The sequence below is a fragment of the Actinospineispora spinosispora DSM 44797 genome (assembly GCF_000429025.1).
GTDB lineage: Bacteria > Actinomycetota > Actinomycetes > Mycobacteriales > Pseudonocardiaceae > Pseudonocardia > Pseudonocardia spinosispora.
This window is the reverse complement of record NZ_AUBB01000029.1, coordinates 115,343-163,224: the sequence shown is the minus strand read 5'-3', so window position 1 is coordinate 163,224 and position 47,882 is coordinate 115,343. Positions and strand designations below refer to the sequence as shown.

Here is a 47,882-nt window from a genome sequence, read left to right as displayed (position 1 = left end):
GTGTCGCAGATGCTGCAGTGTCTGCGACGCGACGGGACGCTCTGCGAGGTGCTGTCACGCTGTGGTGATCTTCGGACGCGCGTGTCCGGAGTCAGTGGTGGTCACTCCAGGTCGGGGGTTGTTTGGCCAGGAACGAGGCGACCGCGTTGTGGAAGTCGGCCGAGCCGTAGACGCGGGAGACGATGTCGGTGAGATCGGTGTCGGGGCCGTCGCGGTGCAGCCGCCGCAGCGCCTGTTTCGACGCCCACATGCTCAGCGGCGCCTGACCGACCACGCCGTCGACGATCGTGGCGGTCGCCGTGGTCACGTCCTCGTCCAACGCGGTGAGGAACCCGGCGGCGAGGGCCTCGTCGGCGCCCATCAGCCGGGCGGTCAGCAGCAGGGACGTCGCCCGGGACCGGCCGAAGCCCCGGACCAGCAGATCGAGGGCCGCGCCGGACAGGCAGTTGCCCAGGGTGCGCGCGATCGGTACGCCGAACCTCGACCGGGGGGTGGCCACCCGGATGTCGACGGCACAGGCGATGCCTAGGCCGCCGCCGACGCAGTACCCGTCGATCGAGGCGATCGTGGGCACGGCGACCGCTTCGAGCCGCCGCAGGACCGTCGTGATCCGCCGTTCGTAGTCCACCCCGTCCTCGCCGTTGGAGAACCCGGCGAACTGGGCGATGTCCGTGCCGGCAACGAACGCCTTGCCGCCGGCGCCGCGCAGCACCATGGCCCGGACGTCGGGGGAGGAGTCGGCCTGCTCGCAGGCCTTCTCCAGCCCGGCGTACATCTCCCAGGTCATCGCGTTGCGCTGCTCGGGACGGTTGAACGTCACGGTCAGCACGTGGTTCTCGGCGCGCAGCTCGATGTCGGTCATCGCTTGTCCGTCCCTTTCAGCTCGGCCAGCACTGCTTCGGTCGCGTCGCCCAGCGGAGGCCCCGCCGATCCGCGCCGCACCGGGGTGCGGGAGAAACGCATCGGTGACCCGAGCTGCCGCACCGGGCCCAGCGCCGGGTGCGGCGCATCCCAGTAGAAGTCCCGCTGCCGCAGCGTCTCGTCGGTGAAGACCTGCTCGTAGTCGGCGATCGGTGCGCACGGCACCCCGGCGCGTTCGAGGTCGGCGACGAGCGAGGAGGTGGTGCGGGTCGTGGTGACCGCCTCGATGGTCGCGATGAGCTCCTCGCGGTGCTGGCGCCGAGAGTAGGCGCCGTCGTAGCGCGGGTCGTCGAGCAGCTCGTCGAGGGCGAGGGTGTGGCAGAACGCGGTCCAGGTCTTCGGCGTGGTCGCACCGAACGTGACGTACCCGTCGCAGGTGCGGACCGCCTGGTAGGGCGCGTTGTTCTGGTGGGCGGACCCGTGCGGGCGGGGCACGGAACCGTCGCCGAAGTACTGCCCGGCCTCCCACACGGCGAACGAGACGCCGGACTCGAACAGCGACACGTCGATGTGCTGCCCCTCGCCGGACCGGTCGCGCTCGCGCAGCGCCGAGGTCACCGCGAGCGCCAGGTACAGCCCGCACACCAGGTCGCAGATCGGCACCCCCACCTTGGCAGGCTCCCGGTCCGGGAAACCGGTGATGCTCATCAGCCCGCTGCGCGCCTGGGCCATGATGTCGAGTCCCGGCAGACTCGCGAGCGGACCGTCCTGGCCCCACCCGGACGCCGAGGCGTAGATCAGCCGGGGGTTCACCTCACGCAGCGCGGGGTAGCCGAGGCCCAGCCGCTGCATCGCGCCCGGCCGCAGGTTCTCCACCAGCACGTCGGCCGTCCGCACCAGCTCGACGAACGTGGCCACATCGGTCGGCGACTTCAGGTCGAGCGTGACCGACTCCTTGTTGCGGTTGAGCCGGACGAACGGCGAGCTGTGCCCGTCGATGAACGGCCCGGTCGAGCGGACCGGGTCGCCGCCGTCCGGGTTCTCCACCTTGAGCACCCGGGCGCCGAGGTCGGCCAGCTGCATCGTCGCGTACGGGGCGGCCATGAACGCGCCCACCTCCAGCACGGTCACGTCGGTCAGTGGCGGGTTCGACGAGGTGCTCACCGTGCCTCCTCCAGTGCTTGGCGGACCAGCTCGAGCGGATGCCACGCCGTTCGGTCGGCGCCGTGGAAGATCTGCTGCCGGCAGGAGACGCCGGTCGCAGCGACCACGGTGTCCGTCGGCTCCGCGGCCAGCGCGGGGAACAGCCGGTCACCCCCGACCTGCATGGACAGCGCGTAGTGCTCGGACTCGAACCCGAACGAACCGGCCATGCCGCAACACCCCGCGTCGATCTCCGCCACCTCGGCGCCCGGAATCCGCCGCAGCAGCGCCATCGTGGCCGCCGTGCCGACCTCCGCCTTCTGGTGACAGTGCCCGTGGAACACGATCCGGCGCCCGGCCAGCCACGAGTCCGCCCGCAGCGTCAGCCGGCCCGCGTCGATCGCCTCGACCAGCAGCTCCTCGACCTGCCGCACCCGCTGTGCGACAGAGGAGGCGCCGGACTCCGGGGGCAGCAGCGCGGTGTGCTCGTCGCGCAGCATCGACAGGCACGACGGTTCGCAGCCGACGATCGGCGACCCGGGCTCGGTGCCCGCCAGCGACGTGACCAGCGCGGACGCCTTGCGTGCCGCGTCTTCGAGCAGCCCCTTCGACAGGCTGGACCGGCCGCAGCACCCGCCGCCGGCCAGTTCCACCCGCCAGCCCGCGCGTTCCAGCAGCTCGATCCCGGCCCGGCCGATGTCCGGCTCGGTGAACGTGCTGAACGAGTCGGCGAGCCAGGTGAGCGACCCCATCGGGGCGACGGCCGCCGCAGAGCGTCCACGGAACCAGCGCACGAGGTTCGCCCGCTGGAATCGGGGCAGCGGCCGCGCCGCGGTGATGCCGATGGTGCGTTCGGCCAGCCTGCGCAGCGGACGGATCCGGCCGGGCAGGTTGGACAGCGGCGCGGTCGCCGACCCGAGCCGGTTCAGCGCGCGGATCGCGCCGAACAGTCGCGACCGCGGCGGGACGCCGTGCGTCTCGTGGTGCGTGGCGAGCGCCTCGGCCTTCAGCGAGGCCATGTCCACACCCATCGGGCATTCGCTCTTGCACGCCTTGCACATCAGGCACAGGTCGAGGATCTCGTGCAGCCGCTCACCCGCCAGCGCCGCGCGCGGGTCCGCCTCGGACAACGCTTTGACCAGCGCGTTCGCCCGACCGCGGGTGGAGTGCTCCTCGTTCTTGGTGGCGATGTAGGACGGGCACATCACACCCTGGGTCGACTTGCGGCAGGCCCCGATGTTCATGCACCGGTCGGCGGCGCCGCGCATCCCACCGACCACCTCGAACCGCAGTGCCGTGTGCAGCGGCGGCGCAGGCACCAGGGCGTCGCGGTCCCGCAGGTTCTCGGTCATCGACGGCGCGTTGACGATCTTGCCGGGGTTCAGCCCGTTGCCCGGGTCGAAGAGCCGTTTGACCTCGCACATCGCCTGGTACAGCGGCTCGCCGAAGATCTCGCGGTTGAACTCGCTGCGGGCCAGGCCGTCGCCGTGCTCGCTGGAGTTCACCCCGCCGAACTCGGTGACCAGGTTCTTCACCGCCTCGGCGACCGCGCGCATCCGGATGACCTCGTCGGGGTCGGTCAGGTCGACGAACGGGCGGATGTGCAGGCAGCCGACCGAGCAGTGGCCGTAGAACCCGGCCTCCATCCGGTGCTCGTCGAGGATCGCCTTGAACCGCTGGGTGTACTCGGCCAGGTGCGCGGGGTCGACGGCGGTGTCCTCGACGAAGGCCAGCGGGCGGCGGGTGCCCTCCCCGGCGGCCATCAGCAGCCCGAGGCTGGACTTGCGGACCTTCAGCAGCGCGGCCTGGTCGGCGGGGGTGAGCGCGCGCAGCGTGTGATAGCCGTGCCCGTTGTGTTTCCACAGCTCGTCCAGCCGGTCGAGCTCGACGCTCAGCTTCTCCTCGTCGTCGCCGGTGAAGGACACGAAGAGCAGCGCGCCGGGGTCGCCGACCAGGATCGTGCCCAGCTCGGCGAACTCGATCTTCTGCCGGGACAGGTCCAGGATCGTGCGGTCCATCAGCTCGACCTGGTGCGGTGCGCAGCTCAACGCGTCGGTGGTGGCCCGGATGGCGCTCGCGGTGTCGGCGAAGTGGCCCACCGCGTACACCGTGCGTGCCGGTTTGGGGACCAGGTCGACCAGCGCGTGGGTGGCGACCACCAGGGTGCCCTCGGCGCCGACCACGAACTTGGCCAGGTCGAACGGCTTGTCCGGTCCGAAACCCAGCAGCCGGTCCAGCCGGTAGCCGCAGGCGCGGCGCCAGAACGTCGGCATCCCGGCGGTGATCGCCTCCTCGTTCGCCCGAACCAGCTCCGGCAGCTCCCGGTAGAGCCGTCCTTCCAGCGTGTCCGTCGACGCGCGGCGAACCCGTTCGGCCTCGTCGACCGGCTCGAGCCGGGCGCGGGACCCGTCGGAGAGCACCACGTCGAGCGCTCGTATGTGGTCGATCGTCATGCCGTAGGTCAGCGACCCGCTGCCCGCGGAGTTGTTGCCGAGCATCCCGCCGATCGTGGCCCGGTTGCTGGTCGAGGTATCCGGGCCGAACATCAGCCCGTGCTCGGCGGCCGCCTGGTTGAGCTGGTCCTGCACCACCCCGACCTCGACCAGCGCGGTCCGCGCCACCGGGTCGATCGCCAGAATCCGGGTGAGATGCCTGGACAGGTCGAGCACCAGACCGGGGCCGACGGTCTGGCCGGCCAGGCTGGTGCCCGCCCCCCTGGCCACGATCGGCACACCGAGCTCACCGGCGATCGTCACCGCCGCCGCCACGTCGTCGGCGTGGCGGGGGAACGCCACCCCGAGCGGGGTGATCGAGTACATGCTGGCGTCCCGGGAGAACAGGTGCCGGCTGTAGTCGTCGAAGGCGACCTCGCCGTCCAGCTCGGCGCGCAGCGCACGCTCCAGGCGCGCGCCGAGCGAGGATTCGGTGGCGGTGACGGTCATCTGGGTTCCTTTCACGGTCGTCGCGGCTACAGCGTCGAGGGCTCGGTCCGGGCCGCCTCGTGTCTGGCCGCGTCGCGCAGTCGCTTGCGCAGCGGCAGCACCAGCAGTGCGGCCACCGCGAACACCAGACCGAAGAACGCCTGGGTGAGGGTGTAGCCACCGTTGTCGAGGTCGCTGAGCCAGCCACCGACGTAGGGGCCGATGAAGCTGCCGAGGTTGCCGACGCCGTTGATCAGCCCCATGCCCGCGCCTGCGGCGGCCACCGGGACGAGCTTGGTGATGCTCGCCCAGAACGGCCCGTACCAGGCGATCGAAGCGGCGGTGCCGAGGATCATCGCGGTGAGCACGAGCCATTTCTGCTCGGCCGAGACCACACTGGCGCCCGCCATGATCACCGCGCCGGCGGCGAGCACCAGCGACATGTGGGCGACGTGGTGGCCCCGGCGGTCCGCCGAGCGGCCCACCATGACGATCGCGATCGCCGCCACGACCTGCGGCAGCATCGCGACCAGCCCCACCTGCAGGTCGGTGTGGAAGGCCTTCTTCAGCACACTGGGCATCCACAGCGTCAGTCCGAGCAGCCCCATCTGGGTCAGCGTGTAGATCAGCGCGAAGTACCAGACGATCGAGCTGGTGAACGCCGCCTTGAAGGTGCCCCGGTGCTGCAGCGGCTCGCCCTCCTCGATGCGGGCGCGCTCGATGTGGTCGCGCTCGTTGTCCGACAGCCATCGCGCCTTCGCCGGGGTGTCCCGCATGACCGCCAGCCACGCGATCAGCCCGATGACCAGCGGCGCACCACCCTGGATGATGAACATCCAGCGCCAGTCGGCGACGGTGAGGATGATGCCGGAGAACGGCGCGGCGACCACGGCCGCGATCGGCGTGTACAGCTTGAAGATCGCGTAGGCGCGGCTGCGTTCGGCGAACGGGAACCAGGACCGGATGCTGGTCATCAGCGCCGGCTGCACCCCGCCCTCGGCCACACCGAGCAGGAACCGGGCCAGCACGAGCTGCCCGAAGGTGTGGGTGAGCCCGGACGCCATCGCGGCGACGCTCCACAGCACCATCAGGATCGCGACCCAGCGTTTCGCACTCCACCGTTCGGCCATGTAGCCGCCGGGTATCTGCAGCAGCAGGTAGCCCCAGAAGAAGACGCCGCTGGCGAATCCCTGCTGGGCACCGGACAGGTGCATGTCGGTCTTGAGATGCGGCAGGGCGAAGCTGATGTTCGTCCGGTCGATGTAGCAGATGACGTAGATGAAGACGATGACCGGCAGGATGTAGGTCCACCGTTTCATGTCCGCGAATCGTCGGGGCTGTTCGGTCCGCTCGGTCAACGACCTACCTCCTTGTAGGTGCCGGCGTGTGGGGCGCCGGTCAGAGCGTGCGAATGCTGTGTTCGTGCCGGGTCACTCGGCGCGCAGAATCTCCAGCGCCGACCGCAGACCGCCGTGGTCGATGCGCACCCCGGCCAGTTCGAGACCCATCTGCACGCCGCACAGGGTCCCGGCGAGCGTCAGGTCGCTCAGCGCGCCGAGGTGACCGATCCGGAACACCCGGCCGGCGAGCTTGCCGAGCCCGGTGCCCAGCGACATGTCGAACCGTTCGAGGATGAGGCGACGGATCTTGTCCGCGTCGTGCTCGGGGCCGAGCAGCACGGCGGTCAGCGCGGACGAGTACTCCCGCTCGTCGGCACACAGCAACTCCAGGCCCCAGCCCCGGACCGCGGCCCGGGTCGCCTCGGCGTGCCGGTCGTGGCGCGCGAAGACGTTCGGCAGCCCCTCCTCGTCGAGGATCCGCAGCGCCTCCCGCAGGCCGTAGAGCAGGTTGGTCGGCGGCGTGTACGGGTAGTAGCCGGCCTCGTTGGCGGCCACGATCGGCTCCCAGTCCCAGTACGACGTCGGCAGCCGGGCGCTCTTCGCGGCGTCCAGGGCCTTGGCGCTGACCGCGTTGAAACCGAGGCCGGGTGGCAGCATGAGCCCCTTCTGCGAGCAGCTGACCGTGACGTCGACGCCCCATTCCTCGTGCCGGTAGTCGATCGAGCCGAGCGAGGAGATCGTGTCGACCAGCAGCAGCGCCGGGTGGCCCGCGCCGTCGATGGCGGCCCGGATGTCCGGGATCCGGCTGGTCACCCCGGTCGAGGTCTCGTTGTGGACCACCATGACCGCCGCGATGCTGTGCTCCCGGTCGGCGGCGAGGTGTTCTGCCACGGCTCCGGGGTCGACCCCGCGGCGCCAGTCACCCGGCACGAAGTCGACGATCAGCCCGAGCTTCGCCGCCATGTCCCGCCACAGGCTGGCGAAGTGGCCGGTCTCGAAGGCGAGCACCCGGTCGCCCGGCGACAGGGTGTTCACCAGCGCCGCCTCCCACGCCCCGGTGCCCGAGGACGGGTAGACGACCACCGGCCCGCTGGTGCCGAACACCGGACCGAGGTGGCGCAGCAGGTCGAGCGTCTGCTCGGCGAAGTCCGGTCCTCTGTGGTCGATCGTGGGCTGCGCGATGGCCCGCAGCACCCGTTCGGGCACGTTGGTCGGGCCGGGGATCTGCAGGAAGTGCTGTCCGCCGAGGGACCGCTTGTCGAGGGTCGCCACCACACCTTGTCCATTCCGTGCCGTGAAATGGCACACTGTGCCGTAAAAAGGTGCGGGGATGTTAGGTACCTCTGGTTGAGGAGTCAAGAGATGCGCAACGTGCTGAACACCCTCCGGGTCCTGGAGGAGGTCGCCGCCCGGCAGCCGGTCGGCGTGGGTGAGCTGGCCCGCGCGCTGGACATGCCGAAGAGCTCGGCGCAGCGCGCGCTGCGCACGCTCGCCGAGGCCGGCTGGATCCGACCCGCGCCCGGCGAGCTCACCCGCTGGACGATGACGACGAAGGCCCTGGCCGTCGGCGGCAGGGCCAGCGAGGATCTCGGGCTGCGCGACGCGGCGGTGCCGATCATGGAGAAGCTGCGCGTCCGGACCGAGGAGACGATCCACCTGACGGTCCCCGAAGGTGATCGGGTGGTCCTGATCGAGCGTCTGGAGACCGCGAAGGCGGTCCGGACCAGCATGGCGCTCGGGCACGCCCTGCCGCTGCACGCGTCGGCCAACGGCAAGGCGGTCCTGGCCAACAGCGACCCGGACGTCATCCGCCGGGTACTGGCCAACGAGCTACCGCGCTACACCGACACGACGATCACCGACCCCGACGCGATGCGCGCCGAGCTGGCCACGATCCGTTCCCAGGGGTTCGCCGTGAACCACGGGGAGTGGCGGGCCGACGTGAGCTCGGTCGCGGCGGTCGTGCTGGACGGGCAGGACATCCCGGTGGCGAGCCTGAGCGTGAACATCCCGACGACCCGGCTGACCGAGGAGTCCGAAGTGTCGTTCGGGATCGCGGTCGGAGAGGCCGCGGGAAACCTCAGCGCTCGATTCCGTTAGTCATCTTCGACGTCGACGATATCAACGAAATTGATGCACGGTCGATGTGTTGAAAAAATGTGGGAGGAATGGCTTCGGTGTCGCTAGGGTCGCGCGGCGGAGTTTCCGGTGTCATCGAGATACATCGCGCCGGTGTGAGTTCATATGTGGTGGGCTCATCGGTGCGCTCGGCCGGATTCGATCGCGGCTCGGCGCCCACGGCTCCTTCCCCTCGGGAGTCGTGGGCTCTCCCTGCGCGGCTCTAGTGCGCTTATCTCGTCGGACTCATTCGTAGCAGTCCTGATCACGAAGTTGCACGGCGATCTCGGTGACGACGTCGTGCGGGCCCGGACGGTCGGAGCCCGCGTCGAGCCGGTACTCGGACCGGGGATTCCCCGGAGCGGGCGCTACCGCGTGCCCTTGTTCTCGCAGGGCTTTCCCCACGCCCGGATAGGCCTTGTCGGCATCGGCGGTCGAGGAACCGGCACGGATCCCTTCCGGCGTCCGAGCGCCGGCAGGCGGATGGATCGCCGCGACACCACGGGCGTCCGACAGGTACACGCTGGTCGTCTTACGTGCCGGGTCGGCTTTCCAGCTGGTGGACACACATCCCTGACCGGCGGGAGGGAAGGCGGCGACAAGCCCGGTGGACTGCGCCTGCTCACGACTCATCCCCAGCTTGAGTGTCCCGAACCCGTGTGCGTCGAACACCGGCGAGGAATCAGCGCGCAGGGCGACCCCGGCGTGCGGACCAGCCGGTTCGGCCGTGCCGCACGCGGTCACCGACACCAGCACCAGTGCCGCCACCGCCATCGGACGGCTCCGATTCTTCCCCGGGTTCATGCGATTCCTTCCGTGTGGCCTACCTGCGGATCGTCGGACTAGAGCATGCAGGAGAGCCCCCGGATCGCCTATTTATTTGAGTTCACTGGAAGTGGAGGATTCAGTCGAGCCACGATTGGATCGAACCTTTATGAAAGGTTTAGCTAATCTCTAGCTCATACGCCGAAAGGTCGCGACCCGGCACCGCACCGGCGGTGGTCGCGGGTTCCGGGGACGGGCGCTCCTCGCGCGGGCCGAAGGTGCCGTGTGCACGAGGCGACAAATCGAGGCACGCGTATGGGCGCGGCCTGGCCGGATACGTCGAGGACCTTGGACGTGTACGTGTCGACGCTCCGTCGCAAAATTGCGGCGGCCGCACGTGGTGCAGTTCGATCATGTCGTTGAACGGCGGCTGTGCCTGTGGTTGCGTCTAGTACGGTCTGGACCGGGGGCGGCTGGTCGTGGTTGCGGGTGGCCGGGCGGTGGTGTGGCGCGCGGGCTGCGCCCGGATACTTCTCGCACCAGCACATCACCGGCCCCACCAGTCTCATTCACGTCACCTCGCAGAGCGTCGTGTCGCGTCGCAAACGCTGCAGTGTCTGCGACGCGACGTGAAGCTCTGCGAAGTCGAGCCCTGGCCGGCGACGTGAGTCTCCCGTCGGTCATGCCACGGTGAGGCGTGGCCGGGTCAGTTGGCCGGAAGAGGAACGGGGTCACGGAGCATGATCTGGTCCGGGGTGAAGGACCTCGGCTGTTCCACCGGCCCGGTGACCGGTGCGGGGCCGCGGCTGGGCTGCGTCGCCGGTCCCTGAGTGGTCATCGGGGTCGAGACCGTCCGCGTGGCCGGCTCGGTCATCGCGGGCCCCTCAGGGGCAGTGGTCGCGGTGGTCATGTTGATCACGACGAAGACGAGCGACACGACCACCAGGAGACAGAGCACGCCGCCCGCTCCGGCTCCCGCCAGGTCGGACAGGGGAACGCCACCGCCACCCGATCTCGAGGACCGGGTCCGACCGCCGGATCGTCGCTCGCTCCTCGACAACGACACCAACTTCTCTCGTCGAAACCTCCGGCCGCGCCCCAGAATAATCCGACGATTCCGCACGTCAAAGCGAAAACCACCGCGAAGGCGTGCTCACCGGAGTGGCCGCCGCCACGGCACCTGGACTGTTGCCAGTAGTTCGCGGTAAGACAAGCTCGCGATTTCTGTGTCCGGGCGCTGGGTGAACCGGGGGGTTCAATGATCGACACTGCCGGGATCGACACTGCCGGCACGCCGGACCGGCCGAGGTACCGGGTGCTCGGGCTGATCACCGCGCACGGCTCGGACGGCGAGCCGCAACCGCTCGCGCCGAAGTCGCGGGCGGTCCTGGCGGCATTGTTGCTGCGCGCGAACCTCGTGGTCGCCGACGAGCAGCTGCTCGATTCGGTATGGGGAGCGAAGCAGGGCGACGGTGCGAAACACCGGCTGTACAACTACGTCTCCGAGCTGCGCTCGCGGCTGGGCGCGGGGGTCATCACCCGGGCCGGCGCCGGCTACCTGATCACCGTGGCACCCGGCGAGCTGGACCTGCAGGTGTTCACCGACGCGGTCACCGAGGCACGCACCGAACTGCGCGACGGGAAACACCCCGATGCGGCGGGCCGGCTGCGTTCCGCGCTCGCGCTGTGGACCGGCCCGGCGCTGAGCGGGGCCACCAAGCCGATGATCGCCCACGAACGTCCGGCATTGGAGGAGCGACGCCTGACCGCGTTCGAGGAGCTGTTCGAGGCCGAGCTGGCGGCGGGGCGGCACGGCCAGATCGTGGACGAGCTCGGCAAGATCGCCTCGGAGCATCCGTTGCGCGAGCGGCTCGCGGCCGCGCTGATGCTCGCGCTGGACCGCTGCGAACGTCGCATCGAAGCCCTCACCGTCTACACCGAGACGCGACGGCGACTGGTCGGGGAGCTCGGCATGGAACCGGGCCCCCAGCTGCGTGAGATGCAGCGGCGCATCCTCGACGCCGACGAACCGCCGATCGCCCAGGACCGCGCGCAGCACGTTCAGCGGGTCCGGCCGACCGAACTGCCCCGTGACGTCCGCGGCTTCGCCGGCCGCACCGGCGCGCTCACGATGCTGGACGAACGCCTGACCACGGCGGACGGCGGGGTGTGTGTGGTCAGCGGCATCGGCGGCGTCGGTAAGACCGCGCTGGCGCTGCATTGGGCGCACGCGGCGCGCGGGCACTTCCCGGACGGGCAGCTGTACCTGAACCTGCGCGGCCACGAGCTCGACCAGGAGCCGCTGTCCCCGCTCGCCGCGTTGAGCAGCCTGCTGCAGTCGCTCGGGGTGTCGCCGAGGCGGGTGCCGGCCACGGTGGCGGACTGCGAGTCGCTGTACCGGTGCCTGCTGTCGGACCGCACGATGCTGCTGGTGCTGGACAACGCACGCGACGAGGCGCAGGTGCTGCCGTTGCTGCCGCCCACCGGGTCACTGGTGGTCACCAGCCGTAACCGGTTGGCCGGCCTCGTGGCACACGCCGGTGCGCACCTGGTGCCCCTGGGCGCGCTGACCGAGGGGGAGTCGCAGGATCTGCTGAGCGGGATGCTCGGACCGGACCGGATCGCTGCCGAGCACGTCTCGGCGGCGCGGCTGGTCGAGCTGTGCGCCGGCCTCCCGCTGGCGCTGCGGATCGCCGGGGCGAACATCGCGGTCAACACCGCCGCCGATCCGGACACCGCCATCTCGACGGTCGCGGCCGAGCTCGCGGGCGAGGACCGGCTGGCGGCCCTCACGGTGGAGGGTGCCGAGGACAGCCCGGTGGTCACCGCGTTCTGTGTTTCCCACCGCGCCCTGGGGCCTGAGCAGCAGCGGCTGTTCCAGCTCCTCGGTCTGATCCCCGGAGCCGACTTCACCGAGGGCGTGGCCGCCGCACTCGGCGATCTCCCGGGAACCGAGGCGACGCGTCTGCTCAAGGGGCTGGCGTCGGCGTGCATCGTGGAGAAGCACACCGACGGCCGCTACCGGTTCCACGACCTGATCCGGCTGTTCGCCGCGAGCCGGGTGCGCGAGGACCCGGACGGCCCCGCCGCATGGAACCGGCTGGTCGACTACCACCTGTGTGCCGCCACCGTCGCCACTCGCGGCTACGGGCAGAGCACCGTCCAGCTGCGCCGCCCCGACCATCCGCTGCCCGAGGCGTGGCGCACCGAGCTGGAGGAGCGGGGCGGCGCCGACGCCGAGCTGGCCAACATGACCGCCGTCGCCTTACGGGCGGTGGAGCAGGGTCCGTACCCGGCGGCCTGGCTACTGGTGGCACACCTGCGCACCTATCACCACCGCACCGGGCGGCGTGCGGAATGGCTGCGCATCGCGCAGGACTTCCTCGACGCCGCCCGCAAGCACGGCGAGGTGGACGTGCAGGCGTTGCTGCACCTGAGCATCGGCACCTCGATCTTTCAGAACGGCTGGCCGGAGGCGGGGCTGGTGCACATGCGCGACGCCATCCGGCTGTCCCGGGAGTGTGGCTGGCCGGAATGCGAGGCCGCCGCGCTGGCCGACCTGGGTGTCGCGTTGTCCTGGACCAGCCGTGCGGAGGAGGCGTTGGAACCGGCCCGCCGCGCGGTGACCCTGTTCGCGGAACTGTGCTCGCCGGCGGGGGAGAACCGGGCGTGGAAGAACCTCAACGAGCTGCTGCACTTCCTGGGCAGGCTGGAAGAGGCCGAGGAATGCTGCCGGGCGGCCATGGCGCTGAGCGAGAAGCACGGTCTGCGCGCGGCGCTGGCGGGTGACCTGATGTTGCTGGGCTCGCTGCGGATCTCGGGCAACCGGTTGGCCGAGGCGGAAGAGCTGTTCGGCCGGGCACGGCAGATGTTCACCGAGCTGCGCTCGGCCAGCGGACTGGCGTTCATCAACGCCCGGCTGAGCCAGCTGTACTGGCAGCGCGGTGACTTCGAGCGGTCTCGGGTGGAGGCCGAGGCGGCGCTGGCGTACAGCCTGAAGTCGGATGCGCCGCTGTTCGAGGCGACCGGGCGCACGGTGCTGGCGAACGCGCAGATAGGCCTGGGCGAGTACGCCCGAGCCGAGGAGAACCTGGACACGGTCATGCGGATCGTCGAGGGCCAGGCCAACGATCTGGGCTGGCACCGGGCGAAGGCACTGGCGGCCAAGGCGTCGCTGGCGGTGAGGCGAGGAGACCCGTCCTCGGGCGTCGAGGTGGCCCAACGGGCCCGCCGCGCCGCCCGCGACGGCGGCTACCTGCTGGTCGAGGCGACCGCCCTGGTCGTTCTGGTCGAGGCACACCTCGGCGCGGGTGACCTGACGAGCGCCACCACCGTCAGCCGCGACGCACTGGACATGGCCGACCGCAGCGGCCTCGCCATCCTCGAACACGACCTGCGCCACGTGCACGAGCGCTACGGAGCGCATCTCGCCCGGTGAGGCCTCTATTCACCTGAAGCGGCCCGAATGATACCTCTCATCATTTTCGGGCATGGCTATTATCGCGTGAATCGGAGAAAAACCGGAGAAATTCCGGAGCTTTTCACTCCACTCCGGTGAGAAATCGTGCATATACTTGATCTCTATCCAGCGCCGGATGATGGCCGGTCGCAAATCAATGCCCGGGTCGGATCAGCGTGTCCGGCGGAGTGTATTTCGTGGAGCGTGGAATGACGAGTACTCGTGTGCGACTGAGCCCGAAGGTTCGGCGCGCGCAGATCGTGCGAAGCGCGATCGCGGTGATCGCCGAGGTCGGCTACGACGCGGCGACATTCGCCCGGATCGCGCAGCACGCCGGGTTGGGCAGTACTGGACTGATCTCGCATCATTTCGATGACCGAAACGAATTGATGCAGGAGGTCATCGCCGCGGTGTCCCAGCGCGCCGACGATTTCGTCGAGCAGAGGATGAGCGTCGAAACCGGCCCGTCCGCCGCACTGGACGCCTACATCACGGCCACCATCGATTTCCACGCCCGGTATCCGCAACTGAGCGCGGTGGTCAGCGCGATTCGACACAAGATGCCGGTGCCGGACGGGTATTCCCTGCTGGGGGTGGACGTCCACGAACCGGAGATCCTGCGGCTGCAGCAGCTGATGCGCAGAGCACAGATGCTCGGCGAGATGGCCGAGTTCGACACGAAGATCGTCGCCATGAGCCTGCACCACACGCTCGAAGCCGCGACGAGCGAGATTCGTGCTGGCCGGGCGGACCCCGATGCCTGGGCCGCCGCACTGGTGAGCCTGTTCGCCTCGGGGACCGGTCAGGAGACTCGGCGATGAGCCGGCTCGGACACACCGACCCGACGCTGACCCACCCGCTCGAGGGGCAGACGGCCTCGGGCGCGCTCGCGCTGCGACTACTGGTGGTGGGCGACGACCTGCCCATGCTCGAACTGATGTCGAGCGCCTTCCGGTCCGAGGGCTACCAGGTCCGTACCGCCGTCCCCGTCGAGATGTCGTCGGTGGCCGAGCAGTGGGCCCCGCACCTCGTGGCCCACGACGGGTTTCAGGTCACCCGCTTCCAGCACGGGCGCCCTGAACCCGTCCCGGCGATCTTCCTGACCAGTGGCGACCAGCTGCACGGCACGTTCTCCGGACTGGCGGTCGGCGGCGGTCTCTACCTCACCAAGTCGTTCAGCCTGGAGGACCTGCTCGCCGGCGCGCGGTCCGTGCTGCGCAGCGCCGCGTTCGAGTCGACGGCCGATGACGGCGTGCTGCGCTTCGCGGACCTCGAGCTGGACGAGGAGACCTACGACGTGCGGCGTTCCGGCCGGTCGATCCAGCTCACCCCGACCGAGTTCAAGCTGTTGCGGTTCCTGCTGCGGCGGACCGGGAAGGTGCTCACCAAGACGCACATCCTCGACCACGTCTGGCCCTACGACTACTCGGGTGACCCGAAGATCGTGGAGCTCTACGTGTTCAAGCTGCGCCGCAAGATCGACCGGTTCCATCCGCCCCTCATGCACACGCTGCGCGGGCTGGGGTACAGCCTCCGGGCGCAACGATCGTGAGCTGCGCGAGGCGTAAGTAGAGAACAGGTTCTCGCGCGTATGAACTCGCGCGGCAATTGCTGACACAGCGCCGCGCGATCTGGTGATTAACAGAAAAGGAAGATCCATGAAACGCTCCCTGATCAGCGCGACGGCGGTAGCTCTCGCGTTCACGTTCTTCGGCACGCTGGGCACCGCCCAGGCGGCTCAGCCGGTGCCGACCGCGCCCGCCGGTGACCTGGTGAAGCTGGTCGAGTACCGGAGCCAGGGCGATGCGTACTACTACTCGACGGGCGGCTCCGCACCCGGCGGATTCGACCGCAACAACGGCTCCGGCGTGATCGGCCAGGTGCACTCGAGGCCGGGACCGGGAAGATTGCCCCTGCACCAGCTCAAGTTCAACGGGGGCGGGTCGTCCTACATGCTGTCGCTGTCCTCCAACGAGGGCGGCAAGTTCTCCGACACCGGTGTCATCGGGTACGTCGACACCTCGAACCAGGGCGGTCAGGCCAAGCTGCTGCGGTTCAGCAACAACAACAGGTGGCGTGCGTTCCCCGACCACGCACCCAGCGTCGCGACCATGAAGGGCAACGGCTGGAACCAGGACGGTGACAACGGGCTGGGGTACGTCACACCCTGATCCTGACGCGGGGTGCACGACCGGAAAGTGTCCACAACTCCATAGAAATCTTTGCCACACGGCGACGGTTTTTCTGGAACCTGTTCTACCTCTTGGGTATCGTGAGTCTCACTATGAACAGTCGACCTGCACACCCGCTGGCCGGAGCGGACAGCCGCGAGGTTGCCGCGCTTCTCGCCACGTCCCCGGACTTCCTCACCGTCGCGGAGGTCGCGTCGTTGTTACGGGTCTCGAAGATGACGATCTACCGCATGATCCACGCCGGCGAGCTGCGGACGATCCAGGTGGGCAGGTCGTTCCGCATCCCCTCGGCGGCCGTCCGGGACTGCTACAAGCTGAGTCCCGCGTCCTGGGCCACCTCGGCCTCGCCCGAGGAGATGCTCCGGTCGCGCGGCTGGCCGGGAGACGAGTGAGACCGGTGCTGTCCGATGCCCGTCGCCGCCGAGCCGGGCAGGTCCGGTAGCGGCTGGGAATGACGCGGGGCGCCACCTGTGGTGGTGCCCCGCGTCATGGTTCCTTCCGGTCGGTCAGTCGCGCGGGAACGTGTCGTCGAGCCAGCGGTCGGCCGCGGCGTACCAGTCCGGCGCGTTGCGGTGGGTGTTGATGCAGTGGCCGGCTTCGGGAAGTACGAAGGTGGTCAGCTTGGCGTGCGGGTAGTGCGGGGCTTCCTGTGCGCGGACGGTGTCCGCCGAGGTGCAGTCGGAGCCGCCGAGGCCGCAGAAGATCTGGTCCTTGCCGCCCGAGACGAGCAGCACCGGTGCGGTGATGCGCTCGGTCGTGCCGTCGACCAGGCTGCTGGGGAACAGCCCGAGCTCGAGATCGGTCAGTGAGTCCTTGGCGTACTTGTCATCGGCGGCGATCGCACCGGGGTCCGCATTGGTCGGCTGGTAGAACAGCATGCCGCCGCGGGCGCCCGGGCGGGTGGTCAGGTAGCCGGGGTCGCGGTCGCGCATGCGGGGATCCTGCACCGCGGGCCACAGGAGCGCACTGAAGTCGGGTGCCGCCCCGGGGTGGATCTTGTGTTGGATGCCGGTCAGGATCAGGCCGTCGACGTCGTGGTACCTGGAGCTCTCGACCATCGCGGTCAGCGTGCCGAGGGAGTGGCCGACCAGGACGACCTTGCGGTAGTGACGGTCCCCGATCTTGCCTTGGCGCAGCTTGTCGATGAGCTGGTGCACCACGTACGCATTGGACGGAACGGTGACCAGCGGGCTCGGCGGGTGCGAACTCTGTCCGGTGCCGATTCGATCGATGTTGAAGGTGGTGTAACCCTTGGCGCCGAGTGCCTGAACATAGGAATAACGCTCAGGTTGATACGGCAAATCCCAGTAGTTGTGGTTGTACGTCCCGCCCGGAATGAGAACCTGGACCATGTCGGAATCGCCCCCTCGGGGCGTGCACAGTCGTCCGTAGATCGAGTAGAGCGCTGGTAGGCCCTCTTGAATGCTGACCGGTGTGTGCGTATCGACGCACGATTGGTCGCGGCCGCTTTCCTGTGCCTGAGCTGTGCCGGGTGCCACCACAGCGAAGCCGGTTACCGCCAGGGCCGAAGCCGCCATGGCCAGGGCCCCCTGCCAGCGACGACGTTTCTCCCACATCATGAGTTCCTCCAGTAACGGCTGTTTGCTAGGTAACGACCTAGCTCCGTCACGGACGAGTGAACAAAGGATACTCTTTACCTCTTCATAGGAAGTCGCTCCACGAATGAGCCCAGTTCAAGGGCGATAGTCCGGATAGCTGGACAGCAAAGAGTGTTCTTATAATGTGTTCCGGCTGCGCTCGGGCGGATTGGCCCTCAGCGATCGCGTCGTGCGGAGTCCGCGATGCCCTCGCCGGTCACGTCCCGTGCCACGGCCAGCGTTGCTGGCCACTGACGCAGGCTTCGTATGCCGAGGACTTCGACCGCCGCCTCCCGGCATACTGTCGTGAGGTGTCGGCTCGTCGACGCCGGGCCGCCCCTCGGGGCCAAGGCCCCACGGCGCTGCGTGCGCTTTCCGCGCCGAGCGCATCGAACGCTCCGGCCCCCACTCCCTTTTTTAGACCGCACCGCCAGGGCAATCGCCCAAGATCCTCACACCGGCACGAGATCGGAATGAAAGCCATGAGCACCGAGCGAATCACCACCGGCACGGAGCGAGCGATCATCGAGAACATGCTCGATCGCAACCGTGAGGCACTCGTCGCGACCGTGCGTGGGCTCTCCGAAACCGAGGCTCGCAGCCGGTTCGTCGCGTCGCTGACAACGCCGATCTCCTTGGTCAAACACGCCGCCGCCGCGGAACGGATCTGGTTCCAGCGCTTCTGGGCGGGCCTCGACGAGTCCGAATGCGACGGCTACTCGAAGCGTGACGAGGGCACCTTCGCCGTCGCCGACGACGAGTCGCTGGCCGAGGTGATCGCCGAGTTCGAGCGAGCGAGCAGCCGATCACGTGAGATCGCCTCCCGCTTCGACCTGGACGACACCCTGGACAATCCCCGCGAGGGAACGGTGAGCATGCGGTGGACCCTGCTCGCCATGATCGAGGAATTCGCCAGGCACGCGGGTCACGGTGACATCCTCCGCGAACGGATCGACAAGCCGCTCCACGCGCGGGGGTGACGCGGCACGGACTTCTCAGCGCTCGCGTCGGGCGTAGTCGGCGATGCCCTCGCCGGTCATGTCCCGTGCCACGGCGAGCCAGTCGTCGAAGGCCTGGTTCCGGCGGTTCTCGGGGTGCGTCCGGATGTAGGTCATCGCCTCGGGTGAGGCCATGGTGCGGTAGATCATCACGAGCTGAGCAGCGGCGATACGAGGACGCGGCGCGTACCGGGGTACGCCGGTGTCCTCGGCGAGCTCGGCGGTAACGGCCAGCTCGAAGCGTTCCCACATCAGCCGCATCCTGGCCTGGAGCCCGGCGCTCTCGCCGACGGTGCGGTGCAGGCGTTCCAGCTCGGTGACCGCGCCGAGCGGGCTGGCGGTCATCGTCTGGCCGAGCATCTCCACCACCGCGTCGAGCGGGGTGTGGCCGGCCGGCCGGTTGCGGATGTGCTCGACCAGGGTGCGCAGTACCTCGTCCTCGCCGTGAAAGACCAGGTCCTCCTTGGTGGGGAAGTAGACGAAGACGGTCTTGGCGGCCACGTTCACCGCGTCGGCGATCTCCGCGACGGTGACGTTGTCGAACCCGCGCTCGGCGAACATGCCCTCGGCCGTGTCGATGAGGGCTTGGCGGGTGAGCAGCTTCTTGCGTTCGCGCAGGCTCGGTCGCGTGCCGCTCTCGTGCTGGTCGCCGCCCACCGGGTTGAGGGTACAAGTCGACGTCCGCGATGACGTTCGTGTGTCATGCACGACATGTAACTCACCAAGAAAAGTAACTGACATACATTTGTGTCTCAGTGGTGTGAGGTGTGGATCAGAAGGTAGGCGAGCACGTTATGCAGCGGAGCCGGAACGGTCGAGTCGCGGTGGTGACCGGCGGGAGCAGTGGGATCGGCCTGGCGACGGCCGCCGAGCTGGCGAAGGACGGCTACGAGCTGGTGATCGTCGGCCGGGACGCGGGCAGGCTGGCAGCGGCAGCGGACCGCATCGGGGGAAGCGCGCCCGTGCACACGGTGGCGGCGGACCTCGCGACGATGGCCGGGGTCGAGCAGCTGACCGAACAGGTTCGTGCCCGGTACGAGCAGGTCGACCTGCTGTTCGCGAACGCGGGCAGGTCCGACGCGCCGCCCGTACCGGACACCCGCGAGCGGGACTTCGACCTGATGATGGCCACCAACGTCAAGAGCGTGTTCTTCTGCGTGGTCGGGCTGCTGCCGCTGCTGCGCCGGGGCGGTTCGGTGGTGGTCACCAGCTCGGTCGCCGAGGCCAAGGGCCGTCCGGGTGACCCGCTCTACTCGGCCAGCAAGGCGGCGGTGCGCAGCCTCGTCCGCACGCTGGCACTGGACGAGGACGTGCTCCGGCGAGGTGTGCGGATCAACGCGGTCACGCCCGGTTGCATCGCGACTCCGCTGACCGCGCAGCCGGACCCGGCGATGCGGACCGCCATCGACGAGTACGTCACCGCCACCGTGCCGATGGCGCGGTGGGGACAACCGGAGGACGTCGCGCATGCGGTCGTCTTCCTCGCGGGCGAGAACGCCTCGTACATCACCGGCTCGGAGATCGTCGTCGACGGCGGCCTCGCCCAGATCTGATCGTGTCGAAGGACAGGAGTTCGACCATGACCGAGTTCTCTTCAGCCGAGCGGGCCGTCCGCGCCGCCGACATCGTCATCCTCGGCGGCGGCCCGGCCGGGCTCGCGGTGGCCCGGATGCTGCACCAGCGCGGACTGGCGCCGCGGGTACTGGAGCGGGACACGAGCCCGCACGCCCGCTCCCAGGGCGGCAGCCTCGACCTCGCCGAGCAGGGCGGGCAGCGGGCGCTGCGCGAGATGGGACTCGGCGCGAGGTTCGACGAGCTGGCTCGACCCCGGGGACAGCGGCTGTGCCTGATGGAGCCCGACGGAACCGTCCTGCTGGAAGTCGACGAGTCGGCCGAGGAGTACCGGCCGGAGATAGACCGGGTGCAGCTGCGACAGCTGCTGATCGACTCCCTGCCAGCGGAGATGATCACCTGGGGCGCCGAGGTCGACGCGGTGACGCCACTGCCCGGCGGCGGTCACCGGGTGAGCCTCGTCGACGGCACGCGGGTCGACGCCGACCTGGTCATCGCCGCCGACGGCATCCGTTCCCGCGCGCGCCCGCTGGTCACGACCGAGGCGCCGGCCTACAGCGGGGTCACCTTCATCCACGCGGACCTGCGCTCGCCCGGTCCCGAGTCGTTCATCGCCCGGCACACCGGCGAGGGCGTCCTGCACGCCCTCGGCGACAACAGGGCGGTCCTCGCCCAGCGCGCCGCCGACCGTTCGGTGCGGGTCTACTTCGCGGTCCGCGCCGCCGAGGACCCGACGCGGCGCCAGGGCGACCGGTTCGTCGACCGTGCCGCCGTCCAGGCATTCCTGCGCGAGACCTTCGCGGGCTGGAGCCAGGATCTGCTGAGCGTGCTCGACCAGATCGACACCGACTTCGCGTACTGGCCCCTCTACGGGATGCCGGCGCATCAGCGGTGGCGGCCTCATCCCGGGATCACCCTGATCGGCGACGCGGCCCACGTGATGCCGCCGTTCAGCGGGGAGGGCGTGAACATGGCCCTGCTCGACGCGGTCGAGCTCGTCCACGCCTTGTTCTCGCCGGAACACCCGACCGTCGACGCCGCGATCGCGGCGTTCGAGCAGACCATGCTCGCCCGCATGGTCGACGCGATCAATGACACCGACGCGGCTGGTGAGGTCCTGCTGAGCCCCGAGGGCACGCAGCCGCTCCTGAGCCGTTTCGCCGAGGCCGGGCACCTCGCAGACCGAAAATAAGGCCGGGAACGAGCGAACGGGATCGGCGCCCCGGCGTGGTGCGCGGAACCTGCCTCCACCGCGGCCAGTGTGCCCACGCTGCCGACTCAGTGTGCCCACGTCCCCGACTCAGTGTGCCCACGTCCCCGACTCGCGCGATGTCGGCGCCCGCTCCTTCCGCGAGTCGGGCGTCTGAGCACAGCGAGTCGGGCGTTTCGACACACCAATTTTCAACGCGGAAGGCGCGACCCACAGGGATACACATGCTGCGACGTGTAGCCGGGGGCCGGGCGTCACCTGCCTGTCGGCGCCGTGTGCAGGCCGAAGCCGGTGCGGCCCTCGGGCTCCAGGCCCTCCTTCAGCTGCAGTGAGGGCATCTCGTAGTCGCCGAAGTTCTGCCGTCGGAACGCGATGGGTTCGGTCGAGGACAGGGTGAGCAGACGCTGCTCCCAGGCCTTGGCGGCGTCCGGGTAGTCCTCGGCGGTCATCCGATCGGCGCGGTAGATCACGAACGGCGGCAGCACCTCGATGCCCGGGTAGTAGAGGATCCCGTGGTGGATCGGGAACAGTAGATCCTCGATCGGGCCGTTGATCCCGCGAGCGGAGTAGTGCGCCTCCGGGCCGCCGATGGTCACCGACAGCAGCGCCTTCCTGCCGGCCAGGGTGCCTTCGCCGAAGCGTTCGCCGTAGCGGGTGTCGCTGTGCTCGCCGACGCCGTAGGCGAAGTGGTAGGTGAACACCCGGTCCACCCAGCCCTTGAGGATCGCCGGCATCGAGTACCACCACAGCGGGAACTGGAAGATGATCACCTCCGCCCACAGCAGCTTCCGCTGCTCGGCCAGGACGTCGGGGGTGAGCGTTCCGGCGTCGAAGGCCCGTCCCGAGTCCAGCGGCACCGTCAGCGGGCTCGACGCGTCGGGGCCGTAGTCGGAGGCGTCCACGACCGCCTTCCAGCGCATCGCGTACAGATCGCTCACCCGCACCTCGTGCCCCTCGGCCTCCAACGTGGACACCGCGAGGTCCTTGAGCGATCCGTTGAGCGACCTCGGCTCGGGGTGGGCGTAGACGATCAGCGTCTTCATCGGGACTCCTCTGGTTCGGATGCCTTCGATGCTGGGCGCCGCGACGCGCGACGTTCAGGGGCGGCGCTTCCGTAGGACGGGACTTCCTGGTAACGGCGGGACCACCCGCACCGGCGGCGCCGCGCCCATACTGGGTGGATGGACGATCTCGCGAGCTTCCTGCGGACCCGGCGTTCGCGGGTCGACCCGGCGGCCGTCGGTATCCCCACCGACAGCCGCCGCCGGGTCGAGGGGCTGCGCCGCGAGGAGACCGCGCACCTGTCCGGGGTCAGCGTCGACTGCTACGTACGCCTGGAGCAGGGCCGTGCGACCCAGCCGTCCGAGCAGGTCCTCGATGCGCTGGCCCGCGTCTTCGGCCTCGACGACACCGAACGCGAGCATCTCTACCGGCTCGCCCGCCACCGGCGCCGCAGGGCGAAGGCGCCGGGCGGGCGGGTCCGCCCGGAGCTGCTGCGCCTGCTCGACCTGGTGCCCGACGCACCCGCACTGATCATGGACCACCGTCTGGACGTGCTGGCCGGGAACCGCCTCGCGGGGCTGCTCTACGGCCGGCCGATGCCGGGTCTGAACACCGCTCGGCACATCTTCCTCGAGGAGACCGAGCGTGGCCTGTACGCGGACTGGGAGACCTGCACCCTCGACGTGGTCGGACACCTGCGCCTGGCCGCTGGGAAATACCCGGACGACCCGCGCCTGGCGTCGCTCATCGGCGAGCTGGCGATGGTCAGCGAACGCTTCCGCCGTCTCTGGGCCCGCGCGGACGTCCGTGCCCGAGGCCACGGACGTAAGGCGTACCGGCACCCGCTGGTCGGGCTGCTGGAGCTGCACCAGGAGAACTTCGTGCTGCCGGACGAGTCGGGCATGGAACTGATCGTGATGTCGGCGGCGCCGGGCAGCCCCAGCGAGGACGGGTTACGGCTGCTCGCGGGCCTGGGCGCGGACAGCGAGGCCATGTCCCCGCAGCGACAGGCTCCGTGAGTCGAGCTTCCGCGCTAAGTCGCGAGGAGCCGCTCCGGCCGCATGAAGTCGAGGGGTACCTCGGTGCCCCCGACCAGGCAGTCCGCCACGACCGAGGCCAGAGCCGGAGAGTATTTGAAGCCGCGGCCGGAGAATCCCGAGGCGACCAGCAACCTGCTCCCGGCACCCAGCCTGCCGACCACGGGTGTCCCGTCGCGGCTGTAGAGGTCGGTGAAAGTGTCCGTCCGGATCGGATCCGGAACCAGCCCGTCCACCAGCTCGCCCACGAGCCGGGACATGGTCGAGACGTCGGCCCGGTCGTGCCGGCGTTCGATCCGGTCCGGGTCGTCGACCGCGTTCGACACGACACCCCCGGCGACCTTGACCGACACCCCGTCGACGGTCGGCGCGCCGTAGATCTCGACGTCGTCGACCCTGTGGATGAAGATCGGGAACCGGTCCGGGGCGAACTCCGAGGGCCGCCGCGCCGCGAACCAGCTCAACGGCACCCGCCTCGGCTGGAGATGCGCCCGCCACCGGGCAGGCAGCAGCCGGGTGCTCCACGATCCGGCGCAGACCACGGCCTCGCGCACCCGCCAGCTCCCTTCCCCGGTGCGGATCTCGACGTGACCGGCGTGCTCGGTCACCGCGTCGACCTCGGTGTGGCGCAGGACGGTCGCGCCGTGGCGTTCCGCCGTCTCCACCGCCGCGAGGACCGCCGGTTCACAGCGGATGAACCCAGCCTGGCGGTCGAGCACCGACACCTCGCGCGCGCGCAGCACATGGCGGGGGAACCGGTCGTGTGTCTCGGCCCGGTCGAGCACCTCGACCGGCACTCCGGCCGCCGACGCGCTGGCCAGCAGGCCGCCGATGTAGTCATGGCCGGGGTCGCCGATCGCCAGCCCACCGCACTGCACCAGCAGCGCCGCTCCCGACTCGGCCTCCAGCTCCCGCCATCTCGACGACGCCGAGCGCAGCAGCTCGCCGTAGCGGGCACCCTCGGCGTACGCCATGCGGAACAGCCTGGTCTCCCCGCCGACCGCGCCCCGGTCGTGTCCCGGCGCGTACCGTTCGAAACCGATGGCGGCGACCCCGCGCCGCGCGAGCCGCCACATCAGCATGCTGCCGACGGTGCCCACCCCGATGACCCCCACCTCGGCGTCGAGTGTCGTGGTCATGGCCTCACAGCACCTTCGACAGGAACGCGCGGGTCCGTTCGTGGCGCGGGTTCGCCAGCACCTCGGCCGGGACCCCACGCTCGACGATCACTCCTTCGTCGACGAACACCAGCAGGTCGGCGACCTCCCTGGCGAACCCGATCTCGTGGGTCACGACGATCATCGTCATGCCGTCGTCGGCCAGCGCCCGCATCGTCCCCAGCACCTCTCCCACCAGCTCGGGGTCCAGCGCGGACGTCGGTTCGTCGAACAGCATCAGCTTGGGCTTCATCGCCAGCGCGCGGGCGATCGCGACGCGCTGTTGCTGTCCGCCGGACAGCTGCTTCGGGTAGGCCTGCGCCTTGTCCCGCAGCCCGACCTTGCTCAGCGCGAGCAGGGCGTCAGCCCTGACCTGTGCCACCGGCAGCTTCCGTACCCGGTGGGGTGCCTCCATGACGTTGCCCAGCACCGACATGTGCGGGAAGAGGTTGAACTGCTGGAACACCATCCCGATGCCGGCCCGCTGCCTGGCGACCTCACGTTCGGACAGCTCCAGCAGCGTGCTGGCGATCCGCCGGTAGCCGATCAGCTCGCCGTCCACGTGGACCTGCCCCGAGTCGAGCTTCTCCAGATGGTTGATGCAACGCAGCAGGGTGGACTTCCCCGAGCCGCTGGGCCCGATGATGCAGCACACCTGACCCGCCTCGACCTCGAGGTCGACCCCGCGCAGCACCTCGACGTCGGCGAAGGACTTGCGCAGCCTCCTGGCGCGCACGAGTGGCGGTGCCGCTCCCGTCACGAGGCCACGCTCCGTTCGCCTCGCCGGTAGTAGCGCTCCACGTAGTACTGACCGAGGCTCAGCACCGAGGTCATCGCCAGGTACCACAGCGCCGCGACGATCAGCAGCGGGATCGTCTGGTAGGTCCGCGAGTAGATGATCTGCGCGCTGTGCAGCAGGTCGGCGGCGCCGAGCACACTGACCAGCGAGGTGTTCTTCAGCATCGACACGGTCTGGTTCGCCGTCGGCGGCACGATGATCCGCATGGCCTGGGGCAGCACGATCCGGCGCAGGATGAGCGTGCGCCGCATCCCGAGTGCCTGCGCGGCCTCGGTCTGACCTCGGTCGACACCGAGCAGACCGCCTCGGATGATCTCCGCCATGTAGGCGGCCTCGTTGAGCGACAGCCCGAGCACGGCGGCGACGAACGGGGTGATGAAGGCGTTGGAGCTGCCGCTGAGCAACTCCGGACCGAACGGGACGCCCAGCGACAGCGCCGGGTAGAGCGCCGAGAGGTTGAACCAGAAGATGAGCTGGATCAGCAGCGGCGTGCCCCGGAAGAACCACACGAACGCCCACGACGTGCCGGACAGCAGCCTGCTGCGCGAGACCCGCATGACGGCCAGCGCGATCCCGAGCAGCACCCCGAGCACCATCGCGATGACGGTCAGCTCCAGGGTGAGCCACGCGCCGGCGAGCACGGCGTCGACCGTGAGGTACCGGGCCACGACGCCCCAGTCGAAGCGGGTGTTGGTGACGAGTGTGTTCACCAGCATCGCGGCGAGCACGACCAGCACCACCATCCCGGCGAGACGCATCGGACTGCGCCGCCGGATGATCGTGAGCTCGTCGTCCTCGTCGGTCACCGCCGCGTGGGTGGTGCTCATCCTTCGAGGGACGGCGTCGCGGTCACCGCGCCCGCCATGCCCCATTTGGCGAAGATCCGCTGGTAGGTCCCTGTGGTCATGAGCGACTGGATGGCCGCCTGCACGGCGGGGGTGAGGTCGCTGCCCCTGGCCAGCCCGACGGCCACCGCGCCCCGGTTGAGCTCGGCGACCACCTGGAACTTGTCCGGTGTCTGTGCCGCGGCGTACCCGATCACCGGGGTGTCGCCGAGCACCCCGTCGACCCTGCCGCTACCCAGCTGCAGCACCGCGTCGGTCTGGCTCGGCAGCACCACGGCCTGGACCTCCGGCCGTCCGGTCGCATCGCACTGTGCGGCGGACAGCTCCGGAAGGCGCCGCGCCTCCTGGATCGAGCCCTGCTCGACCGCGATCTTGTGCCCGCACAGCGTCTGCGGCGTGAGCTTCAGCGGGTTGCCCTCGGCAACCGCCAACGAGTTGCCCCACTCGCCGTAGCGGACCATGTCGAGCGCCTTGAGCCGTTCGGTGGTCGCGGCCATGCTGGCGATGGCCATGTCGAACCGCTTGGCCATCAGGCCGGGGATGATCCCGTCGATCTGCACGTCCTGGATCTCGGTCGGGACGCCGAGCGTTCTCCCGATCGCCCGCGCCAGGTCCGCGTTGAGCCCGATGATCGTCTTGTTGTCGTCGGCATAGAACTCGACCGGTGCGCTCGACGCGTTCATCACCACGACGAGCTTGCCCGCCTGGGTGATCCGCGCGGGCAGCTTCGACGCGGCGGCCGGGTCGGGGACCACCGAGTCGAACGCGTCGAACCTGCCGACGTCGGCGGAGCCCCGCGACTCCGGTGCCGCGCTGCCGCATGCGGTGGCCGCGACGGCCACCGCGGCGAGCAGAACCGCCCACCGTCGAGCGCCGCGGCCGGTGGGGCGGCGAGGAGAACTCACGAGGGCTCCGATCAGGGGTGGGCTTACGGTTCGTGGAGACCAAGCCCCACCCGAGATGACACGGTTGGCCCAGGCGGACATGTGTTGCAGAGTGTGGTCGCGGTTACATCGGACCACCAGGGACGCTGGGCGCAGCCTCGTGTCCCTGAGACCGAGCTGCGCTGGTGCTCACGACCGTGCCGCCGGGCGGCGACCGCGCTGGTAGTGCCGCCGCGCCTTCATCCGGTTCCCGCATCGGCTCATCGAGCACCACCGCGCGGTGTTGGCCCGGCTCCGGTCGAGGAGGAACAGCCCGCACTCCGGGTTGGCGCAGGCACGGAGCCGCCCCGGCAGCTGTTCGGTGACGACGCCCCACGCGAGCAGCGCCCGGGCCGCCAGCCGATGGTCCGGGTGATCGACATCCGGCTGCCAGTCCAGCCCGGTGTCACCCACCCGAGGGCGAAGTCTCAGGTGGCGCGCGGCTGGCTCCAGCTCCGCCGCCGGGATGTCTCCCCGAACCACGGACTGCAGTAGCCGACGCGTCCGGCGCAGGGTGCGGGCCTCGCCCGCCGTGCCGACACCGCCACGAGCACGCGCCCATCCGTGGACCTGCTCGTCGTCCAGCAGGTCCACGGAGTCACTCCTGGTGACCGGAGTGCTGTTGAGCAGGTCGAGCAGCAGTTGCTCCTCGCCGAGCGCCGGGGTCCACCTCACGATCCTGATACTAACCTGTCAGATGAGTTTGACAAGTTAGAGCTTTTGGTGTCAGATCAGCCCAGCAACTAACCAGTAGCTCGAATCGCAGAGGTTACAAGTGGACCTCTACTCGAAAGGCGGAGACATGAGCACCACTGACGCTCTGCAGGGCCGAAGGGTCCTGGTCATCGGACGGGGCAGCGGTATCGCCCGGGCGATCGTGCTGGCGGCGCGCGACGCCGGGGCACAGATCGTCGCGGCCGGCCGGAGCGCCGAGGCGCTGCGGGCCGCCTACGCCGACGAACCCGGCATCACCACCGAGACCGTCGACGTCACCGACGACGCGTCCATCGCCGCACTGGGCGAGCGGCTCGGCACGATCGACCACGTCGTGTCCACCGCGTCCGCGCGAGCCAGGGGCCGGCTGGCCGACCTGACCCGCGAGTCGGTCCTGAACTCCTTCAACACGAAGGTGATCGGCCCCCTGATGCTGGCCAAGCACCTCGGACCGCGCATCAACGAGGGCGGCTCGTTCGTGCTGTTCTCCGGAGTCGCCGCGTTCAAGATCGCCGTCGGGACCATGGCGGTGGCCATCACCAACGGCGCGGCGGACACCCTGACCCGGTCACTGGCCGTGGAGCTGGCGCCGATCCGGGTCAACGCGATCTCGCCCGGCGTGATCGACACCGGGGCGTGGGACGCACTCGGCGAGGACGGCAAGGCGGCCATGTTCGCCAAGCAGGCCCAGGACAACCCCGCGCGCCGCATCGGCAACGCCGACGACATCGCCGCCGCGGCGCTGTTCGCGCTCACCAACACCTTCCTCACCGGAGTGACCCTCGCAGTCGACGGTGGCGAAGCACTCACCTGATCTCCCGCCCGATCCCAGCCCAGAGACACCTCTCAGCCAAGGAGCCGATGATGGACGTTCGATACAGGTCAACCGAAGTGAACTCGGTCCGGGTCTTCTACCGCGAAGCCGGCCCGAGCGATGCGCCGACCGTGCTGCTGCTGCACGGTTTCCCCAGCTCCAGCCACATGTTCCGGGACCTCATCCCGGAGCTGGCCGACCGCTTCCACGTGGTCGCGCCGGACCTGCCAGGGTTCGGTCAGTCAGACATGCCGGACCGGGACACGTTCCAGTACACCTTCGACAACCTCGCCACCGTGATCGAGGGATTCACCGAGAAGATCGGGCTGGATCGCTACGCCGTCTACGTCTTCGACTACGGCGCACCGGTCGGCTTCAGGCTCGCGGTCAGCCACCCCGAGCGGATCACGGCGATCATCTCGCAGAACGGCAATGCCTACACCGAGGGACTCAGCGACGGCTGGGCGCCGATCCAGGCCTACTGGAAGGACCGCACGCCAGAGAACCGGGAGGCACTGCGCGGCTTCCTGGCCCCGGGAACCACCCAGTGGCAGTACACCGAGGGAGCCGACGCGGAGCTGGTCTCCCCGGACGGGTACGCCCTGGACAACCACTACCTCGCCCGCCCCGGCGCCGACGAGATCCAGCTCGACCTGCTCGGCAACTACCACACCAACGTCGAGCTGTATCCCGCGTTCCAGGAGTACTTCCGGTCCCACACCCCGCCGCTGCTGGCCATCTGGGGCCGTCACGATCCGTTCTTCCTTCCCGCCGGGGCCGAAGCCTTCACCCGGGACAACCCGAACGCGAAGGTCGAGCTGCTGGAGACCGGCCACTTCGCGCTCGAGACCCACGCCGAGCACGTCGCGGCGAGCATCCGGGCCTTCCTGGACGACGTCGAGTCCCGCTGAGCACCACGACGGGCCGGGCCCGGTCGGTCCACCGGGACCCGACCGGCCCGACCCCTCGCGCACCCCCACCACGACACCACCCTCATCCCGAAGGAGTAGACATGTCTTCCGACGTGACCGTCGTCCTGGCCCACGGAGCCTGGGCGGACGGGTCCAGCTGGCGCAAGGTGATCGACGGCCTGCACGCCGTGGGCGTCCGAGCCGTCGCCGCACCGCTGCCACTGACGTCTCTGTCCGACGACGTCACCGCACTGGAACACACCCTGGAGCGGGTCGACGGGCCGGTCGTACTGGCCGCGCACGCCTACGCGGGCGGAGTCATCGGAGCCATCCGTGCCGACTCCGTGGCGGCGTTGGTCTACGTCGCGGCACTCGCCCCGGACGAGGGGGAGACCGTCGCCGACGTGTTCTACCGCGCGACCCCGCACCCTGCCGCGCCGGCGTTGGCCCCCGACGAACACGGCAAAATCTGGCTGCCCGCCGAAGCCTTCCCCTCGGCCTTCGCCCAGAACGCCACCCCGGCCGAACAGTCCCTGCTCCAGGCCGTCCAGCGGCCGATCTCACCCGACTGCATCACCACCCCGGTCGGGCGCCCGCTCTGGAAGGACCGCCCGAGCTGGTACCTGCTCGCCGAGGACGACCGCATGATCCCGGCGCAGACGCAGGCCTTCATGGCCGACCGGATGGGCGCCACGGTCCGCGCGCACGCCGTGGACCACACCCCGCTGGTCACCGCCCCGTCCGTCGTCACGGACCTGCTCCTCGAAGCGGTCGAGCACGCCACCCCGCGCGCGCACTAGCGACGGTTCGAACTCGTCGGAAAAGACCTCGGCTCAGTGCGATGAGTTCCGAGACCCCGGCCGGTATGTACTGGTGGGCCTGCCGAAGGCCTCGATGAATCCACGTACCGAGGAGCGAACCATGACCGTGACCCGATCCCACGACGAGGCGGCAATCAAGAGCGTCCTGGCAGACCTGTACCAGGCGTGGGAGGCAGGCGACGCCGACGCTTTCGTCGTGAACTACCGCGACGACGCCACCGCGATCCTGCCCGGCTCCTACCGCAGGTCCAAGGAGGACGTCCGGGAGCAGATGGCCGCCGGCTTCGCGTCGTTCCTCAAGGGCAGCACGAACATCGACAAGCTGGACAGCATCCGTTTCCTGGGTGACTCGGCGGCGGTCGTGGTGAGCGAGACCGCCCTGCGGTTCCCCGGGGAGACCGAGGTTCCGGCCGACCGCGTCGTCCACGCCACCTGGGTGCTGGAGAAGCGTGACGACGACTGGCTGATCGTCGCGTACCACAACAGCCCGGTCGCCGTGGCGAGCTGACACCGGAGCTCCGCGCCCCGTCCGGTAGCCAGGGCGGGGCGCGGACCCCGGCTAGTGCGAGTGTGTCCCGGCCAGCTCCTCCGCCAGCCCGAAGGCCGCGAACACCTCGGCGTCCCGGTACACCGTGTTGCGGCTGATCCCGGCGGTGGTGACAGTGAGTACCTGCAGGGTGTGGAGCCGGTAGCCGCCGCCCTCGGCCCGCTGGTAGGCCGCCAGCGCGGGCTGGCCGTTGGCCGAGGTCCGCACCATCCGCCAGTCCGTGCACATCGAGAAGACCCAGACCATGAACGTGGCGTAGTGCTCGCGGCCGATGAACCAGTTGGTCATCGGCGGCATCTCCAGCAGCACGTCGTCGGTCAGCAGCCGGGTGAGCGCGGCGATGTCCGCCCGCTCGAAGGCCTCGACGAACCGGTCGATCCGCGCCCGCACCTCGTGCTCGGACGGTTCGGCGACGGTGTCCTCGAGGACCCCGGCGTCGCGCAGCTGCCCCCGGGCGCGCTGCAGCGCGCTGTTGACCGCGGGCGTCGACATGCCGAGGATCTCGGCCGACTCGGCAGCGGAGAACTTCAGTACATCGCGCAGGATCAGCGCGGCCCGCTGACGTGCCGACAGGTGCTGGATCGCCGCGACGAACGCCAGCCGGAGCGAGCCGAGGTCCACCGCCGCCTTCCCCGGGTCGGCCCCCAGCAGCGCGCTCGGCAGGGGCTGCAGCCAGGTGACCTCACCGCGCACCAACGGCGCGGACGGGTCCTCGCTCGGTGCCACCAGGCCCGACGGCAGGGGCCGCCTGCTCCGGCTGCTTTCGAGTGCGGTCAGACAGGCGTTCGTCGCGATGCGGTACAGCCAGGTGCGGATCGACGCCCGGCTGTCGTCGTACTGGTCCCGCGCCCGCCATGCACGCAGGTAGGTCTCCTGGACCAGGTCCTCGGCGTCGTGGACCGACCCCAGCATCCGATAGCAGTGCGCCAGGAGCTCCGACCGGTACTCGTCGATCCGCTGGGTGAAATCCTCCGCGACGGGTGCCATCGCTTCCCGCCTCTCCGGTGGCACGACCGAGGCGACCTTATCGCCGCCAGCTCAGGGCGTAGTGCCCGGTCATGGAGCGGGTCGTGGGTGTTCCCGCAGGTACCAGGCGGCCAACTCCCGACGGTTGCGCACGCCGCGTTTCCGCAGGATGTTCGCCACGTGGGTCTGTGCGGTGCGGATGGAAATCACCAGGCGCTGCGCGATCTGGGCGTCGGTCGCGCCCCGCGCGACCAGAGCGACGATCTCCGTCTCCCGCTCGGTCAGCCGCTCCGCGCTATCCGTCGATGCCGTGCTCGGCGTCGCCTTCGGACGTCGTTCGTCCAACGTCAGCTCGAGGATGTGGCGGTAGGCGTCCGCGCGATGCTCCCCGGGGAACTTCCCCTGCTCGAAGGCGAGCGGGTACGCGTGATCCCCGAGTGCTCGCCGCGCGAACTGCTCAGCCTCGGCGGTGGCTGTACGCAACGGCTCCAGACCGGCCAGGTCGACCCCGGTGAACTGCCGCAGCTGGTGCGCGCCACCCAGAATCCGTGCGATCTTTCCAGCGGTAGCGGGGTCCGGTTTCTGGCCATGGCGCAGCGTGGCGCGGAGGTCGGCGACCATGAGCCAGGCGACCGCGTGTGTGCCCCATACCGTGCCCCACTGGTCACCGATGTCCCACTGGGCGCGCAGTGACTTCCGAGCCGCCCGCAGCCCACCCTGATGATCACCGTGCCGTGACCGGGCGAGGCTCACCGACCACTGTGCCCAGGAGGTCTGCCAGGTCCCCTGTTCCCGGACCGAGTCGTCGAGATGCCGCTCGGAGATGGTCAAGGCATCCTCGGGATCGGCGAGGAAACTGGCCGCGATCGAATGCATGGTCGCCGCCATGGCCATGTCCGCTGGTTGAGCGCTCACGGCACGTAGCGTGTCCACTACGCGGGCGAACATCGCGATCGATCGTCGCTCCGAGCCGACGAGCAGCACATATGCCGCGTCAAAGAAGTCGGCGGCCCCGAACGAGTCGCGGCCCGGCAGGGCTTGGCATTCGAGTAGGTAACGGTGAGCTGCATGACGGTCGCCCTGGCACAGGCTGATCCAGCCGGCGAATGATGTCGCGGCCAACCGCAAGGCCTGGGTCGCCTCGTCGTCCGCCAACCGGTTACGGCTGCACCGCAGCGCACGATCGAGCCAGGCTCTGCCTTCACCTGGCCAGCCGCTGAAGAACCAAATCCGCAGCCGAGCCAGGTTGATCGCCATCTCGAGACTCGGCGTCGGGTCGAGCTGTGCCGAGCCGTACTCCAGCGCTGCGCGCAGGTTCGGCATCTCGGCGTGTGCCCACTGCAGCCAACGAACCTCCATCGGACCGAACCAGTCCTCGGCGGCGTCGGCCACCAGTCGCCGGTAGTAGTCGCGGTGTCTCGCCCTGAACTCCGGCTCCTGACCTCGTCGCTCCAGCAACCGCGCCCCGTACTGGCGGACGGTTTCCAGCATCCGGTACCTGGTGCGTCCGCCATGACGCTCCACCGTCAGCACTGACTGCCGAACCAATCCGGTGAGGGTGTCGAGGACCTCCTCGGCGGCGATCCCGGCGCCGGCGCACACTGCTTCCGCCGCGTCGAGATCGAGGCCGCCGGTGAAGATCGAGGCTCGCTCCCAGAGCAGCTGCTCCCGCTCGCTACACAGCTGATGGCTCCACTCCATCACCTGGCGCAGCGTCTGGTGCGTGGGGTTGCCGGGCCGGGTGCCCCCGGTGAGCAACCGAAACCTGTCCTCCAGCCGCTCCAGCACTTCCTCGACGGAGAGGCTGGATAATCGTGCGGCGGCCAGCTCGATGGCCAGGGGCAGCCCGTCGAGCCGTCGACAGATCTCCAGCGCGGAGGGGCGATCGGCCGAGGTGACCGGAGCTCCGATCGCGGCGGCACGCTGCTGGAAGAGCTCCAACGCCTCCCCGCCGGGCACTGCTCCGACGTCGGGGACGTGCAGGGGCGGAATCGAGATCACGTGCTCACCGGCGCAGCCGAGTATCTTGCGGCTGGTCACCATGACGTGCAGGGCATTCGAGGTACGCAGTAGGTGCGAGACCAGTGTGGCGACCTCGTCAGCCAGATGTTCGCAGTTGTCCAGGATCAGTAGACAACGCCGATCGGCCAGATGCTCGGTCAGCGCCTTTCCCGGTCGCTGAACCGAGAAACAGCTGAGTCCGAACACCTCGGCCACGGTTTGTTCGAGCAACGGGGAATCCGTTGTCTTTGCCAGGTCCGATAACTCGGCCAGCCAGACCCCGTCGGGGAACGCGTGGGCCACGTCGGCGGCAAGCCGTAACGCGAAGCGGGTTTTCCCCACACCGCCTGTACCGACCATCGTCGTCATCCGGGATTCCAGCAGAATCTTTCGAGACTGTGTGAGCAGGCCACCGCGACCGATGAAATCAGTCACCTCGGCCGGGAGGTTACCGACGGAGATGTATCCCGAGCGCCTCGCAGACACGACGGAACTTTAAACCAATTGATCCTGGTTGCACGGCGAGGACGCGCTGGCGTGGGAGGTCTCCTCGGTCTCCGGCCTCGGCTCCGGGTGGCGAGATCTGCCACCGCGTTGCGTCGCGGACTCGTCGCTCGGCGTGTCGGCCTCGGTTCGTGCCCGCCCATCGCGGCAGCCGCCGCTCCCGCGGTCTCGATGCTCCGCGTGGCTCGCGCAGACCTTGCCCGATCGCCCCGGTGGTTCCAGCCTCTCTCGCCGTAGCGCCGCGGTAGTTCTTCTCGTGGCCGTCCGTCGTGGCCATGCTCGAGTTGACTCGAAGTGGAGCCTGGCGGCCAACGGCCACGACAGGAATGGCCGATCGGCCATTCCTCGGATCGCTCGCCGGTCGACCCTGGCCGCGGACAGCAGCTGTCGGAGACCGTGCGTCGGTCGAGCATCATGCGGCCGCCGGTGGTGTTCGATGGCCACCGACCCGGCCACTGTCAGCGGCTCTGTGGCCACGACCCGGGCAGGCGTGGCCGAGCACGATGCGGCCAGGCCCACACGGCCGCGGCGCCCGCTATCTCAGGCAAAGCCTAGCCGCGCAGACGTTGGTTCTTTTTATCTGCACAGGTCACAGGAACAGTGCCATGGCGAATTCCCGACGACGGCGCAGTTCGCCGCAGCGTCGCCGACTCATTAATTTTCGATCTCGCTCCAGCTGCCCGGGCTGAGGTGTCGGGTAGATTCAAAAGTTCAAGTGAACTTTATGTCGGCCAAATCGAATGGTGGGCTGAATCGTGGCCACGACGACCGAGCAGTAGGCGGCGAGAGTGGCCGGCCATCGACATGGCCACGGTTGTGGCCATGTCACTGGCCAGGGCGAACGGCCACGCGGTCAGCAGGTGGCCGCCGTCTGGCCATGGCCGTCGGCCGTGGCCGGTGGCCTGTTCGGATTGGCCCAAGAAGGGGATCGGGCGCTGTGGAACTAAATATCCGCGGCCCGTCTGAGGTGGCTTGGGATGAATTGTAATGACAATCTGAAAGTTCGAGTGAACTTTAAGTTCGACGTTTCCAGCAACGCCACGGAAGAAAACTCGACGGCTGTTTGCGGTCGGGACAATCGTGGGTTAGATTGGGCGCAACGAACCGCACGCAACGGGTTCGGCGCGATGTTCGGAGGCTGAGCTCGCGCATCTGATCGACCTGGCTAGAGGCTACTCGTCAGGGATGCGTCTCCGTGTGACGTGACCGCGGTTGGCGCCGACAGGTACGGACGGGCCGAGCGCGACAGCGCCGCGGGCCACGCACTACACAGATCGACTCAGTGGACGAAGGCGCGAGAGCGTCGAGTCGACCACCGAGGATGTATCGCCCGTCAGGCGGACTGCCCGGGTCGGTACCGATCAGCCCTCGCAGGTTCCCCTTCCTCTTCCTGGAGTGAGATCAGTGGCTTCCGTGACTTCGGCAGGCGGGCGGCGCGTCAGCGCCGCTGTGCCGCTGTTGTCGCGTGTCCTGACATCGCTCTCGTTCGGGAAGATCCTCGCGGCCGTCGGTCTGCTGTGGTTCGCCGCACTGGCGATCACCACCATCACCTCGGCCGGCTCGGTTGCGTCCTCCGATCAGGTTCGGTTGACGGCGGTATCCCGCCCTGACCCCACTTCGGTGAAGGACCACCCGGGTGCGCGTCAGATCGTCCGGACGGACAACGGTCTCGGATTCGACGGTTCGGACGACTCGGGACTGTCGGACTGGTGGGCCACCGCCGGTGGCAGCCCGGCCGGCTCGGCGAGTGGATCGGGATACGTTTCCTCCGAATCCGACGATCAGTACGGATCGGGGTCCGACGAATTGCCGACCTGGACGGCGACAACCCGCACTGGACGTTCCGGCGCGAGCGGGAGTGGTTATTCCGCTACCGACAGCGGAACGGACACCAGCGGTGGTTCATTCGGTAGCTCGGTCTCGTCGTCGGTGAATTCAGCTATCGATCCGCTCCTGGAATTCGTGACCGGAATTCCGGGGCGAGTTGTCGGCGCGATCAACAGCGATACCCCTCTCTCCGCGCCGACGGAATCGGTTGCACCGGCCGCCGATGTGGCGGCCCATCGGATGCTGGCGCACCCTCCGCACACCACCGGAGCCGACGAGCGTCCCCGCGAGCACACGTCGGCGAGCGGCTCGGCCGGAAGTTCGATCGGCCCCGTCGGGGAGACGGACGGCACGGGTCTGCTCGACTGGCTGCGGGGCCTGTTCGGTGGCGACAAGTCCGCGGGTCCGGCAGGCGGCTCCTCCGGCTCGGACGGTGGCGGGAGTGCCCCACCGGTGACCGAGGGAACCGCGCTGTCGTCGATCATCGACTGGGCGCTGGGTCTGGCGGCCAAGCTCATCGGCGACTCAACCTCGTCCGCCGGCTCACCACAGACCACCGGACGCTCCGGGCCCGGGCAGCCGAGCACCTCCGCCGAGGACACCGCTCCGACCGGGCCGAACGCCGATGCACTGGCCCAGCGGATCACCGGAGTCGTCCGGAGCTGGTTGGCCGACAACGGTGTCGCCGGTTCGGCCACCCAGCGACCTGACAAGGTTGCGCCGACGACCGAGACCCCTCGTGATCCCGACGCCCAGCCCGGGCGCGGCTCGACCGAGGCGGGCCCGACGGATGCAGCGACCGGGACCGGGCTGTCGAAGACCATCGAGGCCCAGATCGAGCACCGGTTGACCGGACAGTGGGATGCGGCCGGTGCTTCTGGGTCCTCCAGCGGCAGCGGTTCGACGTCGCCGGACGCGGGGCTCTCCCGCCCGGTGACCGGGCCAGGTGTCGACGGCCTGTTCTCCTCGGTGGTCGACCTCGTCTCCGGCGTGGTCTCCACGGTCGGCGGGCAGGCAGCCGGGCAGCGCACGCACCAGGCGCTGGCGAATGCGGCTGATCAGGTCGAGACGGCGTTGGCGCAGAGTGCCGCGCTGAACCGGCGACTCGGCGCGACGGGCCAGAACGGACCGGCGGGCACAGCGGCACAGGCCGCGGTCGAACGTTCCCGTCAGTCCGCGGACACCGCCCGGGCCCGGACGGGTAGCCGAGGCGTCGGTGACCGGGGCGCGGTCGACGGGATCGTCGACTCAGTTCGCCGCCAGATCGGTTGCGACGTCGAGGGAGGCACCCGGTGCGCTGGTCCTGACGAGCTGGAGTCGGGTCTGCTGTCGGCGCTGCGTGGTCGTGGGCCACCGGCTGGATCGGAAGCGAACGTCCGCACCAGTGGCAAGCCCAGCACACACAGCACGAACGTGAACCTCGGTGACGTCGGCGGTCGGGTCGAGAGCGCGGTCTCGCGGCTCTCCTCGCGGATCACGTCACTGATCGAAAACTTCATTTCCGAGCAGCGGGGCGGCAGCTCCTCGACCGGCGGCGCGAACCCGAACTCGGGTGGCGCGACCCGGAACACCCACGGCTCGGGCACGGTGTCCCAGCAGGGTCGGGGCTCGAACGGGCAGCATGCGGTCGGGCAGGGCCTTCTCGGTGCCCTCGGACAGTTCTTCACCGGGATCGGCGACCTGCTCGGACAGCTCGGCGGCACGAGCGGACACTCCGGCTCGGACGGCGACATCGCCTCTCCCGCGCACCGAGGTGGTTCCGCCGGCGATGTCGACGAGCTGGGTGATCAGATCAGCAAGATCGTCCGGACCTGGCTGACGGGCAACGGTCAGGACCGCGACGACGCCCCGGCCGGGCAGGTGGCCGCTCCGACGATGAACCACTCGCACGGCACCGGCTCGCACAGCCGTCATCGCTCTGCCGGTGGAGCGAACATGTCCGGCCCCGGCGTTGACGAGGTGATGTCCTCGGTCGTCGACCTGGTGTCCGGATTCGTCTCGGCGATCGGCGGTCAGGCGGCAGGCACACACACCCATCAGACGCTGTCCCGGGTGGCCGACCAGGTCGAGTCGGCGATGGCCCAGGGCGCGGCGCTCGAAGGGCACTTCAGCTCGACCGGTGATCGGCGGGCGGCGGCGACCGCCCCTCGGCGTCAGCTGGCGGACGGCCACTCCGATCGTGTCCGAGGCGATGGTCACCGGACCTCCTCGGACGGCGACGTAGACTCGACCCAGCGCGTCAACGGGTGCGACACGTCGTCGGGCACTCGCTGCGCCGGCGCAGGGAAGATCGTCTCGGACGTGTTCTCCGCGCTGCGCGGCCGAGGCCCGCCGTCGGCTACCGGGACCGACGGTACGACCATCGATCGCGGCGACGGCCGCACGAGCCTCGGCGGTCACCTTTCTTCCGGCGTGACCTCGTTCGTCGATGACCTGCTCTCCGACATTCTCGGCTCCTCGCACGCGGACAAGAGCTCGGGCCACTCAGCCGGTGGCCCTGGAAGCTCTTCTCACCGCCCGGTGTCCCCGACCGGTGACCTCGTCGACGGCCTCGGTGACCTGTTCAGCGGAATCGGGCAGCTGCTGAGCCGGCTCGGCGGCACGAACAGCTCCGGTGACGGACGCTCCGGTGTCGGGACCAGCAAGGCATCGGTCTCGTCTCCCCGGCCCACTCAGGACGACTTCGACGACCTGGCGGCACAGATCAGCAGGACCGTGCAGGGCTGGCTGAAAGGCAACGGCCTGAGCGGCCCGAAGAACCCGGGCGACACCGGGGGTTCCCCGGTCGACCAGCTGGTCTCGTCGATCCTCGACGTGGTGATGCAGTACCTGCGGGGTACATCGGGTCGGACCGGCGGCTCGGGCATCCCGAACGCGGGTGACGGCGGTCAGCAGGACACCTCCGGCCAGCAGGGCTGCGAGGTGGCGTGCGGGTCGGGTGAGCCGAGCTCGTCGGCGTTCCAGTCGTCGTTGGACCGGCGTCAGGCTCCCGACCTGCTACCGGACGACTCCACCGAGGATCAGCTGATGTCGTGGTGGGGTTCGGGCGAGTCGGAGACGGCGGCGAACCAGGCGCTGACCGATCGGCTCGCGGTGGTGAAGGGCCAGCAGGGTCTGACCGACGCGCAGGCCAAGGTGAAGGCCGGCGCGATGACCCAGGCCGATTACGACAAGGCCGCCGCCTCCCAGGCCGCCCTGGTCAAGAAGGCGGACGACGAGGCCGCGCAGCTTTCCCCGCGTACCAGCTCGCTGATCACCGACACGGTGTCCGGCCAGCAGGAACTGGCGAAGAGCCGGGCCACGCTGGAGGCGGAGCAGGCGCAGGTCGCCGCCGGCACCCTCGACCAGGCGACCTTCGATCAGCACCAGGCCGACTTCGACCGCGCCACCCGCCGGGTCAACGCCCGGACCGCCAGGCTGGCCTCCGCGACGGGCCATGACCCCAGCACAGATCTGTCCTCCGACGGCTCGGGCTCGGCCGCCGGCTGCGCGGCCAGCGGCGCGTTCACCACCTGCACGACCTCGGCGGACGAGCAGAACTCGCGGCGCGCCGCCCAGGACTACTGCATGGGTCTGTCCGGGGTGTCGGGCTGCAGCGCCTCCTCCGGCACCGGCCAGCGGACCGCCTCGGCGTCCTGTGGGGTCGACGGCGGTTGCAAGACCGCGGTGGTGAACGGAACCCAGTCGGCGTCGACCTCGTGCGGAGCGGGAGACTGCAACACCAGCTCCTTCGCCGAGTCCGACCGGGCGGGCACGCTGTGCCAGGCTCGGGGCGGCTGCCAGGTCACCTCCACGACACCGACCGCGGACAGCGGGGCGGCGCGGGACAAGTCCGAGTCCACCGGTACCTGCGCCGGCAACTGCGCGATCGACACCGACACCGACCGGTTCGCCGCCTACGCCGACTGCCGCGCCGATTCCGGTTCGTGCGACACGAACTCGGCCGGCCACGACAGCACCACCCAGCCGACCGACCCGACGCCGGCCGGCCCGGCGGACTCCACCGATTCGACGCAGCTGGCCAGTGCTCCCGCGAACACCCCGCCGGCCACCCAGGCCGGGCAGGCCTCTGGTGTCGGGCACTGTGCCACGAAGACCGGTGAGTGCACCACGTCCTCCGGCGCCAGCCCCACCGGCGACACCGCCGACAACCACCGGCACGACTCGGGCTACTCCCGGGCCGGCCTCCGCTACGGCGACTCCGGCCGCGGCCCGGCGAACCGGGACACCACCGACCTGGGCGACGCGGGAACCCGCGAAGCCCTGACCGGCTCCGGCCAGGGTGGCCCTCAGGCGCGCGCGACCGCGCAGTGCGCCACCGAGGCGACCGGCTGCACCGGCGGCGCCACCACGGACACCAGCGCCGACGGTTCACACACGTCGATCTTGCCCGCCGACCCGGCCCCCGCCACCCCGGCGACCGCTCAGTCAGGCATCCCCGGCGCGCAGGCCCCGGCGACCGTGCCCGCCCCGGTGAAGACGACCGAGGTCAAGCGGGCCACGACCGGCCAGGCGAGCTGCAGGGTGAACGGCGGGGGCTGCGAGAGCCAGTCCGGCTCGGCCGTCACCCAGCCCGACAGCGACACCGCCGTAGCCCTGTCCCGCACCGACGGGGACACCACGTCGTCCAGCGGATCGTCGGTCTCGGTGACCTGCCCGACCGGCCAGGCAGGCTGCACGGGCGACGGTTCGTCGAAGACCTCCTCGACCGGCTCGGGTGACGTGACGATCGACCCCACCACCGGCAAGGCCACCCCGGCGGCGGCGAAGACCTCCACCGGCTCGTCGAGCTGCACCTCGACCGACACCGACTGCCGGTCCCAGTCGAACTCGGCCACCCGGTTCACCCAGCCCACCGTGACCCAGCCGACCGCCGACTACGCGAGCCTGACCGATGAGAGCACGACACCCGCCGACAAGCCCGCACCGCCGCCGACCGTCTCCGGCGGGCTGGAGAGCGTGTCGGACGCGTCCGGTTCGCTGAAGTGCGCGCCCGACTCGACCACCTGCTCGGGTTCGGTCCGCTCGCAGGCGACCGGTTCGGACGCCGCGGTGGACAACGGCCGGGCCAAGACGGCATCCGGCGGCGGTGACTGCCAGGTCAACGGCGGCGGCTGCGATGCCACGACCGACTCCCAGGCCTCCTCCGGACCCGGACTGACACTGCCCGGCCAGACCCCGGCGAGCAGCGGCCCGTCCGCGATCTCGACCTCCTCGGCCGCGGTGCACTGCGCCGAGGGCGCCCAGTGCTCCGGCACCGCGAACTCGACCGCGACCAGCGTCGACCCGGCGACCGGGCAGCCGCACACCACCACCGGCACCGCCTCCTGCACCGCCGGCGGTGGGGCGTGCGACCCGCGGACGGTGTCGGTGGCCTCGACCGGGCCGGGCGCGGCGGACTACCTGTCCGGCAACCCGAACGGCCAGGACACCGCCAAGGGTGCTTCGGCGGCCTCGGCGTCCGGTGCCGCGCTGCGCTGCGCTGACGGCGGCTGCACCGGCAAGGTCGCCAGCTCCGCGACCGGCGCCGACCTGGGCGTCTCTCCGGACCCGCGCGGCTCGACCGGAACCGCCGACTGCCAGGGTGCGGTGGGCGGCTGCCAGGCGGTCACCAACTCCGGTGCCTCGGCCAACCCGGACGCCTCCACGATCGCGCCGCTGGTCGACGCACCATCCACGAGCAACGCCACCACGACCTCACAGCAGATCGGTCAGCAGGGCGGCTCCGGCCAGCAGCAGGCCACGCGGGGCGGCTCCGGCAACAGCACCGGGAGCACCGGCGGCAACAGCCAGCCCGCCACCCCGCCCGCCGGTTCCCCGGGTGCCGGCGCCAACGTGGCCCCGACCGTGGCCGGCGCCTCGTCCTGGTCCAACGCGACCGCCACGCTCGACTGCGCGGGCAGTGGCAGCGGATGCGCCGGCACCGTCCACTCCTCGGCGTCGGGCAGCGACGGCCCGAACACCGCCAACGGGGCGAACGGCTCCCGAGGTCCCCCGAACGGTGACTCCTCGACCACCGCCACCTGCGACGGCCGGGGAGCATGCCAGGGCACGACGAACTCCGTCGCGGGCTCGGGCCAGGTCGTCGTGGACACGATCTCGCTGCGGCAGCAGAGCGCCGCAGACCAGGCGACCGAGCAGGCGACACAAGCACAGCAGGCCGCCGACCAGGCACAACAGATCGCCGCCGGTCCCGGCGCCACCACCGAACAGCGCAGCGCCGCCACCGAGGCCGCCGCAGAGGCGAAGCAGGCACTGGACGCGGCCAAGGCCGCAACCGACGCCATCGGCAAGCCGGTATCGGACGCGCCGGCCACGATGTCGCAGTCCAACGCGACCGCACAGTGCACCGAGGCCGGATGCACCGCCACGACCACCGGCGACACCGCCGGAACCCCCGGCCATTCGCACACCGACGCCACCTGCACCTCGGCCGCCACCGGCTGCGCGGCCGCCAGCCAGGTCAGCGCGACGACCGCGAAGGACTCCGGCCAGCCCGGCCCGGACGGCACGCCGATCCCCGGCACCTCGGGCACCGCCCAGACCTCCTCCATGATCGACTGCCCCGAGGCGGGCTGCAGCGGGACGCTCACCGGGAACGCCGACGTGACCGCCGGCCCGGCCGGTCAGCAGAGCCACAGCGTCGCCACCGGGCAGAACAGCTGCGACGGCACCCGCGAGTGCCAGGCCCAGATCACCGCCGGGTCCAGCACCTCGCTGACCGCCGGTGACCCGGCCACCAGCAGTGCGAACACCACCGCGTACGTCGCCGCCGCGTGCGACTCCGAGACCGAGGGGTGCACGGGCAGCGCGTCCTCGACCACCGACGCATCCGGCGGCGCCAAGGTCGCTTCGAAGGCCACCGCCACCTGCCGGGCCGAAGGCGGCTGCCAGGCGGGCACCGGCGGTACGACGGCGAAGGGCTTCAGCGAGGTCCAGGCCGGCTGCACCGGAACCGGCTGCGTCACCCACACCGAGGGCGACGCCGAAGCCGCCGCCCCTGGCGGCACCAACAAGGCCACCTCACGCACCGACTGCACCGCGGGCACCGACGGTGAATGCGCCGGCGCGAGCCGGGCCGCCGCCACCGCCGACTACGCATTGGCCGGCGCGACGTGCGCGGGTGACGGGTCGACCTGCTCGTACTCCTTCGCCGCCGACAGCCACGCCAAGGCAGCCACCGCGAAGGCCGACGCCAGCGGATCCGACGAGGGCACGATCGGCGGCGGCCAGGTCGTCACCTCGGCGGCCGCGGTCAGCGGACCCGCATTCGCGCAGGCACTGGCCTCCTGCTCGGGTGCGAAGAACTGCAAGGCCAGCTACTACGCGCACGCCGAAGCGCACGACAAGCGCACCCAGAACGCCACCTGGACCGACCCGTCCGGCATCTGGAAGTCCGACGGCTCCGGCACCTGCTCCGGCAACACCAACGGCGGCTGCGGCATTCAGGCCTGGGCGCAGGCCGGCCCCGGCGGCAGCGGCGGCGCGAAGTGCAGCGGCAACTGCCAGAACTTCCGCCAGGAGCAGGGAGGCGCCAGCCGCTTCACCAGGACCGGCCCCTCCGGTCGGGAGGTCGCGGCGGAGCAGGCCAGGCAGCAGGCGGCCGCGACTGCGCGGCAGCGCGCGGCACAGCAACAACGGCAGCAGCAGACAATCGGTGGGCAGCGGCCGGCCTCGGCCAAGGACGCCGACGTCACGAAGCTGGGCGGCAAGGACACCGGCGCTCAGATCGAGGAGGTCAGCCGACCGATCGACGACGGCGGCGGCAACCTGCGGGTCGGTGCGTCCAAGAAGGTCAACGTGGTGACCACCAAGGCCGCGGACGGGGCGCCCGTCTCCAAGGACTGCCCCTCCGGTGCCTGCTCGATCAGCAACGGCAAGGGGCAGTCCGCCAGCTACAACCCCACCGCGGCACCCGCCGACCGCTACATCGCCACGAACACCGTGGCTCCCGGCTCGTCGAAGAGCCATGAGGTCGGCGGTTCGAAGGGCGCGGCGATCGCCTACAGCGCGACCACCAAGGTCTCCACAGCGGCCTGGAAGGGCGAGACCGGGCACGTCACCGATGGTCGTACCGGGATTCGCATGAACGTCGGCGCCAGCCCCGCGGGTGGCACCAACAGCCTCGCCCTCGTCGACAATCCGCGCATGCCGTTCGACGGCAAGATCAACGGCCAGGTCGGGTACCAGGGTCCGACGATCACGCTGCCGCAGAACATCAAGGACCTGAACCCCGTCACGCCGGGGTCCGACTCGCTGACCACGCACGGCACCTGGGTGCAGTTCACCGCGCTGTCCGGCAACCAGGGACGCATCCAGTTCGACGGCAGCGGCCAGTTCACCTCCGCCGAGGGCGACACCCTCGACATGCGCTCAGGTAAGGCCGACATCACCACGCGCGACAAGGACGGTCTCGGCGGTGCACTGAGCATCAAGAGCAACGGCCCGGCCAAGGGCGTCGGCACGGCCCTCACCGCCGAGGGGGTCGCCCTGAGCTGCCAAGGCTGCGCCGGTGACGGCAAGCGCGACGGCGAGATGACCCACTACCTACCGACCAAGGCCGGCGGCGGTGGCATGAACGTCTGCTACTCGACCGCGGCCGACTGCACCGGCAGCGGTGCGCCGTGGATGGGCGGTGCCGACACCCAGCACGGCGTCGTCAACAACCACGATGAGGACGACAAGGGCAGCTTCGAGTTCGTCCAGCAGCTGCGCGACCGCAACGGCAAAGGCGGCTGGGCCGTCGGCTTCACCACCGGCACCGGCTCCCTGCACGGCACCGATGTCTTCGGCCGGGACGCGCAGGCCACCGGCGGCGACCCGGATCCGAACAAGAAGGACAGCGGCAACCCCGCCAGGCACGGTGCCTCCGGCATGAGCCTGCTCTACACCGAGGTGACCAAGGACGACAGCGGCAAGGTGGTGGACGTCTACCACGAGGGCCAGTCCTGCACCGTGGGCGCGGGGGACGGGGCGTCCTGCTCCACGTCCTCCGACGCCACGGGACGCCGGCTGCGTTGGGCCGACCCGACGGCCGCCATGACCATGGCCGCCGGCTACGAGACGCTCGCGCCGCAGGGGCCACCGGGCGGCAAGCAGGACCTGATGTCCCGCGCCAAGGCGGTCGAGAAGTACACCGAATACCAGAGTGACCAGCGGTGGGCCAACGAGGTCGGCATGCCCGAGATGCAGCCGCTGGTCAACGCCATGGGACAGGCGAAGAACCAGGCGGGCGGCGGCCCGATCACCCCGGCCGTGCGCGATGAGCTGGTCAAGCTCGCCGACAGGGACCCCGAGCTGCTGGCCCGGATGCGCAAGCTGGAGAACGAGAACGCCGTGGTCGGCGCGATCCAGGCGACCCAGGCGAGCACCGGCGACATCGAGATGCGCTTGGCCGGTGACCCGGCGCTGGTCGCCCAGCTCAACCACCCTGGATTCGACCCGGTCGCCAACGCGCCCGCCCTGGACCCGGACCCGAACAAGCGGGGCGTGCAGATCGAGGCGGCGAAGAAAAACCTGCTCGACCAGCAGGCCGCCTCGGTCGCGGCTGGCCGCGAACTGGACGCGCTGACCGGGGTCCGCAACACGGTCGCGGACAAGCTGGCCGCGTTCAACACCGCCAACGACGCGCTGCGCGACGGGACCGGCTCGTATGCGGCCGCTGAGCAGAAGCTCGCCGAGTACAAGGCGGCACTGGCCGACCTGACCAACCAGGAGGCCGGGCCGAGGAAGCGGCTCGAGGATTCGCAGGCCGCGCTGCGCAAGATCGACCTCGGCGTGGCGAACGGGGCGAGCGACCCGGCGACGGTGAAGAGCATCGAGCTCGCCGAGCAGAGTCTCGAAGCGCTGTCCGACTACGACAAGGTGCTGCCCGAACCGATCACCGATGCCGACGCCGCCGCCAACAGCAAGCTGCTGGACGTCGCGAACTCGGTGAGTGCCGGCTACGACGCCGCCGTCGGTGGCCCCCGGGTGTTCGGCAGCAAGCTGCAGGACCTCCAGCTGCCCTCGACCGGCTCGGCCGATCTCCCGCTGGCGCTGCGCTCGGCGGCGAACCACGACCAGATGGTGGCGATCAACAATGCCTACAACAGCCCGTTCCAGACGAAGGACTGCGAGGACTGCGAGGTACGCCCGTTCAACGCGGACGAGCTGGCCGAAGCGGGCGCCACCTGGAGCAACACCGACATGGGCACGCTGGGGAAGCGAGCCGCCGACCCCAATTCGCCGAACCCCTCGATGGGTGCGCAGATCGCCAGGATGCCCGCCAGGGTGGCGTCGAAGGAGGACGTCGAGTCGATCGTCGGCGGGGCACCTGGCTCACCCAACAGACAGGGCAAGATCGACGACTTCTACAGCCTGGCCAACCAGAGCACCGGTAGCTACGACGACATCCACGACCTGCTGAACCCGGCTGAGGCGGCCAAGCTGGACGACAGGTCCGACGGCTTCGGCTCCAGCCCGGCTGACTGGATCAAGAGCGCGGGCGGTTGGCTCGCCAAGGCTCCCGGAATGTGGACGGCGAACCGGACCAGGGACTTCGACACCGACAACGGCTTCGGCACCGGCGATTTCGTCACCAACCTGAGACGCAGCGTGATGAAGGGCGAGCTCGACACGGTGATGTTCCTGCCGAGCGTGATCGGGGGTGTGGTGGTGCAGGACTCCCACCACACCGCGGTGAGCACCCTCGCCGGCCCGATCGACCTGGGCCCGATCGTGTCTCAGATCGCGGACGCCCCGCTCGCGGATGCGCCTCAGCACCCCGGCGAGACCGACGATGAGTATTGGGCCAGGGTCGCCCCGTTCAACACCATGGCCGTGGGCATGGCCAAGTCCACGGCGGACATCTACACGGGCGGCTGGGACAACTTCGGCCACAAGATGTTCGTGGACCCGTACGGCACCGTGATGGCGGCGGCCACCCCGGTACTCGTGGTCGGCGGTGTGCTCGGCATGGGGCTGCGCGGCGCGGCGGCGAGCGCGGCCGGACGGGCCGCGATCTTCCGCGACATGGCCGCAGAGCTTCCCGACGTCGCCGCGAACACCGCGGCACGGCAGTCCTTCATCCGCCAGGCGCTACCCCTGGAGCGCAGGGCCAAGTTCTTCAACGGTGCCGCGACGGTGGTGGACATCCCGAACGCCATCGCGCGGGTCCAGTTCACCCCGACGGTGCCGCTGCGCGCCGGAGCGCTGGGCGCCCGGATGCTGCTGTCCCCGGCGGCCAGGCTGGCCCGTGCCGCCGGTGACCGCGCGGTACTGGCCGGGGAGGACAGCGCCGGCTGGATGCGCACCGGGATGGCGCTGAACAAGACCGCGGACCTGCTCGGCCGGGGGGCCGAACGGTCCAGGTTGATCACCAACCACGGCTTCGCCGGCCTGCGCAAGACGCCACCCAACCCGTACCGGACGCTCGGCGTCAGCCGGGCCGCGACCAGGGACAAGGTCGGCGCGGCGTATGAGAAGAAGAGCCAGCGGCTCGCCGCGAAGGGCGGCAGGGTCACCCGGGAAGGCCTGGACGACCCGGTCAGGGCGGCTCGCCAGCGCACGCTCGACCGGGCCAGGGAGGGGATCGAGAACGACTGGTCGACGAACGCGGCGAAGGGCTTCGCCAAGGACGCGAAGAAGGCCAGGGCCGAGTCGGACCAGGCGGCGGCGGTGGCCGCCGATGCCGGCGCGAAGGTCCGCAAGGCCATCAAGGACCGGGACACCGCGACCGCCGAGGCGCAGGCCGCCGCGAAGGAAGCCGCGCGGACCAAGGCCGATGCGGAGGCCGCGCGGGGCCGCGCCGACGTCGCCGAGAAGGCCGCCGCCAAGGCGAACGCGAAGGCGAGCAG

The 47,882-nt window shown here is 69.9% G+C and carries 31 protein-coding genes and 1 pseudogene (1 of these 32 cut by a window edge); 15 read left to right on the top strand and 17 right to left on the bottom strand.

Annotated elements, in window-relative coordinates:
* Nucleotides 1-91: 91 nt before the first annotated feature.
* From G406_RS0114920 to G406_RS0114900, 5 genes are all read right to left on the bottom strand, one after another.
* Nucleotides 92-862, bottom strand: coding sequence for an enoyl-CoA hydratase (locus tag G406_RS0114920; RefSeq protein ID WP_028934481.1), 771 nt, complete (start codon nucleotides 860-862; stop codon nucleotides 92-94).
* Nucleotides 859-2,025: a CaiB/BaiF CoA transferase family protein gene (locus G406_RS46945; protein WP_037076686.1), complete on the bottom strand. Its 1,167-nt coding sequence runs from the start codon at nucleotides 2,023-2,025 to the stop codon at nucleotides 859-861. The genes G406_RS0114920 and G406_RS46945 overlap by 4 nt, the downstream gene beginning before the upstream one ends.
* The gene (locus G406_RS0114910) at nucleotides 2,022-4,946 is read right to left on the bottom strand and encodes an FAD-binding and (Fe-S)-binding domain-containing protein (RefSeq protein ID WP_028934480.1); all 2,925 of its coding nucleotides are present in this window, start codon (nucleotides 4,944-4,946) and stop codon (nucleotides 2,022-2,024) included. Before G406_RS0114910 ends, G406_RS46945 begins: the two co-directional genes overlap by 4 nt.
* 26 nt (nucleotides 4,947-4,972) lie before the next feature.
* Nucleotides 4,973-6,283 carry an MFS transporter gene (locus G406_RS46940; RefSeq protein ID WP_064742923.1) on the bottom strand — a complete coding sequence of 437 codons (1,311 nt, stop codon included), beginning with the start codon at nucleotides 6,281-6,283 and terminating at the stop codon, nucleotides 4,973-4,975.
* 72 nt (nucleotides 6,284-6,355) lie between these two features.
* The gene (locus G406_RS0114900; RefSeq protein ID WP_037076710.1) at nucleotides 6,356-7,537 is read right to left on the bottom strand and encodes a pyridoxal-phosphate-dependent aminotransferase family protein; all 1,182 of its coding nucleotides are present in this window, start codon (nucleotides 7,535-7,537) and stop codon (nucleotides 6,356-6,358) included.
* Between the two features lie 90 nt (nucleotides 7,538-7,627).
* Here G406_RS0114900 and G406_RS0114895 point away from each other — a divergent pair, with 90 nt between their 5' ends.
* Nucleotides 7,628-8,365 carry an IclR family transcriptional regulator gene (locus G406_RS0114895; RefSeq protein WP_028934478.1) on the top strand — a complete coding sequence of 246 codons (738 nt, stop codon included), beginning with the start codon at nucleotides 7,628-7,630 and terminating at the stop codon, nucleotides 8,363-8,365.
* A 264-nt stretch (nucleotides 8,366-8,629) separates the two neighbouring features.
* Here the strand turns inward: G406_RS0114895 and G406_RS54000 are convergent, their stop codons facing one another.
* Both G406_RS54000 and G406_RS0114885 read right to left on the bottom strand, forming a co-directional pair.
* Nucleotides 8,630-9,157: a hypothetical protein gene (locus tag G406_RS54000; RefSeq protein WP_051342117.1), complete on the bottom strand. Its 528-nt coding sequence runs from the start codon at nucleotides 9,155-9,157 to the stop codon at nucleotides 8,630-8,632.
* A 697-nt stretch (nucleotides 9,158-9,854) separates the two neighbouring features.
* Nucleotides 9,855-10,214 carry a hypothetical protein gene (locus G406_RS0114885; RefSeq protein ID WP_156934883.1) on the bottom strand — a complete coding sequence of 120 codons (360 nt, stop codon included), beginning with the start codon at nucleotides 10,212-10,214 and terminating at the stop codon, nucleotides 9,855-9,857.
* Nucleotides 10,215-10,406: 192 nt separating this feature from the next.
* On the opposite strand from G406_RS0114885, the gene G406_RS46930 reads away from it, so the two are divergent.
* The 5 genes and pseudogenes from G406_RS46930 to G406_RS46925 all read left to right on the top strand — a co-directional run.
* On the top strand, nucleotides 10,407-13,586 hold the full coding sequence (locus G406_RS46930; protein ID WP_051342116.1) for an AfsR/SARP family transcriptional regulator: 3,180 nt from the start codon (nucleotides 10,407-10,409) through the stop codon (nucleotides 13,584-13,586).
* 230 nt (nucleotides 13,587-13,816) lie between these two features.
* Complete coding sequence (locus G406_RS0114875; protein ID WP_084216073.1) at nucleotides 13,817-14,428, top strand: TetR/AcrR family transcriptional regulator; 612 nt, start codon at nucleotides 13,817-13,819, stop codon at nucleotides 14,426-14,428.
* Nucleotides 14,425-15,159, top strand: a complete 735-nt coding sequence (locus G406_RS0114870; RefSeq protein ID WP_084216072.1) for a response regulator transcription factor — start codon at nucleotides 14,425-14,427, stop codon at nucleotides 15,157-15,159. Before G406_RS0114875 ends, G406_RS0114870 begins: the two co-directional genes overlap by 4 nt.
* 106 nt (nucleotides 15,160-15,265) lie before the next feature.
* The gene (locus G406_RS0114865) at nucleotides 15,266-15,778 is read left to right on the top strand and encodes a hypothetical protein (protein WP_028934474.1); all 513 of its coding nucleotides are present in this window, start codon (nucleotides 15,266-15,268) and stop codon (nucleotides 15,776-15,778) included.
* 113 nt (nucleotides 15,779-15,891) lie between these two features.
* A pseudogene (locus tag G406_RS46925) lies at nucleotides 15,892-16,104 on the top strand (helix-turn-helix domain-containing protein); the annotation flags it as partial.
* Between the two features lie 201 nt (nucleotides 16,105-16,305).
* Here the strand turns inward: G406_RS46925 and G406_RS0114855 are convergent.
* Complete coding sequence (locus G406_RS0114855; protein ID WP_051342115.1) at nucleotides 16,306-17,151, bottom strand: alpha/beta hydrolase; 846 nt, start codon at nucleotides 17,149-17,151, stop codon at nucleotides 16,306-16,308.
* 728 nt (nucleotides 17,152-17,879) lie between these two features.
* Here G406_RS0114855 and G406_RS0114850 point away from each other — a divergent pair.
* Nucleotides 17,880-18,377 (top strand): DinB family protein, encoded by a 498-nt coding sequence (locus G406_RS0114850; RefSeq protein WP_028934472.1) that lies wholly within the window; start codon nucleotides 17,880-17,882, stop codon nucleotides 18,375-18,377.
* Between the two features lie 15 nt (nucleotides 18,378-18,392).
* Here the strand turns inward: G406_RS0114850 and G406_RS46920 are convergent, their stop codons facing one another.
* Nucleotides 18,393-19,052, bottom strand: a complete 660-nt coding sequence (locus G406_RS46920) for a TetR/AcrR family transcriptional regulator (RefSeq protein ID WP_051342114.1) — start codon at nucleotides 19,050-19,052, stop codon at nucleotides 18,393-18,395.
* Between the two features lie 137 nt (nucleotides 19,053-19,189).
* On the opposite strand from G406_RS46920, the gene G406_RS0114840 reads away from it, so the two are divergent.
* Together G406_RS0114840 and G406_RS0114835 are read left to right on the top strand one after the other, a co-directional pair.
* Entirely contained in the window at nucleotides 19,190-19,948 is a 759-nt protein-coding gene (locus G406_RS0114840) for an SDR family NAD(P)-dependent oxidoreductase (protein ID WP_028934471.1), read from the top strand.
* A 26-nt stretch (nucleotides 19,949-19,974) separates the two neighbouring features.
* Entirely contained in the window at nucleotides 19,975-21,159 is a 1,185-nt protein-coding gene (locus G406_RS0114835; protein WP_051342113.1) for an FAD-dependent oxidoreductase, read from the top strand.
* 272 nt (nucleotides 21,160-21,431) lie between these two features.
* Here G406_RS0114835 and G406_RS0114830 read toward each other — a convergent pair whose 3' ends face one another.
* Nucleotides 21,432-22,220: an NAD(P)H-dependent oxidoreductase gene (locus G406_RS0114830; protein WP_028934469.1), complete on the bottom strand. Its 789-nt coding sequence runs from the start codon at nucleotides 22,218-22,220 to the stop codon at nucleotides 21,432-21,434.
* 138 nt (nucleotides 22,221-22,358) lie between these two features.
* Between G406_RS0114830 and G406_RS0114825 the strand changes: the two genes are divergently transcribed.
* Entirely contained in the window at nucleotides 22,359-23,198 is an 840-nt protein-coding gene (locus tag G406_RS0114825; RefSeq protein ID WP_028934468.1) for a helix-turn-helix transcriptional regulator, read from the top strand.
* A 14-nt stretch (nucleotides 23,199-23,212) separates the two neighbouring features.
* Here the strand turns inward: G406_RS0114825 and solA are convergent, their stop codons facing one another.
* The 5 genes from solA to G406_RS0114800 form a co-directional block, all read right to left on the bottom strand.
* Nucleotides 23,213-24,355: an N-methyl-L-tryptophan oxidase gene (gene solA, locus G406_RS46915; RefSeq protein ID WP_037076681.1), complete on the bottom strand. Its 1,143-nt coding sequence runs from the start codon at nucleotides 24,353-24,355 to the stop codon at nucleotides 23,213-23,215.
* Between the two features lie 4 nt (nucleotides 24,356-24,359).
* Nucleotides 24,360-25,133: an amino acid ABC transporter ATP-binding protein gene (locus tag G406_RS0114815; RefSeq protein ID WP_028934467.1), complete on the bottom strand. Its 774-nt coding sequence runs from the start codon at nucleotides 25,131-25,133 to the stop codon at nucleotides 24,360-24,362.
* The gene (locus G406_RS46910) at nucleotides 25,130-25,999 is read right to left on the bottom strand and encodes an amino acid ABC transporter permease (protein WP_037076680.1); all 870 of its coding nucleotides are present in this window, start codon (nucleotides 25,997-25,999) and stop codon (nucleotides 25,130-25,132) included. Before G406_RS46910 ends, G406_RS0114815 begins: the two co-directional genes overlap by 4 nt.
* Nucleotides 25,996-26,922, bottom strand: coding sequence for an ABC transporter substrate-binding protein (locus G406_RS46905; protein WP_064742922.1), 927 nt, complete (start codon nucleotides 26,920-26,922; stop codon nucleotides 25,996-25,998). The genes G406_RS46910 and G406_RS46905 overlap by 4 nt, the downstream gene beginning before the upstream one ends.
* A gap of 168 nt (nucleotides 26,923-27,090) precedes the next feature.
* A complete protein-coding gene (locus tag G406_RS0114800; protein WP_051342111.1) occupies nucleotides 27,091-27,615 on the bottom strand; it encodes a CGNR zinc finger domain-containing protein in 525 nt (174 codons plus the stop codon).
* 127 nt (nucleotides 27,616-27,742) lie between these two features.
* On the opposite strand from G406_RS0114800, the gene G406_RS0114795 reads away from it, so the two are divergent.
* The 4 genes from G406_RS0114795 (at nucleotide 27,743) to G406_RS0114780 (ending at nucleotide 30,708) form a co-directional block, all read left to right on the top strand.
* Complete coding sequence (locus G406_RS0114795; protein ID WP_028934465.1) at nucleotides 27,743-28,468, top strand: SDR family oxidoreductase; 726 nt, start codon at nucleotides 27,743-27,745, stop codon at nucleotides 28,466-28,468.
* A gap of 50 nt (nucleotides 28,469-28,518) precedes the next feature.
* Nucleotides 28,519-29,379: an alpha/beta fold hydrolase gene (locus tag G406_RS0114790; RefSeq protein ID WP_342666219.1), complete on the top strand. Its 861-nt coding sequence runs from the start codon at nucleotides 28,519-28,521 to the stop codon at nucleotides 29,377-29,379.
* A 101-nt stretch (nucleotides 29,380-29,480) separates the two neighbouring features.
* Entirely contained in the window at nucleotides 29,481-30,179 is a 699-nt protein-coding gene (locus tag G406_RS0114785) for an alpha/beta fold hydrolase (RefSeq protein WP_028934463.1), read from the top strand.
* 121 nt (nucleotides 30,180-30,300) lie between these two features.
* The gene (locus G406_RS0114780) at nucleotides 30,301-30,708 is read left to right on the top strand and encodes an SgcJ/EcaC family oxidoreductase (protein ID WP_028934462.1); all 408 of its coding nucleotides are present in this window, start codon (nucleotides 30,301-30,303) and stop codon (nucleotides 30,706-30,708) included.
* 51 nt (nucleotides 30,709-30,759) lie between these two features.
* Here G406_RS0114780 and G406_RS0114775 read toward each other — a convergent pair whose 3' ends face one another.
* Together G406_RS0114775 and G406_RS46900 are read right to left on the bottom strand one after the other, a co-directional pair.
* Nucleotides 30,760-31,734, bottom strand: coding sequence for a sigma-70 family RNA polymerase sigma factor (locus G406_RS0114775; protein WP_028934461.1), 975 nt, complete (start codon nucleotides 31,732-31,734; stop codon nucleotides 30,760-30,762).
* A gap of 69 nt (nucleotides 31,735-31,803) precedes the next feature.
* The gene (locus tag G406_RS46900) at nucleotides 31,804-34,074 is read right to left on the bottom strand and encodes a LuxR C-terminal-related transcriptional regulator (RefSeq protein WP_156934882.1); all 2,271 of its coding nucleotides are present in this window, start codon (nucleotides 34,072-34,074) and stop codon (nucleotides 31,804-31,806) included.
* 1,548 nt (nucleotides 34,075-35,622) lie between these two features.
* Between G406_RS46900 and G406_RS0114765 the strand changes: the two genes are divergently transcribed.
* Nucleotides 35,623-47,882: the start of a preprotein translocase subunit SecA gene (locus G406_RS0114765; RefSeq protein WP_156934881.1), read on the top strand. It continues 36,292 nt past the right edge of the window; only the first 12,260 of its 48,552 coding nucleotides appear in the window; the start codon lies at nucleotides 35,623-35,625; its stop codon lies off the right edge, out of view.

What these genes read in the sequence shown, in the direction of transcription:
- G406_RS0114780 (WP_028934462.1), top strand. Translation starts at nt 30,301, where the DNA reads ATGACCGTGACCCGATCCCACGACGAGGCGGCAATCAAGAGCGTCCTG.
- G406_RS46900 (WP_156934882.1), bottom strand. Translation starts at nt 34,074, where the DNA reads ATGGTCGGTACAGGCGGTGTGGGGAAAACCCGCTTCGCGTTACGGCTT.
- G406_RS0114785 (WP_028934463.1), top strand. Translation starts at nt 29,481, where the DNA reads ATGTCTTCCGACGTGACCGTCGTCCTGGCCCACGGAGCCTGGGCGGAC.
- G406_RS0114855 (WP_051342115.1), bottom strand. Translation starts at nt 17,151, where the DNA reads ATGGTCCAGGTTCTCATTCCGGGCGGGACGTACAACCACAACTACTGG.
- G406_RS0114910 (WP_028934480.1), bottom strand. Translation starts at nt 4,946, where the DNA reads ATGACCGTCACCGCCACCGAATCCTCGCTCGGCGCGCGCCTGGAGCGT.
- G406_RS54000 (WP_051342117.1), bottom strand. Translation starts at nt 9,157, where the DNA reads ATGGCGGTGGCGGCACTGGTGCTGGTGTCGGTGACCGCGTGCGGCACG.
- G406_RS0114840 (WP_028934471.1), top strand. Translation starts at nt 19,190, where the DNA reads ATGCAGCGGAGCCGGAACGGTCGAGTCGCGGTGGTGACCGGCGGGAGC.
- G406_RS46930 (WP_051342116.1), top strand. Translation starts at nt 10,407, where the DNA reads ATGATCGACACTGCCGGGATCGACACTGCCGGCACGCCGGACCGGCCG.
- G406_RS0114850 (WP_028934472.1), top strand. Translation starts at nt 17,880, where the DNA reads ATGAGCACCGAGCGAATCACCACCGGCACGGAGCGAGCGATCATCGAG.
- G406_RS0114835 (WP_051342113.1), top strand. Translation starts at nt 19,975, where the DNA reads ATGACCGAGTTCTCTTCAGCCGAGCGGGCCGTCCGCGCCGCCGACATC.
- G406_RS0114895 (WP_028934478.1), top strand. Translation starts at nt 7,628, where the DNA reads ATGCGCAACGTGCTGAACACCCTCCGGGTCCTGGAGGAGGTCGCCGCC.
- G406_RS0114775 (WP_028934461.1), bottom strand. Translation starts at nt 31,734, where the DNA reads ATGGCACCCGTCGCGGAGGATTTCACCCAGCGGATCGACGAGTACCGG.
- G406_RS46910 (WP_037076680.1), bottom strand. Translation starts at nt 25,999, where the DNA reads ATGAGCACCACCCACGCGGCGGTGACCGACGAGGACGACGAGCTCACG.
- G406_RS0114865 (WP_028934474.1), top strand. Translation starts at nt 15,266, where the DNA reads ATGAAACGCTCCCTGATCAGCGCGACGGCGGTAGCTCTCGCGTTCACG.
- G406_RS0114920 (WP_028934481.1), bottom strand. Translation starts at nt 862, where the DNA reads ATGACCGACATCGAGCTGCGCGCCGAGAACCACGTGCTGACCGTGACG.
- G406_RS0114870 (WP_084216072.1), top strand. Translation starts at nt 14,425, where the DNA reads ATGAGCCGGCTCGGACACACCGACCCGACGCTGACCCACCCGCTCGAG.
- G406_RS0114830 (WP_028934469.1), bottom strand. Translation starts at nt 22,220, where the DNA reads ATGAAGACGCTGATCGTCTACGCCCACCCCGAGCCGAGGTCGCTCAAC.
- G406_RS0114790 (WP_342666219.1), top strand. Translation starts at nt 28,519, where the DNA reads ATGGACGTTCGATACAGGTCAACCGAAGTGAACTCGGTCCGGGTCTTC.
- G406_RS0114875 (WP_084216073.1), top strand. Translation starts at nt 13,817, where the DNA reads ATGACGAGTACTCGTGTGCGACTGAGCCCGAAGGTTCGGCGCGCGCAG.
- G406_RS0114825 (WP_028934468.1), top strand. Translation starts at nt 22,359, where the DNA reads ATGGACGATCTCGCGAGCTTCCTGCGGACCCGGCGTTCGCGGGTCGAC.
- G406_RS0114795 (WP_028934465.1), top strand. Translation starts at nt 27,743, where the DNA reads ATGAGCACCACTGACGCTCTGCAGGGCCGAAGGGTCCTGGTCATCGGA.
- solA (WP_037076681.1), bottom strand. Translation starts at nt 24,355, where the DNA reads ATGACCACGACACTCGACGCCGAGGTGGGGGTCATCGGGGTGGGCACC.